This window comes from Aureimonas sp. AU4 (assembly GCF_001463765.1).
GTDB lineage: Bacteria > Pseudomonadota > Alphaproteobacteria > Rhizobiales > Rhizobiaceae > Aureimonas.
On sequence record NZ_BBWK01000027.1, the window covers coordinates 112,199 to 166,054 of the forward strand.

Annotated in this window: 59 protein-coding genes and 1 tRNA gene (1 of these 60 running past the window's edge); 24 read left to right on the forward strand and 36 right to left on the reverse strand. The window is 68.9% G+C overall.

All coding sequences use genetic code 11. The annotated features are described in order from the left end of the window. The 4 genes from glpD to AUL35_RS09420 form a co-directional block, all read right to left on the reverse strand. Positions 1–459, reverse strand: the 5' portion of a protein-coding gene (glpD, locus tag AUL35_RS09405; protein WP_062014338.1) for a glycerol-3-phosphate dehydrogenase. The gene continues 1,050 nt to the left of window position 1, outside the view; the window shows 459 of its 1,509 coding nt (coding positions 1–459); the start codon lies at positions 457–459; its stop codon lies off the left edge, out of view. Positions 460–542: 83 nt separating this feature from the next. Further along, positions 543–1,325 carry a DeoR/GlpR family DNA-binding transcription regulator gene (locus AUL35_RS09410; protein WP_062014341.1) on the reverse strand — a complete coding sequence of 261 codons (783 nt, stop codon included), beginning with the start codon at positions 1,323–1,325 and terminating at the stop codon, positions 543–545. A gap of 67 nt (positions 1,326–1,392) precedes the next feature. After that, positions 1,393–2,196 (reverse strand): transglutaminase family protein, encoded by an 804-nt coding sequence (locus AUL35_RS09415; protein ID WP_062014343.1) that lies wholly within the window; start codon positions 2,194–2,196, stop codon positions 1,393–1,395. A 158-nt stretch (positions 2,197–2,354) separates the two neighbouring features. Next, positions 2,355–2,879: a hypothetical protein gene (locus AUL35_RS09420; protein WP_062014346.1), complete on the reverse strand. Its 525-nt coding sequence runs from the start codon at positions 2,877–2,879 to the stop codon at positions 2,355–2,357. A 120-nt stretch (positions 2,880–2,999) separates the two neighbouring features. Here AUL35_RS09420 and AUL35_RS09425 point away from each other — a divergent pair, with 120 nt between their 5' ends. After that, positions 3,000–5,072 carry an NAD(+) synthase gene (locus tag AUL35_RS09425; protein ID WP_062014347.1) on the forward strand — a complete coding sequence of 691 codons (2,073 nt, stop codon included), beginning with the start codon at positions 3,000–3,002 and terminating at the stop codon, positions 5,070–5,072. Positions 5,073–5,076: 4 nt separating this feature from the next. On the opposite strand, the gene fba is transcribed toward AUL35_RS09425, so the two are convergent. From fba to AUL35_RS09440, 3 genes are read right to left on the reverse strand one after another with little or no spacing between them, the layout of a single operon-like run. Further along, the gene (gene fba / locus AUL35_RS09430; RefSeq protein WP_062014349.1) at positions 5,077–6,135 is read right to left on the reverse strand and encodes a class II fructose-bisphosphate aldolase; all 1,059 of its coding nucleotides are present in this window, start codon (positions 6,133–6,135) and stop codon (positions 5,077–5,079) included. A 28-nt stretch (positions 6,136–6,163) separates the two neighbouring features. Continuing rightward, a complete protein-coding gene (locus AUL35_RS09435) occupies positions 6,164–6,928 on the reverse strand; it encodes a triose-phosphate isomerase (protein WP_062014351.1) in 765 nt (254 codons plus the stop codon). Between the two features lie 21 nt (positions 6,929–6,949). Then, positions 6,950–8,038 carry a DUF4432 family protein gene (locus AUL35_RS09440; RefSeq protein ID WP_192847074.1) on the reverse strand — a complete coding sequence of 363 codons (1,089 nt, stop codon included), beginning with the start codon at positions 8,036–8,038 and terminating at the stop codon, positions 6,950–6,952. Positions 8,039–8,188: 150 nt separating this feature from the next. On the opposite strand from AUL35_RS09440, the gene AUL35_RS09445 reads away from it, so the two are divergent. The 3 genes from AUL35_RS09445 (at position 8,189) to murI (ending at position 10,827) form a co-directional block, all read left to right on the forward strand. Then, positions 8,189–9,169, forward strand: a complete 981-nt coding sequence (locus AUL35_RS09445) for an aldo/keto reductase (protein ID WP_062014355.1) — start codon at positions 8,189–8,191, stop codon at positions 9,167–9,169. A 66-nt stretch (positions 9,170–9,235) separates the two neighbouring features. Beyond that, positions 9,236–10,012 carry an RNA methyltransferase gene (locus tag AUL35_RS09450; RefSeq protein ID WP_062014357.1) on the forward strand — a complete coding sequence of 259 codons (777 nt, stop codon included), beginning with the start codon at positions 9,236–9,238 and terminating at the stop codon, positions 10,010–10,012. After that, entirely contained in the window at positions 10,009–10,827 is an 819-nt protein-coding gene (murI, locus tag AUL35_RS09455; protein ID WP_062014359.1) for a glutamate racemase, read from the forward strand. Before AUL35_RS09450 ends, murI begins: the two co-directional genes overlap by 4 nt. Here murI and AUL35_RS09460 read toward each other — a convergent pair. Beyond that, the gene (locus AUL35_RS09460; protein WP_062014361.1) at positions 10,808–11,320 is read right to left on the reverse strand and encodes a hypothetical protein; all 513 of its coding nucleotides are present in this window, start codon (positions 11,318–11,320) and stop codon (positions 10,808–10,810) included. The two genes, murI and AUL35_RS09460, sit on opposite strands and share 20 nt — an antisense overlap. A 125-nt stretch (positions 11,321–11,445) precedes the next feature. On the opposite strand from AUL35_RS09460, the gene AUL35_RS21565 reads away from it, so the two are divergent. From AUL35_RS21565 to AUL35_RS09475, 4 genes are all read left to right on the forward strand, one after another. Beyond that, complete coding sequence (locus AUL35_RS21565; protein WP_082640577.1) at positions 11,446–11,604, forward strand: YqaE/Pmp3 family membrane protein; 159 nt, start codon at positions 11,446–11,448, stop codon at positions 11,602–11,604. Positions 11,605–11,815: 211 nt separating this feature from the next. Further along, entirely contained in the window at positions 11,816–12,433 is a 618-nt protein-coding gene (gene rpsD / locus AUL35_RS09465; RefSeq protein WP_062014363.1) for a 30S ribosomal protein S4, read from the forward strand. 103 nt (positions 12,434–12,536) lie between these two features. Continuing rightward, positions 12,537–13,418 carry a tRNA 2-thiocytidine(32) synthetase TtcA gene (gene ttcA, locus AUL35_RS09470; protein ID WP_062014364.1) on the forward strand — a complete coding sequence of 294 codons (882 nt, stop codon included), beginning with the start codon at positions 12,537–12,539 and terminating at the stop codon, positions 13,416–13,418. Next, positions 13,415–14,242 carry an inositol monophosphatase family protein gene (locus AUL35_RS09475; protein WP_062014366.1) on the forward strand — a complete coding sequence of 276 codons (828 nt, stop codon included), beginning with the start codon at positions 13,415–13,417 and terminating at the stop codon, positions 14,240–14,242. Before ttcA ends, AUL35_RS09475 begins: the two co-directional genes overlap by 4 nt. Positions 14,243–14,245: 3 nt before the next feature. Here AUL35_RS09475 and AUL35_RS09480 read toward each other — a convergent pair whose 3' ends face one another. The 10 genes from AUL35_RS09480 to purC all read right to left on the reverse strand — a co-directional run bounded on the left by AUL35_RS09480 (position 14,246) and on the right by purC (position 21,662). Continuing rightward, positions 14,246–15,526 carry a multidrug effflux MFS transporter gene (locus tag AUL35_RS09480; protein WP_062014368.1) on the reverse strand — a complete coding sequence of 427 codons (1,281 nt, stop codon included), beginning with the start codon at positions 15,524–15,526 and terminating at the stop codon, positions 14,246–14,248. A 169-nt stretch (positions 15,527–15,695) separates the two neighbouring features. Continuing rightward, positions 15,696–16,034 carry a Grx4 family monothiol glutaredoxin gene (gene grxD, locus AUL35_RS09485; RefSeq protein ID WP_062014370.1) on the reverse strand — a complete coding sequence of 113 codons (339 nt, stop codon included), beginning with the start codon at positions 16,032–16,034 and terminating at the stop codon, positions 15,696–15,698. A 66-nt stretch (positions 16,035–16,100) separates the two neighbouring features. Then, a complete protein-coding gene (locus AUL35_RS09490) occupies positions 16,101–16,463 on the reverse strand; it encodes a hypothetical protein (RefSeq protein WP_062014372.1) in 363 nt (120 codons plus the stop codon). 9 nt (positions 16,464–16,472) lie between these two features. Beyond that, a complete protein-coding gene (locus AUL35_RS09495) occupies positions 16,473–16,706 on the reverse strand; it encodes a BolA/IbaG family iron-sulfur metabolism protein (RefSeq protein ID WP_062014374.1) in 234 nt (77 codons plus the stop codon). 95 nt (positions 16,707–16,801) lie between these two features. Next, on the reverse strand, positions 16,802–19,018 hold the full coding sequence (gene purL / locus AUL35_RS09500) for a phosphoribosylformylglycinamidine synthase subunit PurL (RefSeq protein WP_062014376.1): 2,217 nt from the start codon (positions 19,016–19,018) through the stop codon (positions 16,802–16,804). Between the two features lie 35 nt (positions 19,019–19,053). Beyond that, positions 19,054–19,440 (reverse strand): hypothetical protein, encoded by a 387-nt coding sequence (locus AUL35_RS09505; protein WP_062014378.1) that lies wholly within the window; start codon positions 19,438–19,440, stop codon positions 19,054–19,056. Then, positions 19,433–19,840, reverse strand: coding sequence for a hypothetical protein (locus AUL35_RS09510; RefSeq protein ID WP_306304361.1), 408 nt, complete (start codon positions 19,838–19,840; stop codon positions 19,433–19,435). Before AUL35_RS09510 ends, AUL35_RS09505 begins: the two co-directional genes overlap by 8 nt. After that, positions 19,837–20,520 carry a phosphoribosylformylglycinamidine synthase subunit PurQ gene (gene purQ / locus AUL35_RS09515; RefSeq protein ID WP_062014380.1) on the reverse strand — a complete coding sequence of 228 codons (684 nt, stop codon included), beginning with the start codon at positions 20,518–20,520 and terminating at the stop codon, positions 19,837–19,839. Before purQ ends, AUL35_RS09510 begins: the two co-directional genes overlap by 4 nt. 67 nt (positions 20,521–20,587) lie before the next feature. After that, complete coding sequence (gene purS / locus AUL35_RS09520) at positions 20,588–20,830, reverse strand: phosphoribosylformylglycinamidine synthase subunit PurS (RefSeq protein ID WP_062014381.1); 243 nt, start codon at positions 20,828–20,830, stop codon at positions 20,588–20,590. Positions 20,831–20,897: 67 nt separating this feature from the next. Beyond that, entirely contained in the window at positions 20,898–21,662 is a 765-nt protein-coding gene (gene purC, locus AUL35_RS09525; RefSeq protein ID WP_062014383.1) for a phosphoribosylaminoimidazolesuccinocarboxamide synthase, read from the reverse strand. 251 nt (positions 21,663–21,913) lie between these two features. Between purC and AUL35_RS09530 the strand changes: the two genes are divergently transcribed. Continuing rightward, the gene (locus tag AUL35_RS09530) at positions 21,914–22,222 is read left to right on the forward strand and encodes an ATPase inhibitor subunit zeta (protein ID WP_062014385.1); all 309 of its coding nucleotides are present in this window, start codon (positions 21,914–21,916) and stop codon (positions 22,220–22,222) included. After that, positions 22,219–22,992: an HpcH/HpaI aldolase/citrate lyase family protein gene (locus AUL35_RS09535; RefSeq protein WP_062014387.1), complete on the forward strand. Its 774-nt coding sequence runs from the start codon at positions 22,219–22,221 to the stop codon at positions 22,990–22,992. Before AUL35_RS09530 ends, AUL35_RS09535 begins: the two co-directional genes overlap by 4 nt. Position 22,993: 1 nt before the next feature. Here AUL35_RS09535 and AUL35_RS09540 read toward each other — a convergent pair whose 3' ends face one another. Beyond that, the gene (locus AUL35_RS09540; protein WP_062014454.1) at positions 22,994–23,551 is read right to left on the reverse strand and encodes an alpha/beta hydrolase; all 558 of its coding nucleotides are present in this window, start codon (positions 23,549–23,551) and stop codon (positions 22,994–22,996) included. 42 nt (positions 23,552–23,593) lie between these two features. Next, positions 23,594–25,039 (reverse strand): cardiolipin synthase, encoded by a 1,446-nt coding sequence (gene cls, locus AUL35_RS09545; protein ID WP_062014389.1) that lies wholly within the window; start codon positions 25,037–25,039, stop codon positions 23,594–23,596. Positions 25,040–25,234: 195 nt separating this feature from the next. Here cls and AUL35_RS09550 point away from each other — a divergent pair, with 195 nt between their 5' ends. Next, entirely contained in the window at positions 25,235–26,062 is an 828-nt protein-coding gene (locus tag AUL35_RS09550; protein ID WP_156417919.1) for an endonuclease/exonuclease/phosphatase family protein, read from the forward strand. Positions 26,063–26,067: 5 nt separating this feature from the next. On the opposite strand, the gene purB is transcribed toward AUL35_RS09550, so the two are convergent. The 3 genes from purB to AUL35_RS09565 all read right to left on the reverse strand — a co-directional run bounded on the left by purB (position 26,068) and on the right by AUL35_RS09565 (position 29,502). After that, on the reverse strand, positions 26,068–27,375 hold the full coding sequence (gene purB / locus AUL35_RS09555; RefSeq protein WP_062014393.1) for an adenylosuccinate lyase: 1,308 nt from the start codon (positions 27,373–27,375) through the stop codon (positions 26,068–26,070). A gap of 67 nt (positions 27,376–27,442) precedes the next feature. After that, positions 27,443–28,456, reverse strand: coding sequence for a P1 family peptidase (locus tag AUL35_RS09560; RefSeq protein WP_062014395.1), 1,014 nt, complete (start codon positions 28,454–28,456; stop codon positions 27,443–27,445). Next, the gene (locus AUL35_RS09565; RefSeq protein ID WP_062014397.1) at positions 28,453–29,502 is read right to left on the reverse strand and encodes an ABC transporter substrate-binding protein; all 1,050 of its coding nucleotides are present in this window, start codon (positions 29,500–29,502) and stop codon (positions 28,453–28,455) included. Before AUL35_RS09565 ends, AUL35_RS09560 begins: the two co-directional genes overlap by 4 nt. A 128-nt stretch (positions 29,503–29,630) precedes the next feature. On the opposite strand from AUL35_RS09565, the gene AUL35_RS09570 reads away from it, so the two are divergent. Continuing rightward, a complete protein-coding gene (locus tag AUL35_RS09570) occupies positions 29,631–30,842 on the forward strand; it encodes an ABC transporter substrate-binding protein (protein WP_062014399.1) in 1,212 nt (403 codons plus the stop codon). 56 nt (positions 30,843–30,898) lie between these two features. Here the strand turns inward: AUL35_RS09570 and AUL35_RS09575 are convergent, their stop codons facing one another. The 6 genes from AUL35_RS09575 to AUL35_RS09600 are packed head-to-tail and all read right to left on the reverse strand — an operon-like array spanning position 30,899 to position 35,554. Further along, complete coding sequence (locus AUL35_RS09575; RefSeq protein ID WP_062014401.1) at positions 30,899–31,234, reverse strand: DUF3140 domain-containing protein; 336 nt, start codon at positions 31,232–31,234, stop codon at positions 30,899–30,901. 56 nt (positions 31,235–31,290) lie between these two features. Further along, on the reverse strand, positions 31,291–32,574 hold the full coding sequence (locus AUL35_RS09580; protein WP_062014403.1) for a branched-chain amino acid ABC transporter permease: 1,284 nt from the start codon (positions 32,572–32,574) through the stop codon (positions 31,291–31,293). Next, positions 32,571–33,566, reverse strand: coding sequence for a branched-chain amino acid ABC transporter permease (locus AUL35_RS09585; RefSeq protein ID WP_062014405.1), 996 nt, complete (start codon positions 33,564–33,566; stop codon positions 32,571–32,573). The genes AUL35_RS09580 and AUL35_RS09585 overlap by 4 nt, the downstream gene beginning before the upstream one ends. Before the next feature lie 29 nt (positions 33,567–33,595). Next, a complete protein-coding gene (locus AUL35_RS09590; protein WP_062014406.1) occupies positions 33,596–34,300 on the reverse strand; it encodes an ABC transporter ATP-binding protein in 705 nt (234 codons plus the stop codon). Then, on the reverse strand, positions 34,297–35,094 hold the full coding sequence (locus tag AUL35_RS09595) for an ABC transporter ATP-binding protein (RefSeq protein WP_062014407.1): 798 nt from the start codon (positions 35,092–35,094) through the stop codon (positions 34,297–34,299). The genes AUL35_RS09590 and AUL35_RS09595 overlap by 4 nt, the downstream gene beginning before the upstream one ends. Positions 35,095–35,098: 4 nt before the next feature. Beyond that, the gene (locus AUL35_RS09600) at positions 35,099–35,554 is read right to left on the reverse strand and encodes a GNAT family N-acetyltransferase (protein WP_062014408.1); all 456 of its coding nucleotides are present in this window, start codon (positions 35,552–35,554) and stop codon (positions 35,099–35,101) included. A gap of 271 nt (positions 35,555–35,825) precedes the next feature. On the opposite strand from AUL35_RS09600, the gene AUL35_RS09605 reads away from it, so the two are divergent. From AUL35_RS09605 to AUL35_RS09620, 4 genes are read left to right on the forward strand one after another with little or no spacing between them, the layout of a single operon-like run. Next, the gene (locus AUL35_RS09605) at positions 35,826–36,284 is read left to right on the forward strand and encodes a flavin reductase (protein WP_062014455.1); all 459 of its coding nucleotides are present in this window, start codon (positions 35,826–35,828) and stop codon (positions 36,282–36,284) included. Between the two features lie 47 nt (positions 36,285–36,331). Next, complete coding sequence (locus tag AUL35_RS09610) at positions 36,332–36,643, forward strand: XdhC family protein (protein ID WP_062014409.1); 312 nt, start codon at positions 36,332–36,334, stop codon at positions 36,641–36,643. After that, on the forward strand, positions 36,643–37,353 hold the full coding sequence (locus tag AUL35_RS09615) for an XdhC family protein (protein ID WP_062014410.1): 711 nt from the start codon (positions 36,643–36,645) through the stop codon (positions 37,351–37,353). Before AUL35_RS09610 ends, AUL35_RS09615 begins: the two co-directional genes overlap by 1 nt. Then, positions 37,350–38,972, forward strand: a complete 1,623-nt coding sequence (locus AUL35_RS09620) for an NTP transferase domain-containing protein (protein WP_062014411.1) — start codon at positions 37,350–37,352, stop codon at positions 38,970–38,972. Before AUL35_RS09615 ends, AUL35_RS09620 begins: the two co-directional genes overlap by 4 nt. Positions 38,973–38,982: 10 nt before the next feature. On the opposite strand, the gene AUL35_RS21570 is transcribed toward AUL35_RS09620, so the two are convergent. Further along, positions 38,983–39,150, reverse strand: a complete 168-nt coding sequence (locus AUL35_RS21570; protein ID WP_082666226.1) for a DUF2256 domain-containing protein — start codon at positions 39,148–39,150, stop codon at positions 38,983–38,985. Between the two features lie 133 nt (positions 39,151–39,283). Between AUL35_RS21570 and AUL35_RS09625 the strand changes: the two genes are divergently transcribed. From AUL35_RS09625 to AUL35_RS09635, 3 genes are all read left to right on the forward strand, one after another. Beyond that, positions 39,284–40,015, forward strand: a complete 732-nt coding sequence (locus AUL35_RS09625; RefSeq protein WP_062014412.1) for an SDR family NAD(P)-dependent oxidoreductase — start codon at positions 39,284–39,286, stop codon at positions 40,013–40,015. Between the two features lie 4 nt (positions 40,016–40,019). Next, a complete protein-coding gene (locus tag AUL35_RS09630; RefSeq protein WP_082666233.1) occupies positions 40,020–41,561 on the forward strand; it encodes a cryptochrome/photolyase family protein in 1,542 nt (513 codons plus the stop codon). A gap of 118 nt (positions 41,562–41,679) precedes the next feature. Next, positions 41,680–41,964, forward strand: a complete 285-nt coding sequence (locus AUL35_RS09635; RefSeq protein WP_062014414.1) for an usg protein — start codon at positions 41,680–41,682, stop codon at positions 41,962–41,964. On the opposite strand, the gene radC is transcribed toward AUL35_RS09635, so the two are convergent. The 3 genes from radC to phaC all read right to left on the reverse strand — a co-directional run bounded on the left by radC (position 41,957) and on the right by phaC (position 45,495). Next, entirely contained in the window at positions 41,957–42,661 is a 705-nt protein-coding gene (radC, locus tag AUL35_RS09640; RefSeq protein ID WP_244493723.1) for a DNA repair protein RadC, read from the reverse strand. The genes AUL35_RS09635 and radC overlap by 8 nt on opposite strands. Before the next feature lie 44 nt (positions 42,662–42,705). After that, positions 42,706–43,566 (reverse strand): type I methionyl aminopeptidase, encoded by an 861-nt coding sequence (gene map, locus AUL35_RS09645; RefSeq protein WP_062014415.1) that lies wholly within the window; start codon positions 43,564–43,566, stop codon positions 42,706–42,708. 102 nt (positions 43,567–43,668) lie between these two features. Beyond that, the gene (gene phaC, locus AUL35_RS09650; RefSeq protein ID WP_062014416.1) at positions 43,669–45,495 is read right to left on the reverse strand and encodes a class I poly(R)-hydroxyalkanoic acid synthase; all 1,827 of its coding nucleotides are present in this window, start codon (positions 45,493–45,495) and stop codon (positions 43,669–43,671) included. 197 nt (positions 45,496–45,692) lie between these two features. Between phaC and AUL35_RS09655 the strand changes: the two genes are divergently transcribed. The 5 genes from AUL35_RS09655 (at position 45,693) to recJ (ending at position 51,643) form a co-directional block, all read left to right on the forward strand. Next, positions 45,693–46,100, forward strand: coding sequence for a hypothetical protein (locus AUL35_RS09655; protein WP_156417920.1), 408 nt, complete (start codon positions 45,693–45,695; stop codon positions 46,098–46,100). Between the two features lie 123 nt (positions 46,101–46,223). Continuing rightward, complete coding sequence (locus AUL35_RS09660) at positions 46,224–47,438, forward strand: LL-diaminopimelate aminotransferase (RefSeq protein ID WP_062014418.1); 1,215 nt, start codon at positions 46,224–46,226, stop codon at positions 47,436–47,438. Positions 47,439–47,510: 72 nt separating this feature from the next. After that, positions 47,511–48,815 (forward strand): homoserine dehydrogenase, encoded by a 1,305-nt coding sequence (locus AUL35_RS09665; protein WP_062014419.1) that lies wholly within the window; start codon positions 47,511–47,513, stop codon positions 48,813–48,815. A gap of 31 nt (positions 48,816–48,846) precedes the next feature. Further along, positions 48,847–49,842 (forward strand): class II fructose-bisphosphatase, encoded by a 996-nt coding sequence (gene glpX / locus AUL35_RS09670; RefSeq protein WP_192847075.1) that lies wholly within the window; start codon positions 48,847–48,849, stop codon positions 49,840–49,842. A gap of 13 nt (positions 49,843–49,855) precedes the next feature. Then, positions 49,856–51,643 (forward strand): single-stranded-DNA-specific exonuclease RecJ, encoded by a 1,788-nt coding sequence (gene recJ / locus AUL35_RS09675; RefSeq protein WP_062014420.1) that lies wholly within the window; start codon positions 49,856–49,858, stop codon positions 51,641–51,643. Between the two features lie 146 nt (positions 51,644–51,789). Here recJ and AUL35_RS09680 read toward each other — a convergent pair. From AUL35_RS09680 to AUL35_RS09690, 3 genes are all read right to left on the reverse strand, one after another. Then, positions 51,790–51,864, reverse strand: a tRNA-Glu gene (locus AUL35_RS09680). Positions 51,865–51,934: 70 nt separating this feature from the next. Further along, positions 51,935–53,050, reverse strand: a complete 1,116-nt coding sequence (locus AUL35_RS09685; protein ID WP_062014421.1) for a D-Ala-D-Ala carboxypeptidase family metallohydrolase — start codon at positions 53,048–53,050, stop codon at positions 51,935–51,937. 199 nt (positions 53,051–53,249) lie between these two features. After that, a complete protein-coding gene (locus AUL35_RS09690) occupies positions 53,250–53,690 on the reverse strand; it encodes a VOC family protein (protein WP_062014422.1) in 441 nt (146 codons plus the stop codon). Between the last annotated feature and the right edge of the window lie 166 nt (positions 53,691–53,856).

The window sequence follows — 53,856 nt, forward strand, 5'->3', positions numbered from 1 at the left end:
GCGCGTGTCGTCGACCCGTGCGTCGGAATACTCGAAGCCGCGTTGAAACTCCGGCTTGAGCGGCCCGGCAAGCGGTCCCGTCGTCAGGTCGACGCTGCGCGTGGCCTCCAGTTCCTTTCGGCCGCCGAGATGGTCGTAGAGGAAGAGCCCGGTGCGCAGGAGCCAGGCCGGGCGCAGGCCCTTGTGCAGCGGCAGCACGAAGCGCAGCGGGCGGATCACGTGCGGCGCGATGCGCCACAGGACCTCGCGCTCCATCAAGGCCTCGCGCACGAGCCGAAACTCGTAGTGCTCGAGGTAGCGCAGGCCGCCATGGATGAGCTTGGTGGACCACGACGAGGTTCCGCTGCCGAGGTCCTTCATCTCGGCGAGCGCGACGCTGTAGCCGCGGCCGGCCGCATCGCGCGCGATGCCGCAACCGTTGATGCCACCACCGATCACGAACAGATCGACGTCTCGCATAGCCTCCCCCGAGACTTTCGCACTGCAGCGAGTCTGGCCGCAATGCGAAACCTGAGTGAGTTAAGGCGAAACGAAACCGAAAGTCAAACGCGCTCGCCAGTATCCGGCTGGGCGGTCTCGATCAGGCGTGTGCCGTTTTCCCGGCACAGGCGGCGGAAGTCGTCGTTGGGCACACGGTCGGTGACGAAGGTCTGGATCTGCGACAGGTGGCCGACGCGGACCGGAGCGCCACGATCGAACTTGGACTGGTCCGACACGAGGATGACATGGCGGGCGTTCGCCATGATCGCCTGCGCGACGCGGACCTCGCGATAGTCGAAGTCGAGAAGCGAGCCGTCGGTGTCGATCGCCGACACGCCAATCACGGCATGATCGACCTTGAACTGCCGGATGAAGTCGGTCGCGGCCTCGCCGACAATGCCTCCGTCGGAGCGTCGGAGCACGCCGCCGGCAACGATCACCTCGATCTCGGGGTAAGGTCGCATCACATTGGCGACGTTGATGTTGTTGGTGATGACCAGGAGACCGGAATGGCGCAGGAGTGCGTGTGCGACCGCTTCCGTCGTCGTGCCGATGTTGATGAAGAGCGACGAGCCGTCGGGCACGAGATCGGCGGCGGCCCGCCCAATCAGTGTCTTCTCGGCGGCGGCCATGGCGCGGCGCGCCTCGTAGTCGACATTCTCGACCCCCGAGCCCAGCATCGCGCCGCCGTGGACGCGCTGGAGGACGCGCGCCTCGCAGAGCTCGTTCAAATCCTTGCGGATCGTCTGGACGCTGACCTCGAATCGCTGGGCGAGCTCGTCGACGAGAACGCGCCCCTGCCGGCGCGCGATGGCGAGAATTTCGGTCTGCCGGTCCGTCGTCACGCGCGCCTCCCCACGATGCGCGCGGAACGGTAAAGCGAAACCGGACCGATCGAAAGCGAAACTTCGGCTACATCTCGGTGGTGACGACCTCGAAATGGGCGAGGTTGGCCGGACCGAAGTTGGTGGAAAGAGCGACGTCGGTCGCGTCGCGCCCCGTCGCCATCAGGATGCGCCCGATGCGCGGCTTGTTGTGGCGCGCGTCGAATGTGTACCAGTGTCCGCCGAGATAGGCCTGGAACCAGGCGCTGAAGTCCATGGGATCGGGAACCTTGGGCACGCCGATGTCGCCGAGATAGCCCGTGCAGTAGCGTGCCGGAATGTTCATGCAGCGGCACAGCGTGATGGCGAGATGGGCGAAGTCGCGGCAGACCCCCGTCATCTCCGTGAAGCCGTCGTGGGCCGAGCGCGTCGAGCGGGCGTTCTGGTAGTTGAAGGCGATGCGCGCGTGGGCGAAGTCGCAGATCGCCTGGACGAGGCCCCAGCCCTTGGGGACATGCCCGAACTGGCCCCAAGCGAAATCGCCGAGCTTGTCGGTGTCGCAGTAGCGGCTGCCGAGGAGGTAGACGAGCACTTCGTCGGGCAGGTCCTGGATCTCGTGCTGACGGGCATCCCAGTTTGTCACGTCCGGCAGGCCGGTGTCGTAGATGTCGAAGCGCGTCGAGATCGTGGTGCGGCCGGGCGGGGCGATGATGCGGGTGCAGCTGTTTCCGAACCCGTCGACATAGTTCCACGACTCGATCGGGCGATCGAAGGAAAGGACCTGATCGGTCAGGAGATCGACGCGGCGCGAGGGGTGGATGTTCAGCACCAGGAGCATGGGCGTCGGCTGGAAGCAGTCGTAGCCGAGCGTGAAGCCTGCGTGAATCTTCATGCCCGTTCCACTCCGACGATCGATCCCCGCGAGTGATATAAGGGCGGATTCCTGGGGCCAAGGTCGATCGCGCGCAAAGAGATGCGCAAAGATTCCGCAGCCTGCCGCGAGGTCAGGCAGGCGGGTTCGAAGAGGCGGAAATCTGCGGCCGGTCAGTCCTATTGATGGACGACGGGCAGCGTCTCGATGTCGATGTCGCCATGCTGCGACGACAGTCGCAGCGCGGTCCCTCTGCCCTGCGACTGGGCGGCACCGGCAACGACATGGTCTTGCGTGTCGTAGACCGTCAGGTGTCCGTCGCGCTCGATCGCCAGGCGCCGCTCTTCACGGAAGACGGCGTAGCGCACGCCGTTCTGTGAGCCGGTGGCGGATGGGCTGCCGAACTCGCTCGGCCAGTCGGAGGTGTTCGGCGGGGTGGCCGATCCCGGCGACGTGGACTGCCGCCCGACAGTGCCCTTCGACAGGTCCTCCGCCAACGCGGCGACGCGCGCCTTCAGCGCGTGATCGTTCATCGCTCCGATCATCAGCATGCCGCCCTGCGACCACTGGCCCATGCCGCCGAGTTCGGGATGGCTGAACTGCGCCTGCGTCCCGCCACTGCGCCGCATCGCCTCGGCCAGCACCGAGACGGCCTCCCGGCTGAAGCCGTGCTTGAGGCCGAGCGTCTCGATCGTATCGCTCATTCGGCTTTCCCTTCACGAAGGCGTTCCGGGCCGAAACGCGCCGCGCGACCGGAGCGTTTCATCCGTCGAGCGGGCGTTCTATGAACCTCCGAGCCCGACACGACGGAACACGCCTCGCCCATGCCGACCGAACCCGCTTCCCTCGACCGTCCTTTCGCCTCGGCCCGCGCGCACGGCTTCCTGCGGCTGGGAACCGCGACCCCGCTCGTGGCGGGCGCCGATCCCGCGCGGAACGGACGTGCGATTCACGAACTCGCCGAGCGCGCGGCGAGCGAGGGCGTCGATCTCCTGGTGCTGCCGGAGCTGTCCTTGTCGGGCTACGCGATCGACGATCTGCACCTGCAGGACGCGCTGCTCGACGGCGTGGAGCGGGCGCTCGGCGATCTCATCGAGAGCACCGCGGCGCTGCGCACCGTGCTCCTCGTCGGCGCACCGCTGCGGCGCAACGGCCGGCTCTACAATTGCGCCGTCGCCCTGTCACGCGGACGGGTGCTCGGCGTCGTGCCCAAGAGCTTCCTGCCGAACTACCGCGAATACTACGAGAAGCGCTGGTTCGCGCCGGGCGCCGGACTGCCGGGCGGCACGATCTCCGTCGCCGGCCGGGAAGCCCCCTTCGGCACCGATCTGCTGTTCGAGGCGGAAGACCTCGCGGACTTCGTATTCCACGCCGAGATCTGCGAGGATTTCTGGGCTCCGCTGCCGCCCTCGACGCGGGCGGCCCTCGCGGGTGCGCTCGTGCTTTGCAACCTGTCGGCCTCCAACATCCTCGTCGGCAAGGCCGCCGAGCGCCATCTCCTGTGCGCCTCGCAGGCCTCGCGCTGCATCGCTGCCTATGCCTATTCGGCGGCCGGTGCGGGCGAAAGCACGAACGACCTGTCTTGGGACGGGCAGGGCATGATCTACGAGGTGGGCGATCTTCTGGCCGAGGGGCGGCGCTTCTCGCGCGAGCCGCAGCTCGTGGTCGCCGACGTCGACCTTGGGCGCCTGCGCCTGGAGCGCATGCGCACGCCGACCTTCAACGACGCCGCCGCCGCCGAGGAGCATCCCGAAACGCGGTTCCGGCGCATCCGCTTCCGCCACGAGCCGGTCTTTGCGGACGAGGGGCTGCGGCGCCCGCAGCGGCGCTTCCCGTTCGTGCCGAACAATCCCGACCATCTCGACCAGGACTGCTACGAGGCCTTCGAGATCCAGGTCCACGCGCTGGAGAAGCGTTTCCTCGCGACGCCCGGCGACAAGATGGTGATCGGCGTCTCGGGCGGTCTCGATTCCACCCACGCCCTGATCGTCGCCGCCAAGGTCTGCGACCGGCTCGGCCTGCCGCGCTCCTCCATCCTCGCATGGACCATGCCGGGCTTTGCGACCGGCGAATCCACCAAGGCGAATGCCTGGGCGCTGATGCGCGCGATCGGCGCGGAGGCCGGCGAGATCGACATTCGCCCGGCCGCCCGGCAGATGCTGCGTGACATGGATCACCCGTTCTCGAACGACGAGCCGGTCTACGACATCACCTTCGAGAACGTGCAGGCGGGCCTTCGCACGGATTACCTGTTCCGTCTCGCCAATCAGCGCGGCGGCTTTGTGATCGGCACGGGCGACCTGTCGGAACTGGCGCTCGGCTGGTGCACCTACGGCGTCGGCGACCAGATGAGCCACTACGCCGTCAACTCGGGCGTGCCGAAGACGCTGATCCAGCACCTCATCCGCTGGACGGTGGCGAGCGGCCAGTTCGACGAGGCGACGGGGCGCATCCTGACCGCAATCCTGGAGACCGAGATCTCGCCCGAACTCGTGCCGGCGGGCGCCGACGGGCAGATCCAGTCGACCGAGTCGAAGATCGGACCCTACGAGCTCAACGACTTCTTTCTGTTCCATACGCTGCGCTACGGGCAGCCGCCGGCCAAGGTCCTGTTCATGGCGTGGCACGCCTGGCGGGACGTACAGGCCGGCGTCTGGCCGGCGCACATGCCGGACGCGAAGCGCCGACAGTACGATCTGGCCACGATCCGCCTCTGGCTCGAGCGCTTCCTGTTCCGCTTCTTCCAGACCAGTCAGTTCAAGCGCACCGCGATTCCGAACGGGCCGAAGGTTTCGGCGGGCGGGGCGCTCAGCCCGCGCGGCGACTGGCGAGCCCCTTCCGACAACACGGCGGATGCCTGGCTGGAAAACCTCCGGCGCGGCGCGCCGGAGGCGTAAGCCCTTAGGCCGTCTTCAGCGATCCCGAGCGGTAGCGCTTGGCCATGTCGGCGAGCGCGATCGGCTTGATCGACGAGGCGTGGCCGGCCGTACCGAACTCCTCGAAGCGCTGGGCGGCGAGCTTGGTCACCGCCGCCATGGCGGGGCCGAGATACTTGCGCGGGTCGAACTCCTCGGGCTTCTCGGCGAACACCTTGCGGATCGCGCCCGTCATGGCGAGGCGGCAGTCCGTGTCGATGTTGATCTTGCGCACGCCATGGCGGATGCCACGCTGGATCTCCTCCACCGGCACGCCCCAAGTCGGCTTGATCTCGCCCCCGTAGCGGTTGACGATCTCCTGCAGATCCTCGGGCACGGAGGAGGAGCCGTGCATCACGAGATGCGTGTTCGGCAGCTTCCGGTGGATCGCCTCGATGACGTTCATCGCGAGCACGTCGCCGTCGGGCTTGCGCGAGAACTTGTAGGCGCCGTGGCTCGTGCCCATCGCCACCGCGAGCGCGTCGACATGCGTGTCGGCGACGAAGCGCGCCGCCTCGTCCGGGTCGGTCAGGAGCTGGTCGTGGCTCAGCGTGCCCTCGAAGCCATGACCGTCCTCTTGCTCGCCGCCGCCGGTCTCCAGCGAGCCGAGGACGCCGATCTCGCCCTCCACCGAAGCCCCGCACCAATGCGCCATGTCGGCGACGCGCCGCGTCACGCCCGCATTGTAGCTGTAGTCGGCGAGCGATGTGCCGTCCTCCTTGAGGGAGCCGTCCATCATCACCGAGGTGAAGCCGTGCTGGATCGCGGTGATGCAGGTGGCTTCGTTGTTGCCGTGGTCGAGATGCATGCAGAGCGGGATGTCGGGGTGCATCTCGGCCAGCCCCTCGATGAGGCGCGCGAGGATCAGGTCGTTGGCATAGGCGCGCGCGCCGCGGCTCGCTTGCAGGATGACGGGCGAGTCCGTTTGCGCGGCTGCGGTGAGGATCGCGAGGCCCTGCTCCATGTTGTTGATGTTGAACGCCGGCACTCCGTAGCCATGCTCGGCGGCATGGTCGAGAAGCTGGCGAAGCGTGATGAGGGCCATGGGATCTTGGTCCTTCCGGGAGGGAATCTTAGCGAAGCGCGGCGATGACGTCGGAGACGATGCCGAGATAGCCCTCGGCCTTCCAGGCGGAGCGCCCGATGAAGAGGCCGTCGATCTCGGGCTGCAACGCCAGGTCCACCGCGTTGCCGGGGTTGACGCTGCCGCCGTAGAGGACGGGGAGGGCCGTGCCGAGGCGCTCGCGCAGGAGCTGCTTCACGAGGACGTGCTGCTCGTTCGCGAAGTCCGGGTCGGCGGGCGTGCCGCCTTCGCCGATCGACCAGACCGGCTCGTAGGCGATGAGGACCTGCGCCGGGCGGCTCCAGTCGACATGGGCGACCGCCGCCTCGGTCTGGCGCGCGAGCGCTTCGGCCGTTCGACCGCTCTCGTATTCGGCGCGCGTGTCGCCGATGCAGACCAGCGCCGTCATGCCGTGCCGCACGGCGGCTGCGACCTTGAGGCCCACGGTCTCGTCGGTCTCGTTGAAATGCTCGCGCCGCTCCGAATGGCCGATCTCGACGAGGCGGGCGCCGCAGTCCTTGACCTGGACCGGCGAGACCTCGCCCGTCCACGCGCCCTCGTCCTTCCAGTGCGCGTTCTGCGCGCCGACGATGATGTCGGTCTCGCCCAGCGCCTGCGCGACGCGGTGGAGCGCGGTGAAGGGCGGGATGACGAAGAGCTGCGCCTCCTCGCAATGGGTGTAGGGCGACGTCTTCAGCGCCTCGACGAAACGATCGGCCTCGGCCAGCGTTTTGTTCATCTTCCAGCTGGTGCCGATCCAGGGGCGCTTACGCATCGAATGTCCTTTTCGCTTGGTTCAGCCGGCAGTCCGGCCCATGAGCCTGTCGATCGCCGCGATTCGGCGATCCGATTCTTCGGCCGAGAGCTGGCCGAAGCGCATGTCGAGATGCCATTCCCGCTCGCCCTCCAGGCGCACGAAGCGCCCGGCCTCGATCTCGTTGCGGCGGCCGAGCGTCGAGGAGGTCGAGGGAAAGGAGAAGCCGATCGCGTCCTGGTCGGGCGTGCGGCAGATCCACCGGTTGACGCGCGGCGCCTGGTCGGGGCGGTGGGCGACGTAGTCCGCCGTGCCGTCGGCATGCCGCTGGAGGCTGTGCGCCCAGCCCGCCTCGTCGGCGACGGCATCGATCGCAAAGACCACCTCCGGGTCGAAGGCGAGCCCCGGCTCCAGCCGGTGGTGCAGCGCCGGGTCGCCGGCGAGCGCTTCCAGGAACTCGGCGTAGCCGGGTCCGGCCTTCACATGGGAGGGGATGCTGCGGCGGACGCGCACCGCGTCCGGTGTGTAGGGCGCGGTGTAATGCAGCGTCGCGCCGTCCGAGGGGCGGAAGTTCAGGTGGGCAAGGTAGAGCACCTCCATCGGCGTGCGCTTGTCGTTGCGCAGCCGCAGGTGGCAGTCGATCAGCGTCTCGTCGCGCCCGATGCCGAGCGTCGCGGTTAGCGTATAGCGTGTCGAGAAGGCGACCGTGTAGCGGAAGACGCCGCCGACGGTGACGCGCCCGGATGCCTCATCGAGATCGAGCCAGGCGTCCTCGAACGGAGCGTTGGGCAGCTCGCCATGCAAAGGATGGCTGTCGCCCGCCTCGGGCGCGCCGATCCCGGTCAGGCCGCAATGGATCAGGAAGGCGCCGTAGGTTTCGAGGTAGGTCGTGGAGCGGGCAGGCTCGTCGAACATCGAGCGCATCGCAAGCTCGCGCCCATCGAACCGCGCCCGCCAGATCTGCTGGCCCCGGAAGGGCAGGATCACGACCTCGCCGCGTCGCGTCCCGATGCGCAGGGCGGCGACGCCGCTCCCGTACCGGAACGTGGTGATGCTGATGCCCTCGAAGGCGCAGAGCCGCCGTTCGACCTCGCCGAACATCGCCTCCGTCAGGTCGACGCGAATCCCCATCCGCTCCCCCATGCGGTGTTTCGCCTCCGCACATAGGCCGTAGCGGTCCCGCGAGCAACGCGGCGCGCACGGGATGACGAACGCGAAGCGGGCCTTAGTTTCCGCGCCACGTGCGCCGGTTTCGGGCGCCTGCCCAAGGATGCGATCTCCATGGAATACGTGAAGCTCGGCCGCACCGGCCTCGACGTCTCCCGCCTCTGCCTCGGCTGCATGAGCTACGGCACGCCGGACCGCGGCAACCATCCCTGGACCCTGCCCGAGGAGGAAAGCCGGCCCTTCATCCGCAAGGCGGTCGAGCTCGGCATCAACTTCTTCGACACGGCCAACGTCTATTCCGACGGCACCAGCGAGGAGATCGTCGGCCGCGCGCTGAAGGACTTCGCGCGGCGCGAGGAGGTCGTGATCGCCACCAAGGTCCACGGCCGCATGCGCCCCGGCCCCAACGGCGCGGGCCTGTCGCGCAAGCACATCATGGCCGAGATCGACGCCAGCCTGATGCGGCTCGGCACCGACTACGTCGATCTCTACCAGATCCACCGCTGGGATCCGACCGTGCCCATCGAGGAGACGCTGGAGGCGCTGAACGACGTGGTGGCAGCGGGCAAGGCGCTCCATATCGGCGCCTCCTCGATGCGCGCCACCCAGTTCGGCAAGGCGCTTGCCGTGTCCGACCGCGAGGGCTGGGCGCGCTTTGTCACCATGCAGAACTATGTGAACCTCCTCTACCGCGAGGAGGAGCGCGAGATGCTGCCGCTCTGCCGCGAGGAGGGGATCGGCGTCATTCCCTGGAGCCCGCTCGCGCGCGGTCGCCTGACGCGCGACTGGGACGAGACGAGCGAGCGCTCGCAAAGCGACACGTTCGGCCGGACGCTCTACGAACATACAGCCGACGCCGACCGCCGCGTCGTAGAGGCCGTGGCTCGCATCGCCAAGGATCGCGGCGTTCCGCGCGCGCGGATCGCGCTCGCCTGGGTTCTCCAAGTGCCCGGCGTCACCGCACCCATCGTCGGCGCGACCAAGCCGCACCATCTGGACGATGCGGCGGCGGCCCTCGAGATCAGGCTGACCCCCGAGGAGGTGCAGGCCCTGGAGGCGCCCTACGTACCGCACGCGGTCGTCGGCTTCTCCTGAGGCTTTGCGGCGCGGCCCGCCATGCGTTAAGCCGCTGGCCTTTCGAAATCTGAGGACGAGGCAGTGGTGGCGGGGACGAACCGGACGGGCGAGATGATGCGCGGGGGACCTGCCATCATTCTCGTCGAGCCGCAGCTGGGCGAGAATATCGGCATGGTGGCTCGCGCCATGGCCAATTTCGGCCTGTCCGACCTTCGCCTCGTCAACCCGCGCGATGGCTGGCCGAACGAGCGCGCGGTCGCCGCCGCCTCCCGCGCGGACCACGTGATAGAAGCGGCGCGCTTGTTCAACACGATCGAGGAGGCCGCCGCCGACCTGACCTTCCTGCTTGCGACTACGGCGCGGGCGCGCGATTCCCACAAGAGCGTGCTCGGACCACGTGATGCGGCGGGCGCGCTTCGCGCGCGCGTTGATGTGGGTCAGGGCGCCGGTATCCTCTTTGGGCGCGAGCGGACCGGTCTGGAGAACCACGAGGTCGATCTCGCCGATACGATCGTGACCTTTCCGGTCAACCCGGCCTTCGCCTCGCTCAATCTTGCCCAAGCCGTGCTTCTGATGAGCTACGAGTGGATGAACACGACTGGGGAAACGGCTCCACGCTTCGGTGCGCCCGAACAGGTTCCGGCCGAGAAGGAGGAACTCTACCGCCTGTTCGGCCACCTGGAAGCCGCACTGGACACGGCGAACTACTTCCATCCGCCCGCCAAGCGCGACTCCATGATTCATATCCTGCGCAACATGCTCACCCGACCCGGCTTCTCGGAGGGCGAAATCCGCACGTTGCGTGGTGTTCTGCGCTCGTTCGAGCGGCGCATGGCGGGACAGGACGGCGGCGAGGGATGAGCGGCGAGCCGCCGATCCTCGTCTTCGATTCCGGCATCGGTGGGCTGACGGTCCTGCGCGAACTGCGCACCGTGATGCCGGACCGCCGCTTCCTGTATGTCGCCGACGATGCGGGCTTCCCCTATGGCAGCTGGGAGGAGGGGGCGCTCTGCCGGCGCATCGTCGCGCTGTTCGAGACGCTGGTCGAAGAGCACCGCCCGCTCCTGGCGGTGATCGCCTGCAACACCGCCTCGACGCTCGTGCTTCCGGCGCTGCGCGCGCGCTTCTCGCTGCCCTTCGTCGGCACCGTCCCCGCGGTGAAGCCGGCCGCCGAGCGCTCGCGGTCCGGCCTTCTCAGCGTGCTCGCGACGCCCGGAACCGTGAAGCGCGATTACACGCGCGCGCTGGTCGCCGAGTTCGCCCACGGCAAGGACGTCGCACTGGTCGGCTCGCAGCGCCTCGCCACCATTGCGGAGGCTCACATCCGGGGTGAGCGGATCGACCTCGACGAGATCGAGGCCGAGATCGCGCCGTGCTTTCGCGAGAGGGACGGGCGGCGCACCGACATCGTGGCGCTCGCCTGCACGCACTATCCGTTTCTCGCCAACGCCTTCCGAAAGGTCGCGCCCTGGCCGGTCGACTGGCTCGACCCGGCCGAGGCCATCGCGCGACAGGCGGCCCGCTTCCTGCCCGACCGGCCCTCGACCCTGCCGGAGGGGTTCGACCGGGCCCTCTTCACGGCTGGCGCGCCGGACTACGCGACGCGCCGCCTGATCCATGGGTTCGGCCTGAGCTGCGAGGGCGCTGGCGCCGCACTCAGCTCCGCCGCAGAGTGACGTTCGAGGTCTGGCGCGGCTTGCCGTCCACCTGATCCGTGACTTGCATGGTGAAGCTGCCGTTGCCGCCGTTGGTGATGCGCATGATGGCGTTGCGGTCGCCGTGGACGGTCTGCGGGTAGACGAGGTCGAACACGAGCGTCGAGCCTTGCAGGCGACCGTTGCGCAGTTGCGCGGGGCCGCGGCTGGCGCCGGTATAGGTGCCCGCGTAGCGCTGGCTCGCCGGGTCGTAGCGGATCGAGGCGCCGATCTGGCGGGTCACGATCACGGCCGCGCGGCAGCTGCCCGCGATCTCGATGTCGTTGGCAGAGGGGCTGCGTCCCGTCACGCGGCACGTGACGTTGCGCGGCGAGGAGTCCTGCTCGCGCTGCACCGTGCCCGATCCGCTGTAGGAGCCCTGGAAGCGGGAGAGGTAGTCGGTGTCGGCCCGCGCCGCGCCCGCAAGAGCGAGCGGCAGTGCGGCGGCGATCAGGATGTTTCGCATGGTGCGCATGGTGCTGTTGTCCTTGAGGCCGGCGCCGACCTGAGTGTGCTCCGGCGAATGTGTCCGTGAGCATGGGAACGGCGGGGCGGCGGTTTCGTTCGATGCGCTGCGACACTGTCTCCAGCGGATGCCTCATGGACCTGATCAAGATCATCTTCGCCATCCTTCTGCCGCCGCTCGGCGTTTTCATGGAGGTCGGCCTTGGCAAGCACTTCTGGATCAACATCATCCTGACGCTGCTCGGCTACATTCCCGGCATCGTGCACGCCGTCTGGGTGATCGCCCGCAAGTAGCCGTCCGGCCGGGTTGACTTCGGCGACCCCCTCGCTTAACCGACACGAACCGGCGGGATGAGAGTTCCGCCGTTTTACGTGTCCCGTGGATCAGACGTGCCTTCGCCGGCACCGGTCCTGTCAGTCCGCGCCATGCGGGCAGAGGAGGGCGCGTTTCCTCGAAGGGCCCCCGGATCCGCCGGGCCGGCCCGCCAACCGTTTGGGAAATGCGATGTCGAAGCGCGAAGCTTCCAAGTACAAGATCGATCGCCGCATGGGCGAGAACATCTGGGGACGCCCGAAGTCCCCGGTGAACCGTCGCCAGTACGGCCCGGGCCAGCATGGCCAGCGCCGCAAGGGCAAGATGAGCGACTTCGGCACGCAGCTGCGCGCCAAGCAGAAGCTCAAGGGCTACTACGGCGACATCTCCGAGAAGCAGTTCCGCAAGACCTACGAGGAAGCCGCCCGTCGTCGCGGCGATACCTCGGAGAACCTGATCGGCCTGCTCGAGTCGCGCCTCGACGCGGTGGTGTACCGCGCGAAGTTCGTGGCGACGATCTTCGCCGCCCGCCAGTTCGTCAACCACGGCCACGTCAGCGTCAACGGCGTGCGGACCAACATCGGTTCGTACCGCTGCAAGCAGGGCGACGTGATCGAGGTTCGCCAGAAGTCCAAGCAGCTGACCGTCCTCATCGAGGCGACCCAGCTCGCCGAGCGCGACGTGCCGGACTACATCGAGGTCGACCACTCCAAGATGGTCGCGACCCTCCAGCGAATTCCCGGCCTTTCGGACGTGCCGTACCCGGTCGTCATGGAGCCGAACCTCGTGGTCGAGTTCTACTCGCGCTGATCCCTTCGCGGATCGCACGGAGTTGCCGGAAGGCCGTCCCTCGGGGCGGCCTTTCGTTTTTCGGCCCGCCGCGTTAAGCGAGGCCCAGCCGGAGGGAAGCGCCATGCTCGACCAGGACGAGTCCGTCGCCGCCGAGACCGAGGCGGAAGCCACCGAGGACCGTGGCGGCAGCCATCCGATCTTCGACGACGCACCGGCCAGCGTGTCCTTCAAGAAGGGGCGCAAGCGCCTCCTGCGCCAGATGCGCGAGACGATCGAGACCCACGCGATGGCCCGGCCGGGCGCGCGCTGGCTGGTCGGCATCTCGGGCGGCAAGGACTCCTACGCTCTCCTCGCGCTGCTTCTCGATCTGCGCTGGCGCGGCCTTCTGCCGGTCGATCTCCTCGCCTGCAACCTCGACCAGGGGCAGCCGGGCTTTCCCAAGCACGTCCTTCCCGATTTCCTCGCGCGCCACGGCATCGCCCACCGGATCGAGTATCGCGACACCTATTCGGTGGTGAAGGAGAAGGTGCCGGAAGGTGCCACGACCTGCGCCCTCTGCTCACGCCTGCGGCGCGGCAACCTCTACCGCGTTGCGCGGGAGGAGGGGTGCGAGGCGCTGGTGCTCGGGCATCACCTCGACGACAGCCTCGAGACTTTTTTCCTGAACATGTTCTTCGGCGGCAAGCTCTCGGCCATGCCCGCCAAGCTCCTCAACGACGAGGGCGACCTCCTCGTTCTGCGCCCGCTGATCCAGTGCGCGGAAGCCGACATCGCGCGCTTCTCGGCGGCCATGCGCTTCCCGATCATCCCCTGCGATCTCTGCGGCAGCCAGGAGGGCCTGCAGCGCGGCGCGCTCAAGACGCTGATCGCCGACATGGAGCGGCGCTTCCCCGGCCGGCGGGACACGATCGCGCGCGCGCTTGCCAACGTGCGGCCGGGCCACCTCCTCGACACCGGCCTCTTTGACTTCCGCAGCCTTCAGCCTCGATCGGATACCCCGTGAGCGACATCGCCGACTTCCTCTTCCAGACCCTTCGCGAAGCGGCGAGGTCCGAGGTCCTGCCGCGCTTCCGCCGTCTGGCGCAGGGCGACGTGCGCGAGAAGACCTCGGCGATCGACCTCGTAACGGAGGCCGACGAGGCGGCCGAGCGCTTCATTCAGGCGGCCTGCGCGCGCTCGCACCCGCAAGCTGTATTCGTGGGCGAGGAGGGCGTCGTCGCCGACCCGAAGCTCCTCACGCGCATCCGCGACGCGGAGCTCGCGATCGTCGTCGATCCGATCGACGGGACCGCGAACTTCGCGGCCGGCGCGCCGATGTTCGGCATGATGGCGGCGGTCGTGCGGGGCAACGAGACGATCGCGGGCGTCATCTACGACCCCCTCGGCGACGATGCCATGATCGGGGAACGGGGCGCCGGCGCCTTTCTCGTTCGCCCGGACGGAGAGCGAGAGCGCCTGCGCGTCGCCGCGGCGCTGCCGCTCGCCGAATCCATCGCGGTCGCCAGCACGAGCTACCTGCCGACCGCCGAGCGACGGGACGTGCTGACGCGCCTTGCCGACCTGCGCATCCTGGCGAACTACCGCACGGCAGCCCAGGAATACCGGCTCATGGCGTCGGGTCACGTCCACTTCCAGTTCTACCTGAAGCTCATGCCCTGGGATCATCTGGCCGGTTCGCTCCTCGTGGAGGAGGCGGGCGGCCACGTGCGCCGGCTCGACGGCGGGCGCTACGTGCCGAGCGACGTCGCGGGCGGTCTTCTGACCGCGCCCGACGCCGACAGCTGGGCGGCGATGCGCGAGCTGCTCGGGCCCGGCATCACCGCCTGATCGCTACTCCGCCGGAGCGGCGGCCACGGCCACCGTCGGCTCGTCGATGCGGGCCGGCGGCAGTTCGCGCCGGAAGAGCCTGCCCCGCTCGGCGACGAGGACGCAGCCGATCGACAGAAGCGACAGGACCACGTAGCCCGTGAGGAGCGGGATCAGCGTCCCGTCGTAGAAGTAGCCGATCGTCGCGCCGATCAGTCCGCCGCCCAGCGTCTGCATGAAGCCCAGCACCGACGAGGCCGTGCCCGCGACGTGTCCGAGCGGATCCATCGCGAGCGCGTTGAAGTTCGTGCCGACGAAGCCGAACATGCAGAGCGTCAGGATCGTCATCGGCATGAAGATCGCAAACGGCGGCACGCCGCCCGACACGAGCGCGATCAAGAGATGGATCGTGCTGAACATGGCGTAGAGCACGAGCGCGCCGTGCGAGAGGCGACGCATTCCGAAGCGCTGCACGAGGCGCGAATTGGAGAAGGAGGCGAGCGCCATGAAGATCGCGCCTGCCGAGAAGTAGAGCGTGAAGGCGGGCCCGAGCGCATAGGTGTGGGCGTAGACCTGCTCGGCCTGGTTGATGAAGGCGAAGAGGACGCCCAGCATCAGCATGGTCCCGAAGGAGTAGGAGAAGGCGACGCGGTTGGTGACGACCGTGCGGAAGGCGCCCGCGACGCGCGACACGGTGAGCGGCAGGCGGTCCTCGGGATGTTGCGTCTCCGGCAGGCGGAGCCACGTCCACAGCGTCACCAGCGCGCCGAAGCCGGCGATGGCGAAGAAGATTTCGCGCCAGTTGCCGAAGAGCAGGACCAGCTGCCCGATATTGGGAGCGATCACCGGTATCACCATGAAGATCATCATGATCAGCGACATGACGCTCGCCATGCGCGCGCCGCCGAAGCAGTCGCGCACGATCGACACCGCGATCACGCGCGTCGCCGCCGCGCCGATGCCCTGCACCGCGCGCCAGAAGAGAAGCACGCCGAAGGTCGGCGAGAAGACCGCGGCAAGGGACGCCGCCACGTAGATCGCTAGGCCGATCAGGAGAACGGGGCGGCGCCCGAACCGATCCGACAGGGTGCCGTAGACGATCTGCGCCGCGCCGAAGCCGAGCACGTAGGCCGTGATCACGAAGGGCGCGCGGTTGGGATCGCTGAGCTGAAGCGACTGCGAGATATTGGAAAGAGCCGGAATGAAGACGTCGATCGCGGCGGCGTTCAACGCCATGATGCATGCGATCAGCGTGACGAGCTCCCAATAGGGGAGCGCGCGCGAACCGGTCTGGACGTTCGGCATGGGTCGGACTTTCTGAAGGATGCGGCCTTCATATACGGCGATGCGGCAAAAACAAAGGGTGCCTGACGTTTCGCGAGGCCAAGCATTCGCGCCGCCGTTCCAACGCAAAAGGCCCGCTCGGGTTTCGAGCGGGCCTTTCGGACGGGCTGTGTTTGAAGGCTTGGAAGGCTCAGTTGGCGGGCGCGGTGGCCGCGATGCCCTTCTCGGCCAGGAAGTCCTGCAGTTCGCCGGCCTGGAACATCTCGCGCAGGATGTCGCAGCCGCCGACGAACTCGCCCTTCACGTAGACCTGCGGAATGGTCGGCCAGGAGCCGTATTCCTTGATCCCGGTGCGCAGCTCGTCGGACGAGAGGACGTTGACGCCCTTGTAGGGCACGCCGAGGTAGTTGAGGATCTGGACGACCTGCCCCGAGAAGCCGCATTGCGGGAAGTCGGGCGTGCCCTTCATGAAGACCACGATGTCGTTGGTCTTCACCTCGTTGTCGATCCAGTCGATGATGCCGCTCATGGTGGGCCCTGCTTCTCGTCGCGATGCGTCTCAGCTGGAACCCACATACGGGCTCGGGCTGCGGATTTAAAGGGTGCTGCCGTTGGACGGCCCGTTCGCCGAACCGCTTTCGAGCCGCGACAGCCATTCCTCGTGATCGTCGAGCCGCTGCTCGCGGTCGCGAAGGTCCGAGATTTCCTGCGAGATGCGGCTTTCCAGAACGACGATGTCGCTCTTGATCTCCTTCAGGTCCCGGTCGGAGCGCGACAGCCCGTCGCGCAGGTCTCGGTCGAGGAGCGCGAAACCGTCGCGCATGTCGCGTTCCAGCCGGTTGATGAGGTCCTGCTGGCGCAGGATCAGTTCCATCATCTGCCGCTGGCGCTGGTCGATGCCCCGCAGGAGCCCCAGCGTGTGGCTCGCGATCTTGAGGTCCGGCAGGGAGTCCGACACCGCGCGGCCCTACTTCGGCGCGCTGGTCTGAAGGGCGAGCGCATGGAGCGGCCCACCCATGTTCCCCTGCAGCGCCTGATAGACCATCTGGTGCTGCTGCACGCGCGACTTGCCGCGGAAGCTTTCGGAAACCACCTCGGCGGCGTAGTGGTCGCCGTCGCCCGCCAGATCGCGGATCGTGACGGTCGCATCGGGGATGCCCCGCTTGATCAGCGACTCGATGTCGTGGGCATTCATGGGCATCGGACGTCTCCTGGCTCGACGGGCGCGAAGCAACCCGCCTGCGCTCACGATAGGGGGCGGGCGGGCGGGCGGCAACAGCCGCGCGCAATGGCGTCTCAGGCGGCGGTCGCCGCCGTCTCGGGGACGGTGCCGGCCATGTAGCGTGGGAACCAGCTCTCGTGCGCGATGGTCATGGCCTCGACCTCGACCCGCATCGGACCGGCTTCGAGGGCGCTGCCCCCAGCGGTGCCGAGACGGCGCACCGGTACGCCGCCGGCGGTGCCCAGGACGCCCTCGGCATCGGCCGGCGCGAGCGCCACGACATAGCGCGCCTGATCCTCGCCGAAGAGCCGCGCGTGGAGCGGTCCATCGCCCGGCTCGACGCGGGCGCCGAGATCGGCGGCCATGCACATCTCGGCCAGCGCGATCGCGAGGCCGCCGTCGGACAGGTCGTGGCAGGCGGTCACGCGACCGGAGCGGATCAGGCCGCGCACGAAGTCGCCGTTGCGCTTTTCCGTCTCGAGGTCGACCGGCGGCGGCGCACCGTCCTCGCGGCCCTCGATCTCGCGCAGATAGATCGACGCGCCGAGATGCGAGCCTTCCGCCCCGACGAGCAGCAGGACGTCGCCCTCGCGCATTCCTCCGATCGTCGCGGTCTTGGTGCGGTCCTCGATGAGGCCGACGCCGCCGATGGTGGGCGTCGGCAGGATGCCGGTGCCCTGCGTCTCGTTGTAAAGGGATACGTTGCCCGACACGATCGGGAAGCCGAGCGCGCGGCAGGCCTCGCCGATGCCCTCGATGGCGCGCACGAACTGGCCCATGATCTCGGGCTTCTCGGGATTGCCGAAGTTCAGGTTGTCGGTCGCGGCCAGAGGTTCGGCGCCGACGGCGGTGAGGTTGCGCCAGCACTCGGCCACGGCCTGCGCGCCGCCGCGGTAGGGATCGGCCTCGCAGTAGCGCGGCGTGACATCGGAGGAGAAGGCGAGCGCCTTTGCGGGATGACCGTCGACCCGCACGACGCCGGCATCGCCGCCGGGCCGCTGCAGCGAGTTGCCGCCGATCAGCGTGTCGTACTGCTCGAACACCCAGCGGCGCGAGGCGATGTCGGGCGAGCCGAGAAGGCGCAGGAGCGTTTCGGACAGGTCGGCCGGAACCGCCAGGTCGTCGGCCCGAACCTCGGCGGCGGCCTTTGGCGCGACCCAGGGACGGTCGTATTCCGGCGCCTCGTCGCCGAGCTCCTTGATCGGGAGGTTCGCCACCTCGCGCCCGTCGAACAGGATGCGGAAGCGCAGGTCGTCGGTCGTGTGGCCGACCACGGCGAAGTCGAGGCCCCACTTGCGGAAGATCGCCTCGGCGACCTCCTGCTTCGAGGGCTCCAGCACCATGAGCATGCGCTCCTGGCTTTCCGAGAGCATCATCTCGTAAGGGGTCATGCGCTCCTCGCGCACGGGAACTCGGTTGAGGTCGAGCTCGATGCCGAGATCGCCCTTGGCGCCCATCTCGACCGCCGAGCAGGTGAGCCCGGCCGCGCCCATGTCCTGGATCGCGATCACCGCCCCGGTCTGCATCAGCTCGAGGCAGGCTTCCAGCAGGCACTTTTCGGTGAACGGATCGCCGACCTGCACGGTCGGGCGCTTCTCCTCGATCCCCTCGTCGAACTCGGCCGAGGCCATGGTCGCACCGCCGACGCCGTCGCGACCGGTCTTGGCGCCGAGATAGACGACCGGCAGGCCGACGCCCTTGGCCTCCGAGTAGAAGATCGCATCGGTCTTCGCCAGGCCGGCCGCAAAGGCGTTGACGAGGCAGTTTCCGTTGTAGCGAGGGTGAAAGTTCACCTCGCCGCCCACCGTCGGCACGCCGAAGGCGTTGCCGTAGCCGCCGACCCCCGCCACGACGCCGGAGACCAGGTGCCGCGTTCGCGGATGGTCCGGTGCTCCGAAGCGGAGCGCGTTCATCGCCGCGATCGGACGGGCGCCCATGGTGAAGACGTCGCGCAGGATGCCGCCCACGCCCGTCGCCGCGCCCTGGTAGGGCTCGATGAAGGACGGGTGGTTGTGCGATTCCATCTTGAAGACGACGCAGAGACCGTCGCCGATGTCGACGACGCCCGCATTCTCGCCCGGCCCCTGGATGACGCGCTCGCCCTTGGTGGGCAGGGTGCGCAGCCAACGCTTCGACGACTTGTAGGAACAGTGCTCGTTCCACATGGCCGAGAAGATGCCGAGCTCGGTGATGGTCGGCTCGCGGCCGATGAGGTCGAGGATGCGCTGGTACTCGTCCGGCTTCAGCCCATGCGAGGCGACGAGATCGGGCGTGATGGCGACGTCCTGCATGGGACCTCCGGCGGGCGTGGTGTTGGGTTCGGGCGTCACCGGACCGGTGCCCAGTCGGTCCGGTCGCGGCAGGGCGCCACCTCGGCGCCCGAGCGCAGGATCGTGGCGTCGTCCTCGACCTGGCTGACCGCGCCCTCGATGCGGCGCTGAAGCACCAAGAGCGTGTGGTCGAGACGTCCGTTTCGAACGGCGCGAACGCACAGGCCGTAGCCGCGTCCGTCGCCGGCGAAGACGAAGCCGCGCGTCTGCTCGACGGGAAGGCGGCGATAGATGGCGCGGCCGGTTTCGGCGGCGTAGCGCAGTTCCGCTGCGTTGGGCGTCGGGCCGGCGCTGCCGGGTGCCGGCGCCGCTACCGAGGCGCAGCCCCCGCCCAGCGTCAGGAGGGCCGAGAGCGCAAGGGCAAGCCGCAGTCGGTCAGGCATCGCAGGATGTCGAGCCCGACCGCCAGCGTGCGAGATCCGCTTCGAGACGCGGGCGCAACGCGCCGTTCAGGAGCGGGCCGTAGCTGTCGACGCGTGTCGAGCCTGAGAAACCCTCGACCACGAGCAGCGGACGGGCCTCGATCTTTCCACGCGGCACGAGCAGGAAGCGCGGCTTGCCGGAAAACGACGAGAGCTCGGGCGCGAGCGAGTAGGCCGTGAACGCCGGATCGCCGGACTTGAACCAGCAGCGGTTCGCGGTCACGGCAAGGCGCTCCATCCGGTCGAGTCCCGTATCGGCGCGTGACGCCGGCTTCGAGGGAGCGGGCGCGGGCGAGCCGGCGCAGCCTGCGAGCAGGAGGCCGAGCGCCGCGAGACCGAGAGCCGTCTTCGTGCGCATCATGCCGCGAGCGGACGGTTGCCGAGGCCAAGGGCCGATTCGAACAGCCCGCGTCCGTCGGTTCCGCCGTGCTCCGGCTCCACGAGGTTCTCGGGATGGGGCATCATGCCGAGCACGTTGCCTGCCTCGTTCATGACGGCCGCGATGTCGTTGAGCGCGCCGTTCGGATTCGTGCTCTCGGCGTAGCGGAACACGACGCGGCCCTCGCCCTCGACGCGCGCGAGCGTCTCGGCATCGGCGAAGTAGTTGCCGTCGTGATGGGCGACCGGGCAGCGGATCACCTGGCCTTGCGTGTAAGCGCTGGTGAAGCGCGTGCGCGCGTTGGCGACTTCGAGCTTCACCTCGCGGCACACGAACTTGAGGCTCGTGTTGCGCATCAGGGCGCCCGGCAGGAGACCCGCCTCGCACAGGATCTGGAAGCCGTTGCACACGCCGAGCACCGCGACGCCGCGCGCCGCCTCCTCGGCCACCGCCCGCATTACCGGCGAGCGGGCCGCGATCGCGCCGCAGCGCAGGTAGTCGCCGAACGAGAAGCCGCCGGGCACCACGATCAGATCGACCTTCGGGATCGTCGTCTCGGTCTGCCAGACGGTTGCGGGCGCCGAGCCGCTGATCGAGGTGAGGGCGGCGATCATGTCGCGGTCGCGGTTCAGACCGGGAAGAAGAACGACGGCGGCTTTCATCGGGCGGGCTCCCTCGGCGTGGAATGGCCGGGACGGGCAGGGGTCTCGTTCGGCGGCGAGGCCGCGATCAGGCGATCTCGACCGCGTAGTTCTCGATCACGGTGTTGGCGAGGAGCTTCTCGCACATGGCCGCAAGCTCGCTCTTCGCCTTCTCGCGATCGTCGCCTTCCACCACGACGTCGAACACCTTGCCCTGGCGGACGCCCGCCACGCCCTCGAAGCCGAGCGTGCCGAGCGCACCCTCGATCGCCTTGCCCTGGGGGTCGAGCACGCCGTTCTTCAGCGTGACGACGATGCGCGCCTTAATCACGTTTGCCGCCTGTTCTGCGAATGAACCAGTCTCAAAGCCGGCGCGGGTCGCGACGCCGGCGGATGCGTCACTTCACCAGCACCGGCCCCGAAGGGCGGGGCGGTTCGTTCTCGTTCATGATGCCGAGACGACGAGCCACTTCCTGGTAGGCCTCGACGAGGCCGCCCATGTCGCGGCGGAAGCGGTCCTTGTCCAGCTTGTCCTGGGTCTGGACGTCCCAGAGGCGGCAGGAGTCGGGCGAGATCTCGTCGGCCACGATGATACGCATCATGTCGCCCTCGTAGAGGCGGCCGGTCTCGATCTTGAAGTCCACGAGCTGAATGCCGACGCCGAGGAAGAGGCCGGACAGGAAGTCGTTGACGCGGATCGCCAACGCCATGATGTCGTCGATCTCCTGCGGGCTCGCCCAGCCGAAGGCCGTGATGTGCTCTTCCGACACCATCGGGTCGTCGAGCTGGTCGGCCTTGTAGTAGAATTCGATGATCGAGCGGGGCAGAACGGTGCCCTCCTCGATGCCGAGGCGCTTGGCGAGCGAGCCGGCGGCGACGTTGCGCACCACCACCTCGAGCGGGATGATCTCGACTTCCTTGATCAGCTGCTCGCGCATGTTCAGCCGACGGATGAAGTGCGTCGGGATGCCGATCCGGTTGAGGTGCGAGAAGATGTATTCCGAGATGCGGTTGTTCAGGACGCCCTTGCCGTCCACGACCTCGTGCTTCTTCTTGTTGAAGGCGGTCGCGTCGTCCTTGAAGAACTGCACCAGTGTACCGGGCTCGGGCCCCTCGTAGAGGATCTTGCCCTTGCCTTCGTATATACGGCGGCGACGTGTCATGGGGGTGATGCCTGATCGTGGTCGAGGCGAGCCGACGGCGACCCGCGAGAAAAGCTTATGTCTTGTGCGGGTCAATAGCCCATAGGGTCGATTGAAACAATCGGTCGCCCGCAAATGGACCGTGGAAGCAACATGATGCGATCACGTTGGCGCGGGACCGGCTGGACGCGGCGGCCCGATGCCATAGGCTAAGGCCCGCGAATCCACCGCCCGAACGGGGCCGTGGACGAAACGACCAAGGGAGGACGTCGATGTCGCTGAAGGACCGGGGTGACGATTTCGAGGCGCGCTTTGCGCACGACGCGGACCTGCGCTTCCGCATCGAATCGCGCGCGACCAGGCTTCTCGGTCTTTGGGCGGCCGGGCTGCTCGGCCGCACGGGCGAGGCCGCCGAAACCTACGCCGCCGACCTCGTCCGTCACGATCTCGGGGCGGCGGGCTCCGACGACGTCGTCGACAAGGTGACGGCCGACCTTGCCGGCAAGGCGACGCGCGACGAGGTGGTGCGCCGGCTCGGTGCGGTCCGCGCCGAGGCCGAGCGCCAGATCCGCGCCCAATGAGCGAGTCCCTTCTCGCGCTGCGCCGTCTCATCGATCGCAAGGGAAGCGCGATCTCGGCCTGGTCGAGCCTCGGCGATCCGACCGTCCACGAAGCTCTTGCACGGGCCTTCGACGTCGTCACGCTCGACGTCCAGCACGGGCTTCAATCGGTCGACGAGATTCGCGAGGGCATCGCGCGCGTCGTGCTCGCCGGGCGGCCTGTTCTGGTGCGCGTGCCGGTGGACGACCTGTCGCTGGCCGCCCGTACGCTCGACTTCGGCGCGCATGGAGTGATCCTGCCCATGGTCGAGGGAGCGGAGGACGCGCGGCGCTTCGCCCGCGCCCTGACCTATCCCCCCCATGGAAACCGCTCCTACGGACCGGCCCGAGCGAGCGACCTTCACCAGATGGCGTCGGGACCCGATTACATGCGGGTGGCGGCGCAGGCCATCATGACCTTCGCCATGATCGAGACGCCGGCCGCGCTCGCCGCAATCGACGAGATCCTCGCGGTGGACGAACTGCACGGCGTCTTCGTCGGACCCTCCGACCTTTCGCTCGCGATCGACCCCGCGCGGCTCGACCCCGACGGCGAGCGCACGGAAGACGCGGTGCGGACGATCGCCGAAAAAGCCGCGCGGGCGGGCAAGGCGACGGCCATCTACGCGGCCAGCGCCGACACGGCGCGCCGGTACGCCGCGATGGGCTACGATCTCATCTGCGTCGCAAGCGACATCGCGCTCCTGAAGGACGCCTCGCGCCGTATCGTGGACGCGATTCGAGCGCCCTGAATCAGCCGGCGGGGAGCGACGACAGGAACTTGCCGAAGGTCAGAAGCCCTTCGGGCCAGGGCCCGTGGCCGCTCTCGCCGTTGAGATGGCCCGATTCGCCTGCGTCCACGAAGCGCGAGCCCCACGCACCAGCCGCATCCTCCGCCGCCTCGAACGAGGAGAATGGATCGTTTCGGCTCGCCACGACCACCGACGGGAAGGGCAGGGGCTCGCGCGAGTAGGGGCCGAAGGTGCGCAGATGCCTCGGCCGCAGGCGCTCGTCCTCGACGTCCGGCGGCGCCACGAGAAACGCCCCCGCGACCGGCCGGCGGAACAGTGGCACCGCGTGCACCGCGGCCGCGACGCCCAGCGAGTGCGCCACCAGCACCGGCGGCCGTTCGCTGGCGTTCACCGCGGCGGCGACGGCCTGCGTCCACTCCTCGCGGACGGGCTTCGACCAGGCCACCTGCTCGACGCGCCGGGCGGTCGAGAGCTTGCGCTCCCATCGCGACTGCCAGTGCTGCTCGTCGGAGTTCTGGTACCCGGGAATGATGAGGATGTCGGCTTCTGAAACGCGCATCGCGGGCAGATGCGGACGGGTGTCCATCCTGTCAAGGGCGCGTCACAGAAGCGGGCTGATGAGGCGCGTGACGTTCTCGGCAAGCTGGCGCCAGAAGCCGCGCCGCTGCCACTGCGCCATCTGCAGGCGGTGGCTCTTGGCGCGGTAGTCATCCTCGATGACGCGCAGGTCGCGCACGAGATCCTCGTTGAAGGCCACCAGCGTCACCTCGGAGTTCAGCTCGAAGGAGCGCCGGTCCATGTTGGCCGAGCCGATCACGGCGATGTCGTCGTCGATCGACAGGTGCTTGGCGTGAAGGAAGCGCTCCCGGTACAGCATCACCTCGATGCCGAACTCGAGGAGCTCGTCGTAGTAGCTCTGCTGGGCGTGATCGATGAGGACGCTGTTGGTCGTGGAGGTCACGAAGAGCGTGACGCGCACGCCCTTGGCGACCGCCGTGCGCATGGCGACGAGCAGCGGCTCGTTCGGGATGAAGTAGGGCGTCGCCAGAACCACGCGCTGGCGCGCGGCGTAGATGAGATCGGTGAAGAGGATGTCGACGCCGGCCTCCGGATAGTCCGGTCCGCTCGGCAGGACCTGCGCGATCGCCTTGTGCTCGACGGTCGGCGGCGGCGGCTCGGGCATGAGCTCGGGCGAGGCGATGTCCTCGTTGGTCTCAAGATACCAGTCGCCGATGAAGATCGACTGCAGCTCCAGGACGACCGGTCCCTCCACCCGCGCCATGACCTCGCGGTAGAAGGTCTTGGGCTCGTACTCGATGCGGTGCATGTTCTGCGAGCCGACCCAGCCGATCAGCCCGTCCACGACCACGATCTTTCGGTGGTTGCGAAGGTCGAGGCGCGTCGCCTGGTTCCAGAAGCGCAAGGGAAGGATCAGTCGCAGCTCGACGCCCGTGCCCTCGAGGCGCCGCGCGATGGCGCGGCGGTCGCGCGAGGAGCCGACCGCGTCGATCAGGAGCCGGCACTTGACGCCCCGGCGCGCGGCCCGCTCCAGCGCGCTCAGGACCTTGTTGCCGGCCTGGTCGTTCTGAAGGATGTAGACCATGACATGCGCATGGTGGCGCGCCTTGTCGATATCGGCCGCGATGCGATCGACGACGCGGTTGTAGTCCGCGTCCAGCGTGATCTTGTTGTGCGCGACGCAAGGGAAGTTGCCGATGCGCTGCACGAGATGCGAGGTCGCGCGGTGGCGCTGGGGCAAGGCGCGAAGGCCCGATACGCCGTCCAGCTTGATGTGGGCGATCGCCTTGCGGATGATCGCCGGCACCTCCTCGATCCGGTCGCGTCGCCACTTGGGATGCCGCGCGTTGCCGACCGCCAGATAGACCGGCAGCGCGATCCACGGCAGGAAGAAGAAGAGCATCAGCCAGGCCTGCGCGGCCACCGGGGTGCGCCGGAACGGGATGTAGACGAGCGCCCCGACGATGATGCTCCAGCCCGCCACGCTCACGGCGATGGGCCAGACCGTCCCGTCGAAGAATTCGAGCATGAGACCTCGTCGAGTCGGTGCGAGTCCGGTCCGCGCATGGGAAGCGGCCTTGAAGCGCCCGCCATGCCTTCGGATTCGGGCGGACGCAAGGCCTCGCGCGAGATCGGAGGGTCCAGCCGTCTTCCGAACGGGGCCGCGACCCTATATGGACCCCGCGCGCCGCGTCCCGTTCCGGCCGCGCCCAAGGGCCATCGCATGATCCGCATCGTCTATGCCAATCTCGGCTACTCGCGTGCCATCGACGGCTCGCTCGGCCATCACGTGCGCCGCGCGCACCGACATCTCTTCACGACGGAACGCGTGCAGCGCCGTGCGCTGAACCACGTGCGCGAACGGCTCGACGCGCTGCAGCCGGATCTCGCCTGCTTCGTGGAGATCGACCGGGGCTCGTTCAACAACGGCTTTCTCGACCAGATGCGGCTTCTGGCCGACGAGCGGCACACCACCGTGCGGATCGACAACAAGTACGGCGCGGACAAGCATTTCCGCCGTCTCTCGGTCTCGCGCGGCAAGTCCAACGCCTTTCTCGCCACGCGGCCGATCCGCTATGCCGCGCGCTACCTTTCGGCCGGCAAGAAGCGGCTCGTCTACGACATCGAGATGGAAGGGGTGCGGGTGCTGGCCGCCCACCTGTCGCTGCGCTACCGCATCCGCTGCCTGCAGATCCGCGAGCTGGCCGCCTGGGTCGCCGAGAGCGGCGGCCCGACCGTGGTGGTCGGCGACTTCAACCTGTTTCGCGGCGCGGGCGAACTCGCGCCGCTCCTCGGCTCCGGCCAGCTCGTCCACGCCAACGAGAAGGCCGGCCCGACCTTCCGGCTCGGACCCTACCGCGCGACGCTCGACACCTGCCTCGTCTCGCGAGACCTCATCTCCGCCTGCCGGGTGACCATCCTCGACCAGCCCTATTCGGACCATCAGATGATCCGCCTCGACATCGAGGGCATCGGCGGCGAGACGGCGCCGGAGCGGGCGCTCCTCGTCGCCGACCCGATGGACCCCGCCGAGCCGCCGATGCTCTCCTGAAACCTTCAGGCTCGGCCAAAGACGCGGCGGAAGATCGTGTCGACGTGCTTGGTGTGGTAGCCGAGGTCGAACTTCTCGCGGATCTCGGTCTCCGGCAGCGCCTTCGTCACCTCCGGATCGGCGAGGAGCTCGGTGAGGAAGTCCGCGCCGTGCTCCCACACCTTCATCGCGTTGCGCTGAACGAGGCGATAGCTGTCCTCGCGGCTGAGCCCGGCCTGGGTCAGCGCGAGCAGCACGCGCTGCGAATGGACGAGGCCGCGGAACTGGTTGAGGTTGCGCTCCATGCGCTCGGGGTAGACCAGGAGCTTGTCCACGACGCCGGTGAGGCGGGCGAGCGCGAAGTCGAGCGTGATCGTGGCGTCCGGCCCGACGAAGCGCTCCACCGAGGAGTGCGAGATGTCGCGCTCGTGCCAGAGCGCGACGTTCTCCATGGCCGGCATGGCGAAGGAGCGCACCATGCGCGCGAGACCCGTCAGGTTCTCGGTCAGCACCGGGTTGCGCTTGTGGGGCATCGCCGAGGAGCCCTTCTGGCCAGGCGAGAAATACTCCTCGGCCTCCAGGACCTCGGTGCGCTGGAGGTGACGGATTTCGGTCGCAAGGCGCTCCACGCAGGAGGCGACGACGCCAAGGGTCGCGAAGAACATGGCGTGCCGGTCGCGCGGGATGACCTGCGTCGAGACGGGCTCGGGCGTCAGCCCGAGGGCTTTGGCGACATGCTCCTCCACGCGCGGGTCGATGTTGGCGAAGGTGCCGACGGCGCCCGAGATGGCGCAGGTCGCGATCTCGCCGCGCGCCGCCACGAGCCGCTCGCGGCAGCGCTGGAACTCGGCATGGGCGAGCGCGAGCTTCACGCCGAAGGTCGTCGGCTCGGCATGAATCCCGTGGCTGCGCCCGATCGTGATCGTGTCCTTGTGCTCGAAGGCGCGGCGCTCGAGCGCCGCCAGAAGCGCGTCGAGGTCGGAAAGGAGCAGGTCGGTGGCGCGCGTCAGCTGCACGTTGAGGCAGGTGTCGAGAACGTCCGACGAGGTCATGCCCTGGTGGATGAAGCGCGCGTCCGGTCCGACGAACTCGGCCAGATGCGTCAGGAAAGCGATGACGTCGTGCTTGGTCTCGCGCTCGATCTCGTCGATGCGCTCGACGTCGAAGGTGGCGTTGCCGCCTTTCTCCCAGATAGTCTTGGCGGCCTCGCGCGGAATGACGCCGATCTCTGCCAGCGCGTCGCAGGCATGGGCCTCGATCTCGAACCAGATACGATACTTGGTCTCCTGCGACCAGATCGCGACCATCTCGGCACGGGAATAGCGGGGGATCATGGTCGAGACCTTTCGCGGCAGGCTTGGGAGGAGGCTGCCCGGGCTCTAACAGACGCGCCCACGCGCCTCAACTCGCCGGAAGCTCGGCCCAGGCGGGCACCGTGCCGCCGGGAAGCGGCATCGCCGAGAAGACGGCGCGGGCCACCGCGCGCGCCATGACCGACGAGGCGGCCGCCGCGAGCTCGACGCGCGCGCCGCCCTCCGCCGCCGCTCCGGCCTCGCCGGTCGCCAGGGCGAAGACGAGGTCGCCGTCGTAGTCGGTATGGGCCGGCCAGAGCGCCAGCGCGAAGCCGTCATGGGCGGCGAGCGCGAGCCGGCGCGCGCCGCTCTTGTCGAGGCGAGCGTCGGTCGCCACCACGGCGATCGTCGTCGCGCTGCCCGGCAGCGCGATCTTGGAGCGCGGAATCGGGGCGTCGGCGGGAAGCGGATGGGGAAGGCCGAGGCCGCCGAACTCGTGCTCCATCTCGAACGGGGCGGCGCGAAAATGCCGGGTCGATCCCACGAGCGGCGAGCCGACCGCGTTCACCGCGACGAGCGCGGCCACCGTCGCGCCGCCCGCGAGGCGAACCGAGGCAGAGCCGAGGCCGCCGCGGCAGGCGGCGGTCGTTGCGCCGAGCCCCGCGCCGACGCCTCCCAGCGCGAAGTCGAGGCTCGCATTGCGTGCCGCCGCCACGCCGAGGTCGCGATAGGGCGAATGCTCGCCCCAGTCCTTGTCGCCGCCGTTCGCGAGATCGAAAAGGATGGCGGCGGGAACGATGGGAACGCGGATGGCACCGACCGCAAAGCCCCGGCCCATCGCTCGTAGGACCGACTGAACCCCGGAGGCCGCGTCGAGACCGAAGGCGGAGCCGCCCGACAGCACCAGCGCGTCGACGCCACCGACGGTCGCGTCGGGAGCCAGGAGGTCGGTCTCGCGCGTGCCGGGGGCGCCGCCGAGCACCGCGACCGAGGCGACGGTCGGGCGATCGCACAGGATCGCCGTGACGCCGCTGCGCAGCCGCTCGTCGGAGGCGTGCCCGACGCGAAGCCCGGCAACGTCGGTCAGGAGGTTCCGCGGCCCGGGCCGCCAGGACGCGCTCAACCCTCGTCCTCCGGCAGGAAGCGGTCGCCTTCCCAGCGGAAGGCACGGAAGGGCAGGACGTCGGCCGAGCCGTCCGGCCCGAATCGCGCCGCGCCCGCAGAGGTCTCGAAGTCCGCACCCGCGAGGACCTCGGCGAGCGGCCTCCCGTTCGCCTGCGCGAGCGCTCCCTGCGCGATCTCGACCCCGAGCCGCGCGGGCCAGGCATAGCCCTCGTCTGCCGGTGCCGCCTCGGACGGCTGCCACGCCACGTCATGGCCGGCGCTGAGCGCGACGACGCCGTTCGGCAAGGGCGGGTCCGAGCGCGTCTCATCCATCAGCACCTCGCCGCCGACGATCCGGAGATCAAGGCCGATCTCGGCCGCATCGCGGGCGATCACGGCGACATCGGACCGGCTGCCCAGGAGCACGAGATGCGTCACGCCGCTCTGCTTGATGCGGCGGGCGAGCGCGAACTGCTTCTCCTCGGCGGGGCGGAAGTTGTCGGTGAGGGCGAAGCGGTAGCCCTCGGCTTCCAGGCGCTCGCGCACACGGTCCGCAAGGTCCCGGTTTGTGGCCGATCCGTCCTCGACGAGGCCGACCGATTCCGTTCGCCAGCGTTCGCGAACGAAGCGCACCAGCGCCTCGGCCTCGGCAGCCGATCCCGGTGCGATCCGCCAGAGCGGCCAGCCGTCGCTGTCGCGGCGCTTCAGGAGACGATCGGCCCGCACGCCGATATCGATCACGGGGATCTGCGCATCGCGAAGGATCGGCATCGCGGCCTCGAGCGCGCTCGTGCAGAGGAACCCGACCGCGATACGGACGCCCGCGTCGCGCATCTGGGCGGCGGTGCGCGCGCCGCCTTCCGCCGAGCAGCCGTCGTCGAACTCCCGCAGGACGGCGCGCCCGGGGTCGAGCGCGGCGCGAGCCCCCGCCAGGATCTGGCGGCCGAGGATCTCCTCAGGGCCGCTGAGCGGCGCCGCCAAGCCGATTCGCGGCAGGGACGCGTCCTGCGCACGGGCTGGACCCGTGAGGAGGCATGAGAGAAGGAGGACGCGGAGGAGGAGCATGACGGCGCCAGTCTAATGCGTTTCACCATGCGCCGCGAGGGCGGCTTGATTCCCGCTCCGACGCCCCGTTAACTCGCGCCCGAGTTCGGGACGCGCGTCCCGTCCGACCTCGAAAGGAACATGACCATATGACCACCGGCGGCACGCTGCGCAGCCTTCTTCTCGCCACGGCCGCGCTGGCCCTCGCGCCCTCGCTCGCGCAGGCCCAGGACACCGTCCGGATCGGCATGATCGGCGGCATCACCGGGCCCATCGAAAGCCTGATGCCCCCCATCACCGAGGCGGCCCGCCTCGCGGTCGGGCAGGTGAACGTGCAGGGCGGCCTCGGGCCGTCCGGCGCCAAGGTCGAGATGGTGGTGGGCGACGACGGCTGTATCGACGCCGCGCGTGCCTCGGCGGCGGCCGACCGGCAGGTCAATTCGGAGAAGGTGGCCGGCATCGTCGGCGCCATGTGCTCGGGCGCGACCATCGCGGCGGCGAACTCGGCGGCCATTCCCGCCGGCGTCGTGATGGTCTCGCCGGCCTCGACCTCGCCCGCCGTGACCGACCTCAAGGACAACGATCTCGTGTTCCGCACCGCGCCCTCCGACGCCTACCAGGGCGAGGTGCTGGCGCGGGTCGTGCGTCGCAACAACATCGACTCCGTTGCCGTCACCTACGTCAACAACGACTACGGCACGGGCTTCGCCAAGGCCTTCGAGGCGGCCTTCACGGCGGCCGGCGGCAAGGTCACGCTCTCCCAGGCCCACGAGGACGGCAAGGCGGACTACCGGCCCGAGATCGGCGCGCTGGCGTCCAGCGGCGCCGACGCGCTCGTCGTGCTCGCCTATGTCGACGGCTCGGGCGGTCGCATCATCGCCCAAGCCCGCGAGACCGGCGACTTCTCGACCTTCGTCGGCGGCGACGGCATGGTGGGCGGCAACCTTACCAACGTGGCGGGCGGCGACGAGCGTCTGATCCTGACGCGCCCGGGCGGCACGGCGGCGGGCGGAGCCGAGCGCTTCGCCGAGGCGGCGAAGGGGGCCAATCTCGATCCGGCGGCGACCTACACCGCGACGAGCTACGACGCGACCTTCGCGCTCCTGCTCGCGCTGGAGAAGACGGGCGGCAAGCGCGAGGGCCTCTCCGCTGCGCTGCGCGAGGTCTCCTCGGCACCCGGAGAGCGCATCCTGCCGGGCGAGTGGGAGAAGGCCAAGAAGCTGATCGCGGCCGGCACCGACATCGACTACGAGGGCGCTTCCGGCTCGCTCGAGTTCGACGCCAACGGCGACGTGCCGGGCTCCTACGACGAGGTCACGATCGAGGACGGGCAGATCAAGGTGGTCGGCCCGGCGACCTGATCGGGAACCTAGGGCGAATCGAAAGGCCCCGGACGGGATGCCGTCCGGGGCCTTTCTCATTTCAGCGGATCGTGGCCCCAGTTCATCAGCGAGTAGCGCCACTTCGTATCCTCGACGTCGCCCTTCGGGCGCTGCTTGGAGTGGCGGGCGATGTAGCCGACGACCTTCTTCATGTGAGCCCACTGCGCATCGGTCAGGTCGGCCTTCTTGGTGTGCTGGATCTCGATGATCCGTCGACCCGACTCGTGACCGACGGACTCGCCGCCGTCCTTGGACTGGCCGACCTCCTTCGACTCGTCGCTTTCCAGCCAGCGCTCGATCTCCTTGGGCGTCATGTTCACGCCCTCGCGAAACTCGCGCCAGGTCTCCTCGTGGTCGTCCTTCGCTGTCATGGTCGTCTCCGGGCTACGTGGATCGATCGAACCTGCGAGCCCGGAGGTCTGTTCCCTTAACGGACGGCCCGACGCTCCGGCAGGAGGCCGTTCGGCGCGAACCGCAGGACGAGGGTGATGGTCAGGCCGATCACGAAGACGCGCATCTGGAGCGCGCGCGAATCGAGATCGGCCGGCGCCTGCCAGCCGAACCAGGCCGAGCCGAGGTCGCGCGCCAGCCCGAAGAGCGCGAGCGCGGCGGGCTCCGACATGGTCCAGACGACGTAGACGAAGACCGCGCCGACGATCGCGCCGCGATTGTTGCCCGCGCCGCCCAGGATCACCATCACCCAGATCAGGAACGTGTGGTTGAGGTCGACGAAGCCGGCCGGGTCGAAGATCGTCGTGAAGTGGACGAGGATCGCCCCACCGAGCCCCATCAGGGCCGCGCCGAGCATGAAGATTTCCAGCCGGCGGCGGTCGACGTTCTTGCCCATGGACGAGGCGGCGGTCTCGTTGTCGCGGATCGCCCGCATCATGCGGCCCCAGGGGGCATGGTAGGCGCGCTCCATCAGAAGATAGACCACGAGAAGGATCAGCGCCGAGAGCGCGAGATAGCTACCGCGCGCCCATAGGAAGCCGACGTCGGCCGGCTGCGGAACGGGCCAGGGCAGGGGCGAGATCGTGAGGGGACCACGCGTCAGCCAGTCGGCATTGCGCAGGAAGGTCTTCACGATCTGAGCGATGCCGAGCGTGGCGATCGCGAGGTAGTCCGCCCGCAGCCCCAGGCAGATGCGCCCGATCACGTAGGCCAGGAAGGCCGCGACGAAGGCGGCCGCCGCCCAGCCGACGCCGACCGGCAGGCCGAGGCCGCCAACGAAGCCCGCCTCGCGCTCGATCGCCTCGATCGCCGGGGCGAAGCGCGAGGTCACGACCGCGAACGCAATCAGCGAGGCGAGGATCGTCAGGGCCGAAGCCTGGCCCCGGCCGAGGCCCCAGCGGTGCGAGCGCGCGACCACGCCGACGATCGCCACGCAGGCCACGAGCCAAATCAATGCCTCGCCCAGCAGCGGCGCGCCGGTGCCGGCCCAGAAGGCGTCGTTGACCGGGATCGTCAGGAGCACCGAGGCGCAGGCGCCCGCCACGATGAAGCCCATGATGCCGACGTTGAAGAGGCCGGCATAGCCCCACTGGATGTTGAGGCCGACGGCGATCAGCGCGTAGGCGACGGCCTCCGCCAGCATGCGCACGGCGTATTCCGGTCCCTGGAGCGCGAAGACGGCGGCCAGGATCGCGGCGAGGCCGCCGGCGATCCAGAGTTCCGAGCGCGGCTTGGGCGGCATCAACACGGCCCGGCTCATGCGAAGACCCTTCCCCTGAAGATGCCGGTCGGGCGGTAGATCAGGACGGCGACGAGGATCACGAAGGGCACCACGAGACGGTACTCGTTGGGCACCAGCGCGAGGTTCGCGGGCAACTCCCAGCCGGCCGGCAGAACCGCGCCGAGCGGGCGCAGGAGCGTCGAGAAGTTGAATACGGCGAGCGTCTCGGCAAAGCCCACCACGAAGCCGCCCGCGACCGCGCCGTAGGGCTGGCCGATGCCGCCGAGGATGGCGGCGGCGAAGATCGGCAGGAGGAGGTTGTAGGCAAGGTCCGGCCGCAGCTCGACGTCGAGCGCGAGCAGCGTTCCGGCCACCGCCGCGAGCCCGCCGCCGATGATCCAAGTCGCCGCGACGACCCTCGAGATCGGAATGCCGGTGACGCGTGCGAGCGCCGGGTCGTCGGCGACCGCGCGCATTGCGACGCCGAGGCGCGAGCGCGTCAGGAAGACGTGAAGCGCCGTCACGAGCACGGCGGTCGCAAGGAACAGGGCGACCTGCGGTTCGGTCACCACGATCGGGCGGCCGCCGGTCGGGATACGGAAGATCGTCTTCGGCGCGCCGAGCGCGAGGCTCCAGGAGCCGGTGCCCGCAAAGAGGCGAATCAGGCCCTGGAGCATGAGCGCGACGCCGATCGAGGCCATGACCATGACCACGGGGCGCGCGCCGCGCTCGCGCAAGGGGCGGTAGAAGAGGCGGTCGAGCCCGACCGCGAAGCCTGCCGTCAGGATCATGGATAGCGGCAGGACCAGGAGCGCCAGCGGCAGCGGGCCGCCGACGCCCAGGCCGGACAGGACGCTGGCCAGGATCAGCGTGAAGAAGGCGCCCGCCGTCATCATGTCGCCGTGGGCGAAATGGGCGAAGCGCAGGATGCCGAAGATCAGCGTCACGCCGACGGCGCCGAGCGCGTAGATCGAGCCGATCACGAGGCTGCCGACGAGGCCGCGATTGATGAAGAAGACGAGGTCGTCCAAGGGGAGCGTTCCGGGATCGTGGCGGGGCGTCAGCCGCCGAGAAAGGATCGGGCGACGTCGGGGTCGGCGAGGAGTTCGGCGCCGGTGCCCGTGAAGCGCATGCGCCCGCCCGACAGCACGAAGCCGCGCGTCGCGATGCCGAGCGCCTGGCGGGCGTTCTGCTCCACCAGCGCGACGGTGACGCCGGTCCGGTTCACGGCCACGACGCGGTCGAAGAGCTCGCTCATGTAGAGCGGCGAGAGGCCGGCGGTCGGCTCGTCGAGAAGGAGCACGCTCGGATCGCTCATCAACGCGCGGCCCACGGCCACCATCTGGCGCTGTCCGCCCGAAAGCTCGCTCGCCGGTTGCGCCCGCTTGACCTTCAGCGGCGGGAAGATCTCGAACACGCGGTCGAGCAGCGCTGCGCGTTCGCCGCGCCGGACATAGGCGCCCATGTCGAGGTTTTCCTGCACTGAGAGGGTGCGGAAGACGTTGTGCTCCTGCGGCACGAAGGCCAGGCCGCGCCCGGCGTGGGTTTCGGTCGCCCGGTTCGCGATGTCCTCGCCGCGCAGGAGGATGCGTCCCGCCGAGACCGTGAGGAGCCCGAACACCGCCTTCAGTGTCGTGGATTTGCCGGCCCCGTTCGGGCCGACGATCACGCCGATATCGCCCTCGTCGAGCGCAAGGTCGAGGCTGTTGAGGATGGGGGCCGACCCGTAGCCGGCCACGACCGCTTCGAGGCGGAGGATGCTCACGAGCGCATGCCCCCGGTCGCATGGCCCGTCGGCGAGCCGCCGAAATAGGCTTCGACCACGGCGGCGTCGTCGCGCAGGTCGCTGAACGAGCCCTCGCGCATCACGGTGCCGCTCGCCATGACGATGACGGGGTCGCAAAGGCGGGCGATGAGGTCCATGTCGTGCTCGATCACGAAGAAGGTATAGCCGCGCTCGCGGTTCAGGCGCTCGATGCTGTCGGCGAGCGAGGCGAGCAGCGTTCGGTTCACGCCGGCCGCGATCTCGTCGAGCAGCACGACCTTGGCGTTCACCATCATGGTACGGCCGAGCTCGAGCAGCTTCTTCTGGCCACCCGACAGGTTGCCCGCCAGCTCCTGGGCGACAGGACCCAGGCGCAGGAAGTCCACGACCTCCTCGGCCCGCTCGCGCACCCGCCGCTCGCCCGCGCGCACCCGGCCGCCGCGAAGCCAGACCGAGGCGAGATTTTCGCCCGGCTGGTCGGCTGGCACCATCATCAGATTCTCCAGAACGGTGAGGCGCGAGAACTCGTGAGCGATCTGGAAGGTGCGCAGAAGGCCGCGGCCGAAGAGCTCGTGCGGCTTCAGCCCGTCGGTCGTCTGTCCGTCGAAGCGGATCGTGCCGGAGGAGGGGGCGACGTTGCCCGCCACCATGTTGAAGAGCGTCGTCTTGCCCGCGCCGTTCGGCCCGATCAGCCCCGTGATCGACCCGCGCCGGACCTTGAGCGAGCAGTCGCTCACCGCCGTCACCCCGCCGAAGCGGCGCGAGACCTTCTCGACCTCGATGATGTTGTCCATGAGGTCAGGTCCCGTAGAAGACGATCGGATCGCCGAAGCGCGGGTGCAGGCCGGTTCGCAGGCGCCGCAGGCCGGCGTGCTCGTAGAAGCGGCAGGCTCGTTCGTTGCCGGCGCGGGTATAGAGCATGAACCCGTCCGGAAGAGCCTCCATCGCCCAGCGCAGGAGCTGGGTTCCGATCCCCGACCCCCGTTCGCCGGGATCGACGAAGAGTTCGCACAGGACCCGATCCGCCGGCTTCACTGCGGCAAAGCCCAGAACCGTGTCGCCCCGCACCGCGACCTGGACGAGCCAGCCCGCGGCGCATTCCTCGTCCACCCTCTGGCGCAGCGCAGCGAACGAGGGAAGCGTCGCCGGGCCGACGCCCGGAAGGCTGGCGCCGGCATGCCATATCTTGGCGATCCGGCCCCGGTCGGCCTCCGTGGCCGCGCGCAGTTCGATGCCGGCGGTCTCGCTCGTCATGCCATCGCCAGCCGCCGCATGCGGATCGCCCCAATCGAACGGTGAACAGGAACCGGTTCGGCAGGAGGAGCCCGGCCGCCCGAAGCCGTGCTGCATAAAGGGGGAAGGCGTCGCGTGCAAATGCCGCCGCCCGACACCCGCCTACAGTGTTCATCAAGAGGTCGAGTGCTATGTGTGACCCGAAGCTGCCGGCGAGCCGGCGGATCCGGCCTGAAGGACCAGCGTGCTGACCATCCAAAACGATACGGCGAGCGATGCCTATCGCGAGGCCATGAGCCATTTCGCCTCGGCCGTCTGCCTCGTGACGACGGATGGCGCGGCCGGGCGGCGGGGCGTCACGGTTACCGCCGTCTGCTCGGTTTCCGACAACCCGCCGACGCTGCTCGTCTGCCTCAACCATGCCAACGCCGCGAACGCGGTCTTCGAGGAGAACGGCGTCTTTGCGGTGAACGTGCTCGCCGAGCGCAACGAGCGCGTCGCCCGCGCCTTCGCGGGCGAGGGCAAGCTTGAGGTCGCCGAGCGGTTCGCGCGCGGGCGCTGGCGTACGCTGCGGACGGGCGCGCCGGTCCTGGAGGATGCGCTGGTCGCCTTCGACTGCCGGGTCGAGGACAGCCGCGTCGTGGCGACGCACCGCGTCCTGATGGGCCGCGTCGTCGCCGTCAGCGAGCCCGTTGCAGGCTCGAGTCTTCTTTATCGCGCGCGCCGCTACCATTTCCTTTCCGCGCAATAGGTTCCGGCTCTCGGCTTCGACCGCCGGGCAGCCGCCGGGAGTGGATCATGGACGACGTTCTGGAGATCGCCGAGCGCTGGAGCGCCGAAGGGCGCCGCCTCGCGCTGGCCACCGTGATCGAGACCTGGGGCTCGGCGCCCCGGCCGGGCGGCAGCCATCTTCTGGTGGACGGCGATGCGAACTTCGAGGGCTCCGTCTCGGGTGGTTGCGTGGAAGGGGCGGTGATCGCCGAGGCGATGGAGGTGATCGAGAGCGGCATGCCTCGCGTCCTCGAGTTCGGCGTCGCCGACGAGACCGCCTGGCATGTCGGCCTGTCCTGCGGTGGGCGCATCCGCATTCTCGTGGAAAGGCTCGGCTGATGGACCTCGCGCTCCTCCGTGCGCTGAATCTGGAGCGGGCGGCGCGTCGGGCCTGCGCGGTGGTCACGCGACTGCCGGACGGGGCTCAGCGCCTCGTTCGCGAGGCCGATCTGGAGGGCGACGTGCTTTCGGTCGAGATCGTGGCAGCGCTTCGCGCAGGCCGTTCGCGCCTGACGGAGGACGGAGCGCACTTCATCAATGCGTACCTGCCGCCGGCTCGCATCCTGGTGATCGGGGCGGTGCACATCTCGCAGGCCCTGGCGCCGATCGCGCGGCTGAGCGGCTTCGACGTGCGGATCGTCGATCCGCGCAGCGCCTTCGCGACGCCGGAGCGCTTTCCGGACGTGCCGGTGCAAGCGGAATGGCCCGAGGTCGCTTTGCGGGATCGGCCGCTCGACCCCTATACCGCGCTCCTCGCCGTCACCCACGACCCGAAGATCGACGACATGCCGCTCGAAGCCGCCTTGCGTGCGGGCTGCTTCTATGTCGGCGCGCTCGGCAGTCGGAAGACCCATGCGCGCCGCGTCGAGCGCCTGCTGGCGGCGGGGCTGCCGCAACATCGCATCGACACGATCGATGCGCCGATCGGCGCCGACATCGGCGCCGCGACGCCGGCCGAGATCGCGGTCGCGATCATGGCCTCGGTGATCGAAGCCTTTCGCAAACGCCGGATGCATGCCGAGCGTCGGGGCGAGACGCGGGCCGCATGAAGTTCGGGACCTGGCCGCTCGACGAGGCCGAGGGCGCGATCCTCGCCCACGGTGCCCGCCTGCCGGACGGACGCATTCCCAAGGGGACACGGCTCTCGCCGAGCGACATAGAGCGCCTTCGCTCGGCCGGCGAGCGCGAGGTGATCGCCGCCCGGCTCGAGGCGGGCGACGTCGGCGAGGACGAGGCGGCAGGTTTGATCGCCTCGGCGCTGGCGGTTGAGGGGACGGCGTCGCAGGCCCCCACCACGGGTCGGGCCAACCTCTTTTCTCGCCAGGCCGGCCTCTTCCTTCCGTCGCGCGCGGTCGTCGACGCCCTCAACCGCATCGATCCCGGCATCACGCTGGCGACGTTGCCGGACCATGCGCCTGTCGAGGCGGGCCGGATGGTCGCGACCGTCAAGATCATCCCGCTCGCCGTGCCGCGCGCGGCCGTGGATGCGGCGGTCGCTCTCGTGTGGGCATCGCCGGCCTGGCGGCTTGCTCCGTTCCGCACGACGCGGGTCGGCTTGGTGCAGACGGAGCTGCCTTCGGTCAAGGCGAGCGTTCTCGACAAGACGCGCGGCGCGCTGGAAGCCCGTCTGCGACCCAGCGGCTCGCGCCTCACCCGTGAGCATCGCTGCGCTCATGCCGTCGATGCTCTCGCCGAGGCGTTGGCCGATCCTGCACCCGGCGAAACGCTGACCGTCGTCTTCGGGGCCTCCGCCGTGATCGACGCGGATGACGTGGTGCCGAGCGCGGTGCGGCAGGCTGGCGGCACCGTGGAGCATGTCGGCATGCCGGTGGATCCGGGCAACCTCCTCCTGATCGGCCGCATCGGCACGCGCACGGTGATCGGCGCGCCGGGCTGCGCGCGGAGCCCGCGCGAGAACGGTTTCGACTGGGTTCTCAACCGGATCCTCGCGGGCCTTCATGTCGCATCGCAGGATCTGACCGGGATGGGCGTGGGAGGATTACTGATGGAGATCGCCTCCCGTCCCCAACCGCGCGAGGCCCTTGCCGACGCGGGGTCCAGTAGCATCGCGATCGTGCTGCTCGCGGCCGGCCGGTCGAGCCGCATGGGCGGGCCGAACAAGCTGCTCGCGACCATCGACGGCGTGCCGCTCGTGCGCCGCTCGGCCGAGACGGCCCTCGCCGCCGGAGCAGGGCGTGTCCTGGTCGTGGTGGGACATATGGAGGCGGAGATATCGCGCGCGCTCGAGGGGCTTCCGGTCGAGATCGTGCGCAATGCGCGCTACGCCGAAGGGCTGTCGACGTCGCTGCAGGCTGGCTTCGAGGCAGCGTTCGGCGTGCCGGGTGTGATGGTGATGCTGGCGGACCAGCCACTTCTCACGCCAGGGCATCTTGACCGCATGATCCGTCAGTTCCGGCCGACGGGCGAAGGCTCGATCGTGCTGGCCTCCGATGCCGGGCAACGGGCCAACCCGGTGATCTTCTCCCAGCTCTACCGCGACGAGATCCGTCGCCTCACGGGGGATGTCGGCGCCCGCGCGGTGGTCCAGGCCCACCGTTCCGCCGTGGTAGAGGTCGATCTGGGAGCCGCCGCCTCCTTCGACGTCGACACGCCCGAACTGATGGCACGCGCCGGCGGAGTTCTTTCAGCCGGTTCGCAAACCGGTTGATCGCCTGCCCTCAAGCCGTTGCGGTGGAACGCTCTTTCTTCGCCGCGGCCCGGCAGCGGTCGGAGCAGTAGATCACGCTGTCCCAGTTGCGTGCCCAAGCCTTGCGCCATGTCATCGGACGACCGCAATGGGCGCAGGTCTTGGTGGGCAGGTCGCCCTTGCGGCGCATCTTCGCCATCTCGGCTCCTCGTCGTCTCATCGCGCCAATGCGCCGTGACCCACGCGGTTCCCGGCCGCGCCCCGAGGACGCACTTGAAGGTAGCTGGACCCGCGACATCTGGCCCGGCGAGACAGGCAGGGAGAGGGCGCACGTGGGGCGTTACATCGTGATCGGAGCGCATGGCGGCATCGGCGAGGCGACCGCACGGCGGCTCTCGGCGGCGGGGCACGAACTCGTGCTCGTCGGGCGCGACAGTGGCCAGCTCGAGACGCTCGCCGCCGAGCTCGGCCGGGCCGAGGTCGCAACCGGCGATAGCGAGGATGCCGATCCCTATGCGGACTTGGGTGTAAAAGCCGGCGATGCGATCGACGGGCTGGTCTATGCCGCCGGCACGATCACCCTGAAGCCCTTCCCGAAGGTGACCGTCAACGACGCGTTGCGCGATTTCCGCGTCAACGCGCTGGGGGCGATGCTTGCCGTGCAGCGCTGCCTGCCCGCGCTGCAGGCCTGCGAACGGGGCGCGAGCGTCGTCCTGTACTCGACCGTCGCGGTCGCGCAGGGCTTCCCCGCCCACGCTTCGATCGCCATGGCCAAGGGCGCGGTTCAGTCGCTCGCGCTGTCGCTGGCGGCCGAACTCGCGCCCAAGATCCGCGTCAATGCGATTGCGCCCTCGCTGACGCTTTCGCCGCTCGGGCGAAGCGTTGCGGGCAACGAACGCATCGGGGAGGCGCTCGCCAAGCTGCATCCCATTCCGCGGCTCGGCGAGCCCGACGAGATCGCCGCGCTGACCGCCTTCCTGCTCTCGCCCGAGGCCGGCTGGATCACGGGGCAGGTCTTCGGCGTCGATGGCGGTCGTTCGACGCTGCGCACCGCGCGAAGCTGACATCATGGCCGGCACGCTGCGCTTCGTCCTCGGCGACCAGCTGAGCCGCACGGTTTCCTCGCTGCGCGACCTCGCCGAGGGCGACGTGGTGCTGATCGTCGAGGTCGGCGACGAGGCCACCTATGTGCGCCATCACCAGCGCAAGATCGCCTTCCTCTTCTCGGCCATGCGCCACTTCGCGGCCGACCTTCGCGCCGAGGGCATCAGCGTCGACTACGTCACGCTCGACGATCCGGCGAACACGGCGAGCTTTACGGGCGAGCTCGCCCGCGCGCTGGAGCGCCATCCCCATCTCGACCGCGTCGTCGTGACCGAGCCGGGCGAATGGCGCGTGCTCCAGATGATGGAGGATTGGGAAAGCTTCGTCGGCCGTACCGTCGAGGTTCGGCCGGACGACCGCTTCCTGTGCGCCCATGGCGAGTTCGCAGCCTATGCCGGCGAGGCCAAGTCGCTGCGCATGGAGGACTTCTATCGCGGCATGCGGCGCCGGACCGGTTTCCTGATGGGGGGCGACAAGCCGGTCGGCGGGCGCTGGAACCTCGACAGCGAGAACCGCGAACCGATCCCGAGGCGCGTGCAGGCGCCCGAGCGCCCGCGTTTCGAGGCGGACGAGACGACCCGGGACGTGCTCGGCCTCGTGTCCGGTCGCTTCGGAAACCATTTCGGCTCGCTGGAGAACTTTGACTACCCAGTGACGCGCGCCGACGCGTTGCGCTATCTCGATTGGTTCGCCGATGTCGCGCTGCCGAACTTCGGGACCTACCAGGACGCGATGCGCCAGGGCGAGCCGCTCCTGTTCCATTCGCACCTCTCAGCCCTCATCAACTGCGGTCTGCTTCTGCCGCGCGAGTGCTGCGAGCGGGCCGTTGCGGCGTTCGAGGCGGACGCGGCGCCGCTCAACGCCGCGGAGGGCTTCGTGCGCCAGATCATCGGCTGGCGCGAGTTCGTGCGAGGCGTCTACTGGCGCGAGATGCCGGACTATGCCGACCGCAACGCGCTGAAGGCGGAGCGACCGCTGCCGGACTTCTTCTGGACCGGCGACACCGAAATGAACTGTCTCGCGCAGTCGATCCGCGAGACGGCCGCCAGCGCCTATGCCCATCATATCCAGCGGTTGATGGTGCTCGGCAACTTCTGCCTCCTGGCCGGGATCGAGCCACGCGAGGTGCAGGAGTGGTATCTCGTCGTGTTCCACGACGCCTACGAATGGGTCGAGATGCCCAATGTCGTCGGCATGATCCTTCATGCGGACGGCGGGCTCTTCGCGACCAAGCCCTATGCGGCCTCCGGCAACTACATCAACCGCATGTCGGACTATTGCGGTCACTGCCGGTTCGACGTGAAGCAGCGGACGGGCGAGGACGCCTGTCCCTTCAACTACCTCTACTGGGACTTCGTGGCGCGACACCGCGAGCGTCTCGCGCGCAACCACCGCACTTCGCGCTCCGTGTCCTCGCTCGATCGCCTCGACTCCGAACGCCTCGCCATGATGCGAAACGACGCCCGGCGCTTTCTCGACTCGTTGCCGTCCGCTGCCTCCTATTGAGCATGCCTAACCTCGCAGCAATGCGGAGATCGGCGTTAAGCTTTGGTTCATCATGCAGGCGCACGCTGATCTGCGCAGGCGGGAAGATGGCCCGCCGGACGAAGCACAAGGAGCCGACATGCCCTCTGCTCGCGTTTCCGATCCAGCCTTCCTCGAACGGCTCCGCGGCGCCGGCCTAACGACCGCCGAGATCCTCTACCGCATGCCGGACCATCCGGCTCTGCTGCAGACCTTCTCCTGGCAGTTCGAGGACATCGCGCCGAGCTATCCGCGCCTGCGCCGGTTCCTCGACCACTGGGAGCGCGAGGTGGAGGCCAAGATTCACTCCGTGCGGGTCATGCACTCGCGGCTGCTCGCGCCGCAGGAGATCCGCTGCCTTGCCGACATCGGCTACCTCAACTGAGGAGGCCGAGACCCCGGAAGCTCGCCTGGCTGTTGCGGCCGATGATGATGTGGTCGTGGACGCTGATCGACAGCGTCTTGGCGGCCGAAACGATCTGGCGGGTCAACTCGATGTCGGCACCCGACGGCGTCGGGTCGCCGGAGGGGTGGTTGTGGACTAGGATCACCGCGGTCGCCGAAAGCTCGAGCGCGCGGCGCACGACCTCGCGTGGATAGGCGGGGGTATGGTCGACCGTACCCATGCCCTGCACCTCGTCGGCGATCAGCGCATTTCGCTTGTCGAGAAACAGGATGCGGAACTGCTCGCGCGTCTCGAAGGCCATGGCGGCATGGCAATAGTCGACCACCGCGCTCCAGGAGGACAGCACCTCGCGCTGGCGCAGGCCCGAACGCATGACGCGCTGGTTGAGCGCGGCCAGGATCTGGAGATCGACGATCGCCGAACGGCCCATGCCCTCGACCTCCGCCAGAAGGCGCGGCGGCGCGTTCACGACGTCGGCCAGCGTCCCGAAGCGGCGCAGGAGTTCCTTGGCGAGCGGCTTCACGTCGCGCCTGGGGATGGAGCGGAACAGGACCAGTTCCAGCATCTCGTAGTCGGCGAGCGCATCGGAGCCGGCCTCTAGGAACCGCGCGCGCAGGCGATCGCGGTGCCCGTCGTGATGCTTGGATGGGGCAAGAACGGCGGGGGCCTCCGACATGTCGAAGTCGAAGGCCTTTTCCCCGACGCCGCGCGCCTTGCCGCTCATGCGGTCTGCGAGCGCCAGGGAGCCCATGTCGAGGATGGGAAGCCCGGCATGTCCAGACCGCCCGGCGAGTAGGTGAAGACCTCGCAGCCCGTCTCCGTTACACCCACCGTATGCTCGTACTGCGCGGAGAGCGAACGGTCGCGGGTGACGGCGGTCCATCCGTCGTTCAGGACCTTCACGTGGGGGCGGCCCGTGTTGATCATGGGCTCGATCGTGAAGATCATGCCGGGCCGCATCTCGACGCCTTCGCCGCGCCGGCCGCAGTGCAGGATGTTCGGCGCGTCGTGGAACAGGCGGCCGACGCCGTGGCCGCAGAAGTCGCGCACCACCGAGCAGCGCTCGCCTTCCGCGTACTCCTGGATCGCGGCGCCGATGTCGCCGACATGGCCGCCGGGCTTCACCGCCTCGATTCCCAGGAGGAGGGAGCGGTAGGTGATCTCGCACAGGCGCTCGGCGACGCGCTTCACCTTGCCGACCGGGTACATGCGGGAGGAGTCGCCATAATAGCCGTCGACGATCAGCGTCACGTCGATATTGGCGATGTCGCCCTCGCGCAGGGGCTTGTCGTTCGGAATGCCGTGGCAGACGACGTGGTTGATCGAGATGCAGGTGCTCTTCGTGTAGCCGCGATAGTTGAGCGTGGCGGGCAGGGCGCCCGAATCCATGGCGAACTCGAAGACGCGATCGTCGATCGCCTGCGTCGTCACGCCCGGCTTCACGAGATCGGCCAGCTCGTCGAGGCAGCGGGCCGTCAGCTGGCAGGCGCGCCGCATGCCCTCGAAGGCCTCGGCGTCGTAGAGGCGAATCGAGCCCGTGTTCCGGGTCGGGTTGGCTTCGGCTTCGAGATAGACGGTCATCGGGCGGGATTCATCTTGTACGGGAAGGTGTTGGGCATCGATGTCGCATCGCCGGCCTTCGGCTTCAACCCCGAAGGCGCGTGCGGGGCGAGAGCCGGCGGTTCAGCCGCGCACATAGGAGCCCGGCGCATCCTCGATGGGGGCGAGCCTTCCGCCGCCCGGCTCGCGCGCGGACACGCGCTCCTCGCCCGACTGTTCGCGCAGCCAGGCTTCCCAATCCGGCCACCAGGAGCCCTTGGTCTCGGCGGCCTCCTGCCACCAGGCATCGAAGCTCAGGCCGTCGCGCGGCTGCGGTCCGGTCCAGAACTGGTACTTGCCGCGCGCGGGTGGGTTCACGACACCGGCGATGTGACCCGAGCCCGTCACCACGAAGCGAACGGGTCCGCCGAACGAGCCGCTGCCCTCGTAGACGCTGAGGGCTGGCGCGATGTGGTCCTCGCGCGTGGCGAGGTTGTAGATCGGAATGTCCACGGTCGAGAGGTCGATGTCGACGTCGCCGAGCCGCATCCGGCCGCGCGACAGACGATTCTCGAGGTAGCAGTTGCGCAGGTAGAAGAGGTGGTTGGCCTTGGCCATGCGTGTGGCGTCGGCGTTCCAGAAGAGAAGGTCGAACGGCAGGGGCTCGCGGCCCTTGAGGTAGTTGTTGACGAAGTAGGGCCAGATCAGTTCGCCCGAGCGCAGGAGGTTGAAGGCCGTCGCCATCTTCGTGCCGTCGAGATAGCCTCGGCTCATCGCCTTCTCGATCTCGGCGAGCTGCTCCTCGTCCACGAAGACCTTCAGGTCGCCCGCGTGGCGGAAGTCGACCTGCGTCGTCAGAAGCGTCGCGGAGCGGATCCGTCCGTCGCCCTTGGCCTTGAGATAGGCGAGGCCGGCGGCCAGCAGCGTGCCTCCGACACAGTAGCCCACCGCATCGACCTCGCTCTCGCCGGTCGCCTCGCGCACCGTGTCGAGGCCGAAGACGAGGCCTTCCTCGACGTAGGCCTGCCAGTCCTTGGCGGCATGCCGCTCGTCGGGATTGACCCATGATACGACGAACACCGTGCGGCCCTGCTCCACCAGCCAGCGGATCAGGCTCTTCTCGGGCGTCAGGTCGAGGATGTAGAACTTGTTGATCCAAGGGGGCGAAATCAGGATCGGCCGGCGGTACACGGTCTCGGTGGACGGCGCATACTGGACGATCTGGCAAAGATCGTTCTGCGCGACGACCTTGCCGGGCGTGGTGGCGAGGTTGTCGCCGACGCGAAAGCGGCTGGCATCGGACTGGCGCAGCTTCAGCGTGCCGGCGCCCTTGGCGAGGTCCTCGGCGAGCATCTTCATGCCGCGCGCGAGATTGGCCCCATTCTCGGCCACGGTCTCGCGGAAGAGTTCGGGGTTCGTCAGAACGAAGTTGGACGGGCTGATCGCGTTGGTGATCTGCCGGACGTAGAAGACCGCCTTCTGGCGCGTGTGCGGATCGAGCCCCTCTGCCCGGTCCACCAGCCCCTGCGCCCACTGCGTGATGAGCGTGTAGGCCTCGCGCAGGAAGTTGAAGAAGAGGTTGCGCCGCCATTCCTCGTCGGCGAAGCGCTTGTCGGCGGGTGCCGGGACGGTCGCGACGGGCGGCGGCGGCTCGGCCGAGACGGTCTGGAGCGAGCGCATCCAGATGTTGAAGAAGCCCGCCATCAGCCCGGTTTGCGCTTCCAGCGCGCGGACGGGGTCGTTCAGCCAGTATTCGGCCACGCGCGACAGCGTCGAGACGACGTCGCCGTAGCTGACCGGGCCGTCCACCGCCTCGCCGCGCTCGCGCGGCTCCACCCAGGCCGAGGCGGCCTTGCCGAGATGCTCCAGCATGTGCGCCATGTTGCGCGCGAAGGCCTCCGGATCCCGCACCGCGTAGGGGGCGAAGTCGGGCGCATCGTCGCGGCTGGGCCGGGTCGCGGACTCGGACATGGCGTGACCTCCTCAAGCCCCTCTAGAAAGCACGAAACCGCTTCGAGTTCAGCTGCCGCCCATGACGCGCCGCGTAGTTTCGTCGCCGCACCGCAGCATCGCCGATGCCATTCCAAAGCGCCGCCGCATCGGCTAAGACAGCGGCCTGCGGACCTGCCCGGTCCGCCCGGCGGCGAGGGAATGGTCTGGACATGGGAATGAGGCTTGCGGCAGTCCTGGCCATGGTTGCGGCATCCGGTGCCGCACTCGCCGGCTGCCAGTCCTTCGTTCCTCAGGCCTTCCTGCCCCAGGACGACACACCGGTCATCCCGGCGCGCCTGGCGGCGGCTCCCCCCGTCACCTCGTCGGGCCAGCAGCGCGACAAGAACGGCTTCCCGCTGATCGGCGCCTATCCGAAGGCCGCGACGACGCAGGTCTCCGACGAAACGGTCGCCCAGACGCGCGAGCGCTACGCCCGCACGGGCCGGCGCGGCGCGGGATCGACGGCGCCCCAGTATCGGCGCACGGTCGCCGAGATGCAGGCGCTCGCCGCGTCCCAGGCCCAGGCCGCCGCGGATCTGCCGGCGGCAGCCGCGCCGGCCGAGGCCGGCAGCCGGGCGCAGTAGAGCGCCGCCGGCGCCCGAGCGGGCGCCGATGCACCCGGCCCAAGCGGACGCTCGCGATCCAACGCCTGCCCTGGCGCCGCCCATGCGCGCCGATCCGTATCGCCGAATAAAGGCCCCGCAGCCATGACCGAAGAGTTCCACAAGGTCCGCCGTCTTCCTCCCTATGTCTTCGAGGAGGTCAACAAGAAGAAGGCGGCCGCCCGTGCCCGGGGCGTCGACATCATCGACCTCGGCATGGGCAATCCCGACCTGCCGACGCCGAAGTTCGTGGTGGACAAGCTCTGCGAGGCGATCCGCGATCCGCGCACGCACCGCTACTCGGCCTCCAAGGGCATCGCCGGCCTTCGCCGCGCCCAGGCCGCCTACTACGAGCGCCGTTTCAACGTGAAGCTCAATCCCGACACGCAGGTCGTGGCGACGCTGGGGTCCAAGGAAGGCTTCGCCAACATGGCGCAGGCCATCACTGCGCCCGGCGACGTGGTGCTCTGCCCGAACCCGACCTATCCGATCCACGCCTTCGGCTTCCTGATGACGGGCGGCACGATCCGGTCGATTCCGGCCAAGCCCGACGAGGACTTCCTCCGGGCAATCGATCGCGCCGTGCGCCACTCGATCCCCAAGCCCATCGCCATCATCCTGAACTACCCGTCCAACCCGACGGCCTACGAGGCGGACCTCGACTTCTACAAGGAGGTCGTCGCCTTCGCGAAGCAGAACGAGATCATCATCCTTTCGGACCTTGCCTACTCCGAGATCTTCTTCGACGGCGCGCCGCCCCCGTCCGTTCTGGAGGTGCCGGGTGCGATGGACGTGGCGGTGGAGTTCACTTCCATGTCCAAGACCTTCTCCATGCCGGGTTGGCGCGTCGGCTTCGCGGTGGGCAACGAGCGCCTGATCGCGGCGCTGGCGCGCGTGAAGAGCTATCTCGACTACGGCGCCTTCACGCCGATCCAGGTGGCGGCGACCGCGGCGCTGAACGCGGGCGACGCCGCGATCGAGGAGGTCCGCGCGGTCTACCGCCATCGCCGCGACGTGCTGGTGGAGAGCTTCGGCCGCGCCCATTTCGACGTGCCGCCGCCGTCTTCCACCATGTTCGCCTGGGCGCCGATCCCCGAGCGCTTCCGTTATATGGGCTCGCTCGAGTTCTCCAAGCTCCTGATCGAGAAGGCCGACGTCGCCGTCGCGCCCGGCATCGGCTTCGGTGAGTACGGTGACGACTACGTGCGCATCGCCCTGGTCGAGAACGAGCACCGCATCCGGCAGGCGGCGCGCAACATCCGCCGCTTCCTTGCATCGGGCAACGAACCCGTTCAAAAGGCGGCGGCAGTGGCGCAGTAGCGGTCATCTTCCTGCCGGGGATGCCGGATGGCTCCGCTGTCCCCGGTCCGCACGCAAAGCACAAGGTTTTCCATGGAACGCCCGATGAGGCTCGGCATCGCCGGGCTCGGAACGGTGGGCGCCTCGCTCGCCCGTCTCCTCGCCGACAAACGGGACGTCTATGGCATGCGGGCTGGCCGCTCGCTGGAAGTCGCGGCCGTCTCGGCGCGCGACCGCACGCGCGACCGGGGCGTCGACCTTTCTGCTGCCGCCTGGTTCGACGATCCGGTGGCGCTCGCACGCGACGCCGAGATCGACCTCTTCGTGGAGCTCGTCGGCGGCTCGGACGGTGCGGCCTTCGAGAGCGTGAAGGCCGCGCTGAATCGCGGCCTGCCGGTGGTGACCGCCAATAAGGCGCTGCTTGCCCACCATGGCCTGCAGCTTGCCCGGCTCGCGCAGAAGCGCGGCGCCCCGATCTTCTTCGAGGCGGCGGCCGCCGGCGGCATCCCGATCATCAAGACGATGCGCGAGGCGCTGCGCGGCAATACGGTCGAGCGCGTCTACGGCATCCTCAACGGCACCTGCAACTACATGCTGACGCGCATGGAGCGCGAGGGCATCGCCTTCGACGCCTGCCTCGCCGATGCCCAGCGCCTCGGCTATGCGGAGGCCGACCCGACCTTCGACATCGGCGGCTTCGACGCCGCGCACAAGCTCGCCCTTCTGACCTCGCTCGCCTTCGGCTGCGAGATCGATCTCGACGCGATCTTCATCGAGGGCATCTCGACGGTCACCAACGCCGACATCGAGGCCGCCGCCGAGCTCGGATATCGCATCAAGCTCCTGGCGGTCGCCCAGCGTACCGAGTCCGGCATCGAGCAGCGCGTCCATCCGACGATGATCCCCGCGCACTCGGCGCTGGCGCAGGTCGACGGCGTGACCAACGCGGTGGCGGTCGATACCGATCTTCTCGGCTCGGTGCTCCTGGTGGGCCCGGGCGCCGGCGGCAACGCCACGGCCTCGGCCGTCCTGTCGGACATCATCGACGCCGCGCAGGGCGTTCGCCTGCCGGCCTTCGGCCTGGAGCCCGCCAAGCTCGCGCCCTATCGCCGGGCTCGCATGCGCGCGCATGAAGGCGGCTACTACATCCGGCTATCCGTGCTCGACCGCGTGGGCGCCTTCGCCTCCATCGCGCGGCGCATGGCCGAGAACGACATCTCCCTGGAGTCGATCGTCCAGCGCAAGCCGGAGAGCGGCAAGGCGGCCGAGACCGTGCCCGTGATCCTCATCACGCACGAGACCACCGAGGCCGCCGTCCGCCGCGCGCTCGACGCCGTTTCGCGCGACGGGCACCTCAGCGGCGAGCCGCGCATGATCCGCATCGAGGCGCTCGACTAGAAGCGCCCGGCAGGACACCCGGGGGAACGGAATGATCACAGAGATCGAGGAGATCGACGAGGCGACGTCGCTGGAGCGGGTCCTGTCGATCGAGATCGCGCGGGTGACGGAACGCGCCGCCGTCGCCGCCGCGACGTTTCGCGGGCGGGGCGACGAGCGCGCCGCGGACGGGGCCGCGATCGCCGCGATGCGCGACGAGCTCGGAACGCTCGCGGTCAGCGGCACGGTCGTGATCGGGGAGGGCGAGGCCGGCGACGTCCCCGCGCTCTATCTCGGCGAAACGCTCGGCACCGGCGGCCCGAGGGTCGACGTGGCGCTGGACCCGCTCGAGGGCACGACGATCTGCGCCAAGAATCTGCCCAACGCCATCTCGGTGGTGGCCGTGGCGACGCGCGGCGCGCTTCTGACGACACCCGACGTCTATATGGACAAGATCGCCGTCGGCCCGGGCTATCCCGCCGGGATCGTCGGGCTCGACCGGTCGCCACGCGACAACATCGAGGCGCTGGCGCGAGCCAAGGGCGTTCGCGTCCACGAGATCACGGCCTGCATCCTCGATCGCCCGCGTCATGCTCGGCTGATCGAGGAGGTCCGGCAGGCGGGCGCGGCGATACGCCTGATCGGCGACGGCGACGTCGCTGGCGTCATCCATACGACCGACCCGACCGTCACCGGCATCGACATCTATCTCGGCATCGGCGGCGCGCCCGAGGGTGTGCTGGCGGCAGCCGCCCTTCGCTGTCGCGGCGGCCAGATCGAGGGACGGCTCCAGCTCAACACGATGGACAAGCGCATCCGGGCCGAAAAGCTCGGCCTCACCGATCCCGACCGGCTCTTCCGGCTCGACGATATGGTGATGGGCGACGTCATCTTCGCGGCGACCGGCGTGACCGGCGGCAGCTTCCTGGAGGGCGTGCGCTTCCATGCCGACCGGATCGAGACCCATACGGTCGTGATGCGCTCGCGCACGCGTACCGTGCGCGACATCCGCGCCCGTCACTACGACCGCGAGAAGTTCGGCCTCTGAGCCGGCGACACGCATGACCGAGACCGCGCGAACCTTCCTGGGCGTCGAGCGCTCCGCGAACGGTCGGCGCTGGGTCCATGCGCTGGATCCCCGCCAGGAGGCCGCCGCCGCTCGGATCGCCCAGATCTCGGCGTTGCCGGATCTCGTCGCGCGCGTTCTGGCCGGGCGCAACGTTCCGGCCGACGAGATCGAGCGCTTCATGCAGCCGACCCTGCGCGATTTGATGCCCGACCCATCAAAGCTGCGCGACATGGACGCGGCCGCATCGCGCCTCGCGGACGCGGTGGAGCGCGGCGAGCGTGTCGCGATCTTCGGCGACTACGACGTGGACGGGGCGGCCTCCTCGGCGCTCCTTTTTCGCTACCTGCGCGAGCTGGGCGTCGAGAGCCGCATCCGAATCCCCGATCGTCTGACGGAAGGCTACGGTCCGAGCGTCCGGGCGATGAACGAGCTCGCCGACGACGGCGCGACGCTGATCGTCACGGTGGATTGCGGCTCCGCGGGCTTCGAGGCGCTGGCGGCCGCGAAGGCACGGGGCGTCGACGTAGTCGTCCTCGACCATCACCAGACCGGTGCGGAGCTTCCCGAGGCGGTGGCGCTCGTCAATCCGAACCGGCAGGACGACCTGTCGGGGCAGGGGGCGCTATGCGCGGCGGGCGTCGTGTTTCTCGCGCTCGTCGCCGTCTCGCGCGAGTTGCGCCGGCGCGGTCGCAGCGACCTTCCCGACATTCGCCACGACCTCGACCTGGCAGCTCTGGCGACCGTCTGCGACGTGGTTCCGCTCACGGGCTTCAACCGGGCACTCGTGGTGCGCGGGCTGGAGCGCATGCGCCTGCAGCTCAATCCTGGCCTGCGGGCTCTGGCCGAGATCGCACGCCTGTCCGGGCGGCTTGAGGCGTTTCACCTCGGCTATATTCTCGGACCTCGCATCAATGCGGGCGGGCGCATTGGCGCCGCCCATCTCGGCAGCCGCCTTCTCACGACCGACGACGCCAACGACGCGCGCGAGATCGCCGAGGAGCTTCACCTTCTGAACGCCGAGCGACAGGCGATGGAGCGCGAGATGCTGCTTGAGGCCGAGCGAGAGGTCGTGGAGGAGATGGGCGAGGGGGCCGGCCCCGCGGTTCTCGTGGCGGGACGCCCGACGTGGCACCCCGGCATCGTCGGCCTCATCGCCGCGCGCCTGAAGGAACGCTTCAACCGCCCGGCCTTTGCGATCGCCTTCGATGCCGGCGGACGCGGCACGGCGTCGGGCCGCTCGATCGAAGGGTTCGATATCGGCGCCTTCGTGCGCGATGCGGTCGCGAGCGGCATCGCGGTCAAGGGCGGCGGCCACCGCATGGCGGCCGGCCTGACCATCGAGCGTTCCCGGCTGGGAGACTTTCGCGAGCTCGCCGAAACCCGCGCCCGGGCCAAGGTCGACGCCCTGGTCGCGGCCGACACGCTTCGGATCGACGGCGCGGTCAGCGCCTCGGCGTTGAAGCCGCAGATGATCCATGCGCTGGAGCAGGCTGGGCCTTATGGCGCGGGCCATCCCGCCCCGATCTTCGCGCTGCCGCGCCATCGCCTGACATCGCTCGTGCCGATCCGGGGCGGACACATGCGGCTCACGCTGCGCGCCGCCGACGGCGCGACCGCCAGCGCGATCGCCTTCCGCGCGGAAGGGTCACCGGTCGGAGACATGCTGGAACGCCATCGCGACGAACTCCTGCACGTCGCCGGCCATCTCGATCTCGATCGCTACGGCGGACGCGAAAGCGTCTCGCTCCGCGTCTCGGACGTCGCCATCCCGCCACGTTAGAATGCGTCCGGTGGTCTTCAAGTGATCGAGAGGCGATCGCGACTTGCCGGCACGAGACGCCGCCCCGGAGCGTATCCGCATGGGATGACCGACACCGCGTAGCGCAAAGCGCCGGATGATTCAGTGATCTGAACTGGGAAAGTAGATGGTACGCCCAAGGGGAATCGAACCCCTCTCTCCACCGTGAAAGGGTGGCGTCCTAACCGATAGACGATGGGCGCGGACGAGGGCTCTATACGGGCAAAACCGCCCGGCGCGCAACCCGCAACCGCCCTTTCCGGGCGATTTTCGTCAGCCTTCCCGCCGCTGGCGGCAGGCCCAGTTCCAGTCGCGCGTCGGGCCGACGTCGATATGGATCGCGGCCGTGTGGCAGTAGGTGCCGACGCCGCCGCGGCCGGGCAGGGAGCGCACGAAGGCGGCGACGGTCACGCCGTTCACGCCGGGCACGTGCAGGTCGGCCGCCTTGCAGGCCATGTGCATCGAGGCCTTGGCCCCGTTGACGCGCCGGTTATGCGAGGGCGAGCGGTAGCCGGAGGTGATCACGACCTTCTGCTTGAAGCGCTGCTCGATCTGCGAGATCAGCGCGAGAAGGTCGGACTGGAAACAGTTGGTGACGATGTCCTCGCGCTGGATCAGGAGGCCGGACGGCGCAAGGCGCGCGATGCCGGAGAGCGAGGCGATCTGGTAGGAGCCGCCGATGTCGTCGAGAAGATCCGAATCGGCCGAGGCGCGCTGACCGATCTCGAAGAGCGACTTCGGGTCGACGCCGGGCAGGTTGTTGTCGCCCGGCTTCTTGTCGATTCCGTCGGTCTGGATGACCACGACCCGCCGGCTCTTCTGCGCGTCCGTGTTCCTGATCGGCGTGCGGGCCGTCGATTCGTTGTAGAGCGAGGCGTAGAGCGAGCGGTCCGCCTGCCGGCCGGACGCGTCCCGCTCCGCGTATGCCGCGACCGCCGGGTTGGAAGTTCGCTGAAGGAGGCTGGTCGGCGCGATGCCGCCTTCATGGCCTTCCGCGAGCGCAGCGACCTCGGCACGCGACTTGTCGGACCTTGCTGCTTCGCCGCCCGCTGCGATCCGTTCGGCAATGGTCGACTGCGCCGCGGCCGCAACGCGGGCCCCCTTGTCGGCCTGCTCGCTCGTCGTCGGCGAACGGTCCGCCGGCTTCGCGGCCTCGGGGTCGCCCTCGGGCTTGCCGGGTTTCGAGGCGTCGGCATCGATCAGCGCCGCCACCTGGTCGCCCTTGGCCGCCGATGGGCCGGGGGCGTTCTGTGGTGAGAAGCCGAAGCTTGCGCTTTCGTCGACCGCGGAAACGCACCCCCCGAAGAGGATGCAGGACGATACCGCCAGGACCGACGTCAGAAGACGTCGGCTCGATACGGCGCGGGAAGTCGCGTTGGCATCAGACAATCGGAAGTCCACCCCCTCGACGCGCCGTCGCTGACAGCGAACGACGCATGTCGGCCGGCATCGCCCCCGAGCGGAAGGCGTATCCCCGACCAGCGATTCACAGGAGGCGGTTCCCCATCCGCCCTTCGCCTAGAAGCGTTCCCGCAAATATGACGCTCAGTTCATTTGTATGGCCCAAATAAGGCCGACTTGTCACGCCTCACCAGGTTCCGGTGTTGGGCATCGAGCTCCAGGGCTCGGCCGGCGCCTTGGCCTCACCCTTCTGGAGGATCTCGATCGAGATGTTGTCGGGCGACTTCACGAAGGCCATGCGGCCGTCGCGCGGCGGGCGGTTGATCGTGACGCCGCCGTCCATGAGCTTCTGGCAGAAGGCGTAGATGTCGTCGACCTCGTAGGCGAGATGCCCGAAGTTGCGGCCCGTACCGTATTCCTCCGGATCCCAGTTGTAGGTCAGCTCCAGGAGCGGCGCGCTGCGGCTGCGGCCGGCCTCCACGTCGTCCGATGCCGCAAGGAAGATCAGCGTGAAGCGGCCCGCCTCGCTTTCGCTCCGGCGCACTTCGGTCATGCCCATCTTGTTGCAGTAGAAGTCGAGCGCGCGCTCGACATCGGCGACGCGGACCATGGTGTGAAGGTAGCGCATGGGACCTTGGACACTCCTTGCTATGGGCTGCGGCCAAGCTAGGGCCGTGGCGGCGCATGCCAAGGCTGGGACGTCCGGCGGCACGCTTTGCGTCTCTTGCCCGACCTGGATGGTGCCGGACTGGAGCTTGGCACCATCTTCGCCGCAGGAAAAAGCGTGAACGAGG

Bases quoted from the DNA above. Each gene is read 5' to 3' on its own strand.
- AUL35_RS09655 (WP_156417920.1), top strand. From the start codon at position 45,693: ATGAGGCTTGCGGCAGTCCTGGCCATGGTTGCGGCATCCGGTGCCGCA.
- AUL35_RS09635 (WP_062014414.1), top strand. From the start codon at position 41,680: ATGCCCTCTGCTCGCGTTTCCGATCCAGCCTTCCTCGAACGGCTCCGC.
- murI (WP_062014359.1), top strand. From the start codon at position 10,009: ATGAGCGGCGAGCCGCCGATCCTCGTCTTCGATTCCGGCATCGGTGGG.
- AUL35_RS09505 (WP_062014378.1), bottom strand. From the start codon at position 19,440: ATGCCTGACCGACTGCGGCTTGCCCTTGCGCTCTCGGCCCTCCTGACG.
- ttcA (WP_062014364.1), top strand. From the start codon at position 12,537: ATGCTCGACCAGGACGAGTCCGTCGCCGCCGAGACCGAGGCGGAAGCC.
- AUL35_RS09435 (WP_062014351.1), bottom strand. From the start codon at position 6,928: ATGCGTAAGCGCCCCTGGATCGGCACCAGCTGGAAGATGAACAAAACG.
- AUL35_RS09660 (WP_062014418.1), top strand. From the start codon at position 46,224: ATGACCGAAGAGTTCCACAAGGTCCGCCGTCTTCCTCCCTATGTCTTC.
- map (WP_062014415.1), bottom strand. From the start codon at position 43,566: ATGACCGTCTATCTCGAAGCCGAAGCCAACCCGACCCGGAACACGGGC.
- AUL35_RS09420 (WP_062014346.1), bottom strand. From the start codon at position 2,879: ATGAGCGATACGATCGAGACGCTCGGCCTCAAGCACGGCTTCAGCCGG.
- AUL35_RS09615 (WP_062014410.1), top strand. From the start codon at position 36,643: ATGGACCTCGCGCTCCTCCGTGCGCTGAATCTGGAGCGGGCGGCGCGT.
- AUL35_RS09415 (WP_062014343.1), bottom strand. From the start codon at position 2,196: ATGAAGATTCACGCAGGCTTCACGCTCGGCTACGACTGCTTCCAGCCG.
- grxD (WP_062014370.1), bottom strand. From the start codon at position 16,034: ATGAGCGGCATCATCGACTGGATCGACAACGAGGTGAAGACCAACGAC.
- AUL35_RS09610 (WP_062014409.1), top strand. From the start codon at position 36,332: ATGGACGACGTTCTGGAGATCGCCGAGCGCTGGAGCGCCGAAGGGCGC.
- AUL35_RS21570 (WP_082666226.1), bottom strand. From the start codon at position 39,150: ATGGCGAAGATGCGCCGCAAGGGCGACCTGCCCACCAAGACCTGCGCC.
- AUL35_RS09620 (WP_062014411.1), top strand. From the start codon at position 37,350: ATGAAGTTCGGGACCTGGCCGCTCGACGAGGCCGAGGGCGCGATCCTC.
- AUL35_RS09495 (WP_062014374.1), bottom strand. From the start codon at position 16,706: ATGCCCATGAATGCCCACGACATCGAGTCGCTGATCAAGCGGGGCATC.
- AUL35_RS09535 (WP_062014387.1), top strand. From the start codon at position 22,219: ATGAGCGAGTCCCTTCTCGCGCTGCGCCGTCTCATCGATCGCAAGGGA.
- phaC (WP_062014416.1), bottom strand. From the start codon at position 45,495: ATGTCCGAGTCCGCGACCCGGCCCAGCCGCGACGATGCGCCCGACTTC.
- purC (WP_062014383.1), bottom strand. From the start codon at position 21,662: ATGACACGTCGCCGCCGTATATACGAAGGCAAGGGCAAGATCCTCTAC.
- cls (WP_062014389.1), bottom strand. From the start codon at position 25,039: ATGCTCGAATTCTTCGACGGGACGGTCTGGCCCATCGCCGTGAGCGTG.
- AUL35_RS09540 (WP_062014454.1), bottom strand. From the start codon at position 23,551: ATGCGCGTTTCAGAAGCCGACATCCTCATCATTCCCGGGTACCAGAAC.
- AUL35_RS09595 (WP_062014407.1), bottom strand. From the start codon at position 35,094: ATGGACAACATCATCGAGGTCGAGAAGGTCTCGCGCCGCTTCGGCGGG.
- rpsD (WP_062014363.1), top strand. From the start codon at position 11,816: ATGTCGAAGCGCGAAGCTTCCAAGTACAAGATCGATCGCCGCATGGGC.
- AUL35_RS09570 (WP_062014399.1), top strand. From the start codon at position 29,631: ATGACCACCGGCGGCACGCTGCGCAGCCTTCTTCTCGCCACGGCCGCG.
- AUL35_RS09565 (WP_062014397.1), bottom strand. From the start codon at position 29,502: ATGCTCCTCCTCCGCGTCCTCCTTCTCTCATGCCTCCTCACGGGTCCA.
- purQ (WP_062014380.1), bottom strand. From the start codon at position 20,520: ATGAAAGCCGCCGTCGTTCTTCTTCCCGGTCTGAACCGCGACCGCGAC.
- AUL35_RS21565 (WP_082640577.1), top strand. From the start codon at position 11,446: ATGGACCTGATCAAGATCATCTTCGCCATCCTTCTGCCGCCGCTCGGC.
- purL (WP_062014376.1), bottom strand. From the start codon at position 19,018: ATGCAGGACGTCGCCATCACGCCCGATCTCGTCGCCTCGCATGGGCTG.
- AUL35_RS09460 (WP_062014361.1), bottom strand. From the start codon at position 11,320: ATGCGCACCATGCGAAACATCCTGATCGCCGCCGCACTGCCGCTCGCT.
- purB (WP_062014393.1), bottom strand. From the start codon at position 27,375: ATGATCCCCCGCTATTCCCGTGCCGAGATGGTCGCGATCTGGTCGCAG.
- glpX (WP_192847075.1), top strand. From the start codon at position 48,847: ATGATCACAGAGATCGAGGAGATCGACGAGGCGACGTCGCTGGAGCGG.
- radC (WP_244493723.1), bottom strand. From the start codon at position 42,661: ATGTCGGAGGCCCCCGCCGTTCTTGCCCCATCCAAGCATCACGACGGG.
- AUL35_RS09530 (WP_062014385.1), top strand. From the start codon at position 21,914: ATGTCGCTGAAGGACCGGGGTGACGATTTCGAGGCGCGCTTTGCGCAC.
- AUL35_RS09575 (WP_062014401.1), bottom strand. From the start codon at position 31,234: ATGACAGCGAAGGACGACCACGAGGAGACCTGGCGCGAGTTTCGCGAG.
- AUL35_RS09510 (WP_306304361.1), bottom strand. From the start codon at position 19,840: ATGATGCGCACGAAGACGGCTCTCGGTCTCGCGGCGCTCGGCCTCCTG.
- recJ (WP_062014420.1), top strand. From the start codon at position 49,856: ATGACCGAGACCGCGCGAACCTTCCTGGGCGTCGAGCGCTCCGCGAAC.
- AUL35_RS09665 (WP_062014419.1), top strand. From the start codon at position 47,511: ATGGAACGCCCGATGAGGCTCGGCATCGCCGGGCTCGGAACGGTGGGC.
- AUL35_RS09445 (WP_062014355.1), top strand. From the start codon at position 8,189: ATGGAATACGTGAAGCTCGGCCGCACCGGCCTCGACGTCTCCCGCCTC.
- AUL35_RS09600 (WP_062014408.1), bottom strand. From the start codon at position 35,554: ATGACGAGCGAGACCGCCGGCATCGAACTGCGCGCGGCCACGGAGGCC.
- AUL35_RS09425 (WP_062014347.1), top strand. From the start codon at position 3,000: ATGCCGACCGAACCCGCTTCCCTCGACCGTCCTTTCGCCTCGGCCCGC.
- AUL35_RS09440 (WP_192847074.1), bottom strand. From the start codon at position 8,038: ATGGGGATTCGCGTCGACCTGACGGAGGCGATGTTCGGCGAGGTCGAA.
- AUL35_RS09550 (WP_156417919.1), top strand. From the start codon at position 25,235: ATGATCCGCATCGTCTATGCCAATCTCGGCTACTCGCGTGCCATCGAC.
- AUL35_RS09630 (WP_082666233.1), top strand. From the start codon at position 40,020: ATGGCCGGCACGCTGCGCTTCGTCCTCGGCGACCAGCTGAGCCGCACG.
- AUL35_RS09690 (WP_062014422.1), bottom strand. From the start codon at position 53,690: ATGCGCTACCTTCACACCATGGTCCGCGTCGCCGATGTCGAGCGCGCG.
- AUL35_RS09605 (WP_062014455.1), top strand. From the start codon at position 35,826: ATGAGCCATTTCGCCTCGGCCGTCTGCCTCGTGACGACGGATGGCGCG.
- fba (WP_062014349.1), bottom strand. From the start codon at position 6,135: ATGGCCCTCATCACGCTTCGCCAGCTTCTCGACCATGCCGCCGAGCAT.
- AUL35_RS09580 (WP_062014403.1), bottom strand. From the start codon at position 32,574: ATGAGCCGGGCCGTGTTGATGCCGCCCAAGCCGCGCTCGGAACTCTGG.
- AUL35_RS09480 (WP_062014368.1), bottom strand. From the start codon at position 15,526: ATGCCGAACGTCCAGACCGGTTCGCGCGCGCTCCCCTATTGGGAGCTC.